Raw genomic sequence first — 57,671 nt, 5'->3', positions numbered from 1 at the left:
GAGACAACCAATAATTTTATCAGAAACCAATTCTTTAAAAGATTCTTCTTTTGAATGGTTAAAAGGAGAGAAACTTCAAAATGCATATTTTATAGGTGGTACAGGGATTATAGGTGATTCTGTAATATCTAAGGTGAATTCCATAACATCTTCAAATGTAAGTGGAAATAGAGTTGCAGGTATTAATAGATATGATACAAATGCAGCTGTGATTAAAAAGTTTTATACTAACTCAGTTCAATCTGGGATTAGTGTTACTAAGGGAGACGTATTAGCAGATGCATTAACATCAGGTCCATTAGCGGCAAAATTAAAGACACCCATAGTGCTTGTAGACACTGAACTAAGTAACAATCAAAAACAGGTTTTAAGTACAAAACAAGCATCCTTAGTATACGAGATAGGAGGAGGCATAAATCCTTCTGCAGTGCAAGATGTTATAAATAGAGTAAGGTAATTTGAAATATTATTGAAATTAAATAAACTCAGTTAATGTAATGATAATTACGTTAACTGAGTTTTTTAATCTATGATATTATTATATGTTTATGTTAGAGTCTATGTCAGAAAATTCTACCATGAGTTTCTCGCTATTATTAGTAATATTTTGTGATATATGATTTTCCACATCTAAAGCGGCCCTATCAACTTCCTTTATAGGAAGAGTAAATATAAATTCACAACCTTTGTTTGGTTCACTTTTAAGGATAATGGAACCATCTAAAAGTTCTACTAGAGATTTTACCAAAGAGAGACCTATACCACTACCCTCTTCACTTTTAGATTTTTCATTTTTAACTTGAGTAAATCTTTCAAAGATGCTTCTTTGCTTATCTTTAGGAATTCCAATTCCAGTATCCTTTACTGAAACAGATATGGAGTGTTTTAAACATTTTAAAGTTACGTATATACATCCTCCTTTAGGTGTAAATTTAATAGCATTTGAAAGAAGATTTAATATAATTCTATCTAGTTTTTCAGAATCTAGTGGCATATAAACCTCTTCTTCGTTAGTATCAAATACTATGGAAATTCCTCTAGCAGATGCATATTCAAGTACAGACATAGTGATATCTTCTACTACTTCTACTATATTCTTAACTTCAAATTCTACATGATAAAACCCAGAATCAATTTTTGTCATATCAATTAGATTATTTATAAGCTTAAGTAGTCGAAATCCATTTTGACGTATATATATTAGTTTAACTTCATCATCTTTATTAGCAAAAGTAAGTTTGCCGTTATCTTTATATATATCTAAAAGTTGTAACCCAGATAGTATAACATTAAGCAAAGTACGTATTTCATGAGAAAAGTTAGCTAAAAATTCAGTTTTAATTTTATCACTTATCAGAAGTTCATCATATCTTTTTTTTGCAGCAATCATATTTTTTGCATTATTTGTTTTTTGGATTGTTTGAATAGCTAACATTATCATGCATACTAGCAAAATTAGAAGTAAAAGAAATACTATACCTAGAGATACGCCTTTATTTATCCAACTATCATTTATAAATACAACATTCTCGGGAAGAGAAGAACGAGATATATTATTTGTTGTTACTTCTGATGCATCAAATAACAAGGTACTACCAGGATCGTATATACTTGGGATATCATTTGGTTTTGTACCATTTAGTACACGAATAGCAGTTTCATAAATGATTTTGCTGTGATTTTTTGCATATAATATATGTCCACCGATAGCTCCATTTCCAACATAAGTTTCCTTAAAAGTATATAATTGACCATTAGAATAGTTTTTTATAATATGTGTTGTGTTCTTAGGTGAAATTATAATGTTGGAAGTATCTTTGAAATTACCAACAATTATTGAAGGTGTATTGCTAGGGTATTGAGATAATTTATAGCATAAATCATCAATATAATCGCTTTTTATAAAATTAAATCTTAACACATTAGTATAATAGGGAATAGTATCTCTTACTTGGTTTTCTATATACTTAGATTCTATAGTATTATCCAATAAAATATTTATTTCAGAAGTATTTGGATTTGTATGTAAAATCAAATCAACTAGGGTACGGACATTAACTGGTTCCATTACTCCAGTAAAATTATTAAATGGATAGGAAGACAGCTTGCTAACATCATTAATACCGCCATATACCACAGGTACATTTTTAAACATGGGAGTATTGTAATAATTTCCTACAAAATTTAAAGATTCATCATCAAGAGTAACAATTAAATCAAATTTAGTATTTTCATATTTTAATGACCAAAGGTCAGCTTGCTTATCTAAATAGGATTTGTCATCATTTGTTATAGATAGGAATTCTGTTCGTGTATGAATATTTAAGTCGCTTGAAGTTAGTGAAGTTTTGAGATTATCGAGGAGATAAGATTCCCAGAGTTCATTTTCACTTTGAGAAGATAAAATTAATACCTCTTTATACTTTAAAAGGGATTGATCAGTATCACTTGATGGCGTAGCAAAAACTGTGATAGAGTTAAAGGACATAACTATGCCTAAAGCTAAATTCACTAACACATATATAAATTTATTTCTTTGGCAGGAGAGTACATATTTATCATTCATACAAATCACCTAACATATCTATACTTGATTTTAAAATATATTTAATTGACTTGGAATAAAGTATTTGAGCAAGTATCCCAAGAAAGTATATATATCGACAGAATAATTATATCATGAAAATTAGATAGATAATAGAATATTTTTAACATTGTATTAATTATTAATACATTTATTATTATCTTAGAGAATATAATAAATACATTTCCATAAAATAATACTATTAAAATTGTGGTGGGAGTATATATGAGTAGTTATTATACTGTGAAATGTAGTAAATACGTTGATTACGATAAAATCTTAAAATTTAATTATGAAAATTTAAAACTTAATGGGAATACGAAATTAGATTATATTAATATTAAGTTAGAGGATGTAAGTTATAGTAATTGTGAATTTAAAAATATGAATTTTGAAAATAATTTCTTTTCAAATGTTATATTTATTAATTGTAAGTTCATAAATTGTAGATTTATTAGAGGAAAGATAAATTTAAGAAATTTTTTGGAGTTTAATAATTGTATTTTAGACAAAATATATATTAATAATTGTAATTTTTCATCTTTATATATAAAGGAATGTTCATTATATAAGGTTGATTTTAAAAATAGCTTTATGAAAGGTTGTAATTTTGTAAGAAATAGTTATGATGAGGTTAGATTTATAGATAATTGTAATTTAATGGACTGCATAATAAAAGATATGGAAGGAACCATGGATATAAAGTTTATTAATGAGAAATCTTATACTAAGCTTAATTATGGTTCTTATATAGGAAAATTCAACTATAATGATATGAAAAAAAATAATACCTGTAGAAATAATAAAGAATCAAGTAATTGCATATGTAATTGTAATTATCTAAACATTAGTTTTAGTTACATGGATTTTGGTGAACAATATTTAAGAAATCATGTAGGCGGAAGATATGGTAGGTGTTTTTATCAAAGTAAGTTAGCTTTTCATAGGACGCTTAAAGGTAGAAAGAAATTTTATTCTTCTGTAGCCAATATAGTATGTGGTTATGGCGAAAAGCCTTATAGAAGCTTTATGTTATCTTTAATTATAATTTTGATATTTGCTTTATTATACATGATTACTGGTATAAACTGCTCCAGCGGAGTAATTGGAATTAGTGGATTAGCAGGTGATTTTTCTGTTAAAATGCTATTTAAAAATATAATTTATTGTATTCACTTTAGTTTAGTTACATTTTCTACAGTAGGATATGGTGATTTATTGCCATATAATATAATGGGGGTTATACTAAGCAGCGTAGAAATACTTATAGGAATTATAATGATAGGAATTTTGACATCTACTTTAGTTAGAAAGATGACAAGATAAGCAGATTTACAATTAGTAAATAAGCATATACATAAAATATAAAGTAAGGTAAATTTTATGGGAGGTCACTTTTTAGCGTCCTCCCATGTTTTATTGTTATATAAAACCTTCTATATGTTTTGCTCTTTCAAAGGAATTTTCTATAATTTCATCTGGATATCCAATATATTTTAAAAGTTTTATTGCATTTTTTGTTTGAGATACTCCTTGTTTCAGTTTGTAGTCAAAGGAAAGTCCTTCGCTATTATTTACATCTTCACTGAAATAAAAGAAATCATAGTAATCTTTAAGAATATCAGCTAGTTCCCTATCATGGGTAGCAACTATAGAAATTGCTTTTTTAGAGTTAATATATTTTAGAATTTCAGCGGAAGAAGCAATTCTTTCTACAGGGTTTGTACCTCTAAAAATTTCATCTATGGCACAGAAAATAGGAAGAGGCTTTTCAGTAGCTTTTATAATTCTAAGGATGGATTCAGCCTCTGCCATGTAATAACTTTTTCCTGCATTTACATCATCGCTTGGACTAATTGAAGATACAACATTGAAAAAGCTAGCTTCGTAATTTTCAGCTAGTACAAAATTGAAACTTTGTGCAAATACTATGTTAATTCCTAGCATCCTTAAGAAAGTTGATTTTCCAGACATATTTGTACCAGTAAGAATGATACCATGTTTATTAATATTAATGGAATTTGCAACAGGATTCTTAACAAGGGGATGAATTCCTTCAGAAATATTTAACTTTAGTTCCTGATAAAATTTTGGTTTAGTATATGGTGTATCAAGTCCACTTTGGTAGCTTGCTACAGATGCTAAAGCTTCAATTTCTCCAATTAAGTAATACAAGTCTAAGAGGTAATTCTTTTTCTCCTTAAGTTCACTACTAAGTTTATAGTAAGCGGCTTCTTCTAATAAAAGTGGTACAGAGATGAACTCAAAGAAACCTTCAAACATGGTGGTAAATCCAACAAGTCTAGTTCCCCTATCTATAGATTTTATATTGTTTAGGATATTGGTTATTTGCAATTTATAGTCCTTAAGTTCGGAAATATTAAGATTTTTCAACTTTTTTGCAGCAACAATTATTTTTCGTAGGTATAATAATCCTTTATCTTTAATATTTTTAGCTTCAGCCATATTTATAAATGCATTAACCCATAAAATTATAGCAAAACCAAACATATACTTAGGATTTTTGGTCATTATAGATATAAGTATTATTAATATAGGAAGAAATTTACCTAAGAAAGTATATAGGTAATATTTACTCTTATTAACTTTAAGATATGTTTCTAGCATTTCTATAAAACAGTCTTTATTATCGAATCCCATATTAAAAAAATGCATTTGAACCTGGCATTTTTTATCTTCATTATCCTTAAAGAAGCTAATTATATTATTTCTTCTGTTAAGTTCTTTTTCATCTATAATAATATTCCTTATCATAGAATATAAAGCAGATTCTCCTGCACTACTATAGGTTCTATCGAAATTTTCATAAACTCTATTCATATCTAAATCATTGAAACTTTGTTCATCTAGAAAATATTCAGTTTTAGGTCTGATATCAAATAACCGTCTAATAGACTTGAAGTTACGTACCCTTTCATTATCTCGTTTAGAGTCTTCTTTAATATAGTTAAGTTTGATTTTAGACAATATATCACTTCCAATACATGTTATTATTTAACATTATAACTCATTATTACATTTTAGTCTAACAAGTAGGGATGACCTACTATTTTTTTAGGAAGAATATGAGAGTTTATGATATAATATGAGGTATATTATAAATGTAGTAAAAGAAGATATATTAATTATATATTTTAGTGGAATAGACAGTGAATGGAGGTGACTTTATGGATATTAAACAGGCTTTAAGTAAATTCAAAGAGGATAAGAAGAATAGATTTTTTATAATCAATGGCAAAGAAGGTATAGGGAAAACTAGAGCAGCTTTATCAAGAGCTATATTTTTACAAGATAATTATTGCATTAGAGAAAATGAAAATATATTGTTTATATCTAATGAGGTTTTAGGGGATACTTTAGAAGAGGCAAAACTAGATGTAAATAGAAATAATACGTTCTTTACATATTTAAATAATAATGTTGAGATCTGCAGTAAAAAACAATTAATAAATAAATGTTTCCAGTATATAACATCAAGCAACCCGTTGAAAGGTAAAAGGTTTTGCAATAAGGATGTGACAAAGGCTTTCATTTTAGAAGGAATTGGAGAATTGCGACAGAAGGAAAGAAGAATAAATAAAGTTATATTAACAAAAAATATAGATTTTTTATTCGATGAAATTTTCTATATAAAACATTTGAATATAAGCTCCGTTGAAGAATATCAAAATTTAAATAGGAAAAAAAGAGGGTTTTCATTACGGAAGAATTCTAATAGTAGAGAAGCTATTTATAAATTATATTTATGGTATTGTAACTACATGGATGAAAATGGACTAATTGATTATATAGATGAGTTTAAAATTGTTTATGATAATATAGATAAGCTTAAAGATTTAAAGTATGCACATATAATAATAGATAATGTAGAACAGTTAACCATTGAAGAAGTAAAATTTATTCGTGGACTTTTAAAAGATTTTACTTATAGTAACTTTATTTTGGTGAAAAATATTAATCCTATTGACACACCAAAACCTTGGCTCCAATACTTTAAACGAAATAAGGATGTTACTATTTTTGATAGTAATAAATATAAGATTATTAATTGCAGTAAAGTATCAAAGAAAAAAGTGACTAAAAAAGTTATAGAACAAACTATCGAAGAACAAATTAATAAAGAGTTGAAGGAAGATAAAATGGTTAAAAACAATGAATATATTGAAACCTATAAATATGTAGATTTAAAACATAATATATCTCATGATTTTGCCATAGATACTAGTAGTTATAATGAAGTTATTTTAAACCATAACACTACTAGTGAGATAATCGGAGATAAGGAAATAAATAAAGTTCCAGTGTACAATGAGATTGCTGCGGGGCAACCTATTTCTATTAATGATGAAATAGAAGGTCAATTTAATGTTCCTATATATTGGCTTAAAGGTGTACAACAACCTTTTATATTAAAGGTTAAAGGGGATAGTATGATTAATGCTAATATTGAAGATGGAGATTATATAGTTATAAATAAGCAAACTATGGCAAATCATAATGAGATAGTTGCTGTAAGTATAGATGGAGAAGCTACCCTTAAGAGGCTATGGTTAAAAGGAAATAAGGCAGTATTAATGCCAGAAAATGATAAATACTATCCTATAGAGATTAAAGAGGATAATGCTTATATTATTGGGAAGGCTGTAGGGTTAATTAAGTCTACTAGCTAACACCTATGTAAGTCTTAAAATAGTAACAAATTTTTTATAAATACAGGTAGAGTAAATAATTTATTTAAGTTTACTCTACCTTTTTATTTTATAGTCTCAATAATACTTATAAAATAAAGATCAACAGAATGTTTATAAAGCCACCTATAGCTATAGAAATCCAATTTAAGAAAAGATGGAAATTTATATTATTAAGGGTATTAAAAATGTTATCTTTTGTAAAAGCTTTATTGTCCATATATTTAGAATATATTTCATTTAAAATATAATAGGACATACCTAAAGATTTACTGTTTATAGCTGATGTAATAGACATTAATAACATGATTAAGCCTTCTACAAATATAATATCTTTAAAAAAAAAGTTAGTTAGTGGTGTAAATATCCCTGATATAGCTAAAGTTAGAATACTCCACAACACACCACAGATAAATAGCTTTAAAGTGATTTTTACTGATGCATTTTTCATGAAATTCACCTCGCTTGAAAATGAATTCTTATTGAATTATAAGAGTTTAATATAATATATGATTAAAAAGCCATTTAGGTAATGCAAATAAGAAAAATGTAAACCGTAGAAACTTACTAAGCCATGGTGTATAATTATCTGTGAAGTTTGGTTTAATCTGATTATGAGAGGGAGAGATTTTATGTTAAGTAGAGTGAGATTAAATTTAGAAGCAGTAGAAGCAATGCTTTATTATTGGCAAGCAGCATCTGAAAAGGATAACATTGCAGAATCATTTTTCTATGATGTAGCAAAAATGCTAGGATTAACTGTTGCTTATGATGATGAATTTAATGGAGAATCTGTAAGACGTGCTTTAAGCGCTATAAAAAATAGAGAGCCTTTTGATGGGACTAAAAAAGAAAAGAAGTTCTGGAATAACAATATGTGGATGATGGAAGACTTAGAATTTACACATGCAATGGCAGCACCACTAAAAGTATTAAATTTAGATTCATTAGCAAGTGAATTTCAGAAGGTAGAAAATAAACATAATTATGATGAAGTAGAAGTTATTTTCTCACCATTACATTCTGATGAATATATAATCTCAGGAAATAAGTTAGTTATAAATTTCTTTAGAATAAAGATTGATTTAATGGATGGTAAAGCAACTATTGGAGATATAGAAATAATAGAGTATATTAAAGAAAAGATTAAGGAAGTAATACAATAGTGAGAATACTGTAAAATTAATTAAAGAAAGGGTATTGTAAGATGACCTAAATTAGTCATAAACAATGCTCTTTTTTAACTATATTTTTACATAATGCATGTCTCATACTTTTAATAATCTTTTAGCTGTAGTATTATAGTTATAGGATATATGAAGAAATATCTAAAAACTAAGTAGTGTGGTGTAATGAAGTATGGACAAAACTAATTTTAGTATAGGATTTTTTGATTCAGGGGTTGGAGGTATTAGTGTCCTAAAGGAAGCAGTGAAGCTACTACCTAAAGAAAACTACATATATATAGGAGATTCTTTAAATGCACCCTATGGAGTGAAAACTCCAGAGGAAGTTAGAAAGTTAACCTTTAATATGGTAGATAAGCTTATTTCTATGAATGTGAAAGCTATAGTAGTGGCATGTAATACTGCTACTAGTATTGCAATCGATGAATTAAGAAGGATTTATAAAGAAATCCCCATAATTGGAATAGAGCCAGCTTTAAAGCCGGCAGTAGAGAATTATGGTAACGGAATAATAGTAATAATGGCTACACCAATGACTTTATCTGAGAATAAATTTAGTAAACTAAGAGAAAGATATAATAAGGCTTCTGACATTATTTCAATGCCATGTGATGGTCTGGTGGAAATTATTGAAGGTGGAAATATTAAGGGTGAAGTTGTAGAGGGGTATTTAAGAAATAGGTTTAAAGATGTACCTAAAGAGAGAGTGTCCTCTGTGGTTCTTGGATGTACTCATTATCCATTTATTAAAGAAGCATTAGTGAATGTTATAAATGATGATGTTGCTATTATAGATGGTAGTTTAGGAACAGTAAAACAATTGAAGCGTAAGTTAGATCAAAAAGGTTTATTAAATACTAATAATGAACAAGGTACTGTTAAAATATATAATTCTAAAGATGATAAAAATTTAATAGAATTGTCATATAAGTTGCTTGATGCAGATAAAAACAGCAAATAACTCTGTTTATCATCAGTATAATAAATTACATAAAAATAATTAAAGAATAAATAATATAAAGAAAGAAAAGAGGAAGATGTATGAATCCAATAGTAACTTTTGAAATGGAAAACGGAAAAATAATGAAGGCGGAATTATATCCTGAAATAGCTCCCAATACAGTAAAAAACTTCATAGACTTAGCTTATAAGGGATTTTATGATGAATTAATTTTCCATAGAGTAATACCAGGTTTTATGATTCAGGGCGGTTGTCCAGAAAAATCAGGAATGGGCGGACCAGGATATTCAATTAAAGGAGAATTTAGTGGAAATGGATTTAAAAATGATTTAAAACATACTAAGGGTGTTTTATCAATGGCTAGAGCTCAACATCCAGATTCAGCGGGTTCTCAATTTTTTATAATGGTTGCAGATGCACCACACCTAGATGGAAGCTATGCTGCCTTTGGTAAATTAATAGACGGTCAAGATGTAGCAGATGAAATAGTAAGCTCTCAAACAGATAGAAGAGATAGACCATATGAAGATCAAGTTATAAAATCTGTAACTGTAGAAACTTTTGATGTAAACTACGGAGAACCAGAAAAATTATAATGGAAGGTATTTAATATGAATATACTTAAAGATAGATTAATCATAGCTTATGGGCTTAATGATGAAGAGATAGATAAACTAAATATAAAATTCAAAGATATATGTATAAAACCATGTGTATCAATAAATGAAAATATGGGAGAATATACTTTAGAGCATATATTAAAAGAAGAGAGCTTATCAGATAGTGATACTAAACTACCTGAAGAAAAAGTTATTATATTTAATGGATTTTTAGGTGTTTATCTTCAACAAGCTGTTAAAAAGGTTAGAGAAGTTTTAGGTGCAAAACCAATATTAGCGTCTACTACACCCAATTCTGTTAAAATGACTCTTCATGAATTGATAGATCATTTAGTAAAAGAGAGACAATATTATCAAAAATAATTTTTAAGTCTAATAATTTAGAAATCCTCTAGGACTAGAGGATTTCTATTTAGATTAAGGAGATACAGGGAGGATAATTAAGAATGAGTACTGTTGGAGAAAGAATTAAACAAGGAAGAAATGCTAAGGGAATGACTCAAAAGCAACTTGCTAAGAAGCTTGGAGTATCAGAAAACTATATAAATGATGTTGAGAATGGAAGAAAAGTTGTAGAAGAAAAGTTTATAGAAAGAGTAGGTAAGGTTTTAGGTGGAGATCTTGCAGAAATGACTACGCTGTTTGATAATATAGCTTATGAAGAAAGAAAATCTTCAGAAAGTAATTTAAAGACACATAATGTAGCGAAGGGTAATAAAGTAAAAGAAACTATAAATGAAGTATGGAATGATGCATTTAGTTCTGTTCTTAAGTCTGTAGGAATTTATAGCTATGATTTAAACAAGCCTATAGGAAAAAAAGAGTTACCTGTTATATCAAATAAAATAGAAGGATATGCTCAGGATAAGGTGCTATATATTAAAATTGAAAACGATGATTTATTAGGATTTAGAATTTGTCAAGGAGATTTAGCATTTGCTAACCTAACTTCTGAAATAGAAAATAATAAGATATATCTCATGGATGTAAATGGAGAAAGAGTGATAAGACAGTTAAAGAAGCTAGATAGTAATAAAGTTTTAATAATAAGTAATAAAAATATGGTTCGTACAGAAACAGCTCATCCTAAAGAGGTAAAGGTTATTGCAAAGTTAAATAGATTAGAAGTTCAACTATAATCTATTTAATAACATTTTTAATATACATTCATACTATAACTATATAAGAATTTGGAGGTATGGGTGTGCAAAAGGCTGATGGATTATTAAATTTACTTATAAATGTACCAGAGAGTATAAGAAATGAGATTATATATGGATATGGAATTGGAGATGTTGAAGAAACTAACATTGAATTAATTATACTTTATAGTGGGACTCCAGAGGTAATGGAAGAGAAAATAAATGCTATTGGAGGTACCTTTGAAGATTTAGATTTCGGTTATGGAATTATAACTATACCAAGAGGCGATGTTGAAAAGCTAGTAGGAATAAGAGAAATCAACTATATAGAGTTACCTAAAAATTTATATTTATCCTTTGAACCTAGTAATAGAGCTTCATGTATAACAGAAGTAAATACTAACTATGGATTAGAGGGAGAAGGGGTACTTATAGGATTCATAGATTCTGGAATAGATTATGTAAATCAATCATTTAGACTTGACAATGGAGATACAAGGATTGATTTTATTTATGATTTATATGAAAATAGAAGGATTTATACAAGAGAAGAGATAAATGCAGCTTTAAGAAGTCCAGACCCATACTCATTAGTACCTCACGTTGATAGAGCAGGTCATGGTACTCATGTGGCTGGTATAGCATGTGCTGGAGGGAATATACCAAGGAGATTTTATGGGGTAGCTCCTAGAAGTTCTATAGCCATGGTTAAAATGACAAGAGAGATAGGAGGACAGGGAGCAAAAAGTACCCAGTTAATGAGAGGGATTAAATTCTTAATTGATAAAGCTTATGAATTAAATAAGCCCCTGGTTATAAACATAAGTTTTAGCACGAATGATGGAGCACATACTGGAAATAGTTTGTTAGAGCAATATATAGGTATAGTTTCTACAGTGCAAAGAGTTAACATAGTTGTAGCAGCAGGAAATGAAGGGGATAGAGCACACCATGTTGGTGGTGAACTGGGTAGAGCACAAGAAATACGATTTAATGTTGGAATAGATGAGAGAATATTAATAATACAATTATTTAAATCATTTTTAAAGGATATTAACTTAAATCTTATATCACCAAGTGGAACTAGTAGTGGTGAATTAAGATTAACTAATGCATTAAATCAAGGAAGAATAGGTAATACTGAGTATTTTGTATTCAATACAGGGCCAACACCTTTTAGTATAGATGGCGAAATAATAATTGTACTTTCAGGGGTAGGAGAAGAAACCATAGCTAGTGGAATATGGACTATGAACATGACTACTAATGAAAATGTTCTAGGAAGCTATGATATGTGGTTACCTATTGCAGAAGGATTAAATATTGCTACAAGGTTCTTAGGACCTAGTACTGCTAATACATTAGGTATACCGGGAACTGTACCAGATGTAATAACCGTTGGTAGTTATAATTTTATAAACTCTACTATATCACCATTCTCTGGAAGAGGAAATGCTGAATTAAACCCTGTAAAACCTGATTTAGTGGCACCTGGAGAAAATATAGAATCATCTACTCCGGGAGGTGGATTTGAGCCACGGTCAGGAACATCAATGGCTACACCTCAGGTGGCAGGGGCATGTGGACTTTTAATGGAATTTGGAATTATAGAAGGAAATGATCCTTATTTGTATGGAGAAAGAGTAAAATACTTTTTATTAAAAGGAGCCAATAGAAGTAGAGTAGATGTACAGTATCCTAATAATAGTTGGGGATATGGTACTTTATGTCTTGCAGGAGCTCTTAGGGTATGGAATAATGAAGTAGCTTCAAGGTAGGAATAAATTACAATTTTACTATAAAGAATATGTAACTTTTCTATGATAGTCATCATAATATATATATTGAAGTATTATTTTAAGGAGAAATTTATGGCAGACATAGGTAGGTTGCAGGTTCAAGTGTATAGAGTAAATACAGCTATACCAATAAGTAATGCCAATATTACGGTATCAAGAACAGATGGAGAAACTAGAGAGCAAGTTACTACCCTAACTACTAATCCAGAGGGACAAACGGAGACTATAGAATTAGAAACTCCAGAAATAGAAAGGTCATTAAATCCAGATAATACCCTTATACCTTATGCCCTTTATGATATAGATGTAACGGCAGAAGGCTTTGATGAAATAAATATAAGAGGATGCCAAGTGTTGCCGCGACAAACAGCGTTACAGATATGTAATCTGATTCCAACAAGTCTTAATAGAGAGATCACAGAGGATGAAGATGTACAGGTAGTCAGGGTTATAGAGATTCCACCTAATGTTCAATTTGGTGATTTTCCACCTAAGATACCTGAGGACCCTAATAAAGCTTTGCCACCTCCACCAAGTGGTTTTGTAGTTTTGCCAGAGCCAGTTGTACCAGAGTTTATAATCGTACATGCAGGGGCACCAACTAATACAGCAGCACCAAATTATACTGTTCCATATACAGACTATATAAAAAATGTAGCAAGCTGTGAAATTTATGCAACTTGGCCAGAGGCAACTATAAGAGCTAATGTATACTGTATCATTTCATTTACTTTAAATAGAATATACACAGAATGGTATAGAAGTAAGGGGTTTAATTTTGACGTAACAAATTCTACAGCCTATGATCAAGCTTTTGTTTACGGAAGAAACATATTTGATAACATAAGTAGGATAGTAGATGATTTATTTGCTACCTATGTAAAGAGGTCTGGAGCTAAACAACCTTTACTTACACAATACTGTGATGGTAGAAATGTTCAGTGCCCAGGATGGCTTACTCAATGGGGCAGTAAGGATTTAGGGGCTCAAGGATGGATTCCATATGATATATTAAGAAATTTCTATGGAAGTGATATAGTTCTTGAAAGAGCTGAAAAGGTTTCTGGAAGTCCAAGGTCATATCCAGGTTTTACTTTACGACAGGGAGCCAGTGGAGAGCCAGTTAGAACCACTCAAACCTTTTTAAATAGAATAGCACAAAATTATCCTCTAATACCTAAAGTGGCTATTGATGGAAAGTATGGTTCTACAACTGCCAATCAAGTAAAAGTATTTCAACAGGTATTTGGTCTTCCGCAGACAGGTGAAGTAGATTATGCTACATGGTATAAGATTTCGGCTATATATACAGGAGTAACTAAAATCGCAGAATTAAGAAGTGTTCATGAGGAAGAAATTGAATATTCATACTTTGTTCCACATTGGCCATATAAAGATGCACCGGATTTACCTAGAATTAAATATCCTAAAAATTGAGTATATAATCTATTAATGAACTTCGAAGTTATCTCGGAGTTCATTTTTGCGTATAAAAACAACATGCAGAAAATATTTTAATAAAATATTCAAGTAAATAATTATAGAGTATAAAATGAGGTATAATTATTGATAAGAAGAAAAATACAAGGAGTTACGGATATGGATAATATAAAGGTATTATTAGTTGATGATGAAGAAAATATTAGAAACCTTTTGGAAGCTTACTTAAAAAAGGAAGGATTTAAAACATTACATAGCTCTAATGGTAAAGAAGCTATTGAGATTATAGAGAATGAATCAGTAAATTTAGTGGTACTAGATATAATGATGCCTGTTTTGGATGGATTTGAGACATTAAAGGTTATAAGAAATAGATGGAATATACCAGTAATAATGCTTAGTGCAAAGGAAGAGGAAGAAGATAAGCTTTTAGCATTGGGATTTGGTGCAGATAATTATGAAACAAAGCCCTTTAGTCCAAAGGTTTTAGTAGCTAAAATTAAAGCATTAATAAAGAGGAGCTATGGAAGTAGTATAGATAAAAGTACGGGAATTGTGATAGGGAATCTTTATATAGATGAAGAAGGTCATAGAGTTATGGTAAGTGATGAAGAAATTAATCTTTCACCAACAGAATTTTCTTTGCTTATATATTTCCTGAAAAACAAAAATATAGTTCTTACTAGAGAGCAAATTCTTACAAAAATATGGGGTTATGATTTTGAAGGAGATATACGTGTGGTTGATACTACGATTAAGAGACTTAGAGAGAAGCTAAAGCACATGAATAAAGTGATAGTAACAGTAAGAGGCTTTGGCTATAAGATAGAGGTTTAGTATGAATAAAATAATTAACTATTATAAAAAGATAAAGGGAAATATAGAAAGAAGCATTACATTGAAAATGTTTGTTGTAACTACTGTGGTGTTTATAGCATTTTTGACTATTACTCTTTTAAGTCAGAGAATATTGTTTGAAAAGATATATAATGATAAAAAGGAAAATGATATTAAAAGCAATGTGATAAAGTTTAGGGATACTCTAAGTAATCCAAAGGATGAAAGGGAAATAATAGAGAGTATTAAGAAGTTTGAGAATAATTATAACACATCTATAGGAGTGGTAAACACAGAAAATAATATTATAGTGACCTTTAAAACTGACTCAGAAACTATAGATAGTAAAAATACAGAAATTTTTAATTATGTTATTAAAACTATAAAGACAGATCCGGAACTATTAAACGAGATGATTAATAAAAAACAGGTAACTATTTCATTTAAGAACAGCGAGAACACTAAATATTTAGCTTCTGCACTTCTACATGAGAATAATATAATAGTAGGATTTACATCTTTACAATATGTAAAAGAAGCCATGGGGGTTATAGGGATATTTTATAAGTATTTTTACTTAGGGGCTATAGTAGTAATAGTTATATTAGCATTAATTTATTCGAAGTTTATTACAAAGCCATTAAGAGAAATAAATAAAGTGGCTGTAAGAATGAGTAATTTAGATTTTAGTCAGAGATGCACTATGGTATATGAAGATGAAATTGGAAACCTTGGGGAAACATTAAATTTTTTAGGACAAAATTTGGATAATTCTTTAAATTCATTAAAAGAAGTTAATAGAAAACTACAAAATGATATCCACAGAGAAAGAGAAATTGAGATTATGAGAAAAGAATTTATAGCAGATGTATCTCATGAATTAAAAACCCCTATTACTTTAATAAAAGGATATGCAGAAGGTATTAAGGATGGCGTATTTTTAGAAGACAATATGAATTCATCATTAAATGTAATTATAGAAGAATCTGATAAGATGAGTAATTTAGTTAGAGATATGCTTCAAATATCATCTTTGGAAAGTGGAAAGGTAATCCTTAATAAAGAATTATTTTTTATTGATAATTTAGTGAAAAATGTTGTAAAGAAATTACATCATAGTATCGATAATAAGAATGTAAAAATAGATTTGAATCTATATGAGAAACAAATTTATGGGGATGCATTTAAGATAGAACAAGTAATAACCAATTTTCTTACGAATGCAATAAGGCATACTCCCTGTGAGGGAAGTATATTTGTTAAAATTTACCCACGGGGGAATATGACTAAGTTATCTTTTGAAAATACAGGTGAGCTTATTAATAAGGAAGAAATTGATAAGATATGGGATAAATTTTATAAGATAGATAAGTCAAGAAATAGGAAAGATAGTGGTACAGGACTTGGACTATCAATTGTTAAAAATATAGTAGATTTGCACCAAGGTAAATGTGGAGTTGAAAATACCAAAAGAGGTGTAAGATTCTATTTTGAATTGCCAAATCAGTGCTAATATACTATAGCCATAGAAAAGAGGGGTATTAATTATGAAGGGCACAGTTGTATCAATATGGCTAAATACTTGTAGAAAACTTTATAATGATTCACAAGTAAATGAAGCTATGAACCATGCTGGATGGGAGACAAATAAGATATTTTCTCCACTAGAAGAAGTAGACGACAAAGTAATAGCTAAGTTTATTTCAAAGCTATCAGAAGCTAGAGGTTTAACTAAAGAGAAATTATGGAATGATATAGGAAAAGACAATATACAATCCTTTGTTAATGTATATCCAGTATACTTTAAAAAGAGAAGTGCATATGAATTTTTAAAATCACTAAATGATATACATATAGCAATAACTAAGAAAATTTCAGGCGCTAAGCCTCCAGCAGTAGATATTGTTCAGACATCTAAAAGAAAAGCGGTGATGACTTATTCATCTAAAAGAAAGATGTTTGATTATTTCTTAGGTATGCTTGAAGGAACTTTTGAATATTTTAATGAACAATTAGAGTATGAAATTTTAGAAAAGTCTGGAGATGTGATGAAAGTGGAAGTGACTTTTGAAAAAGAAATAAATAGCAAAAAAAGTTATGGATTTAATAAAATCTTATCACTTGGATTTGTAAAATCATTATCAGTTAAGGCATCCATATTTACTTTTATATTAACTCTTATTGGATCAACATTAATACTTGGAATTAAAAGTATAGTTCCAGCTTTAGAAATTACAGCTGTAGCTACAGTAGTAACCTTTATAGGTACATATTTATTATTAAGACCTGTTAAAGCTATCGCTGGATTAAAAGAAGATAAGGAAAGGTCATATGATGTTATTAGCACCAAGGATGAGCTTGAAGGATTATATGAAGTTATAAAATCAGGAACTAATATATCTTCAATGGATATGACAGAGTTTGATGCTAATGTTAGTGAGATGGTAGAATATCTTAATAAGGTTAAAGCTATTTCAAATGTAATGGAAGGCTCATCTAAAGAAATATCTACAGTAGTAGAACAAATGTCAGAAACTAGTGTGGACCAAGCCAACAATACAGAAAGAGTAGCATCAGGATTGAATGATAATATTAGAGCTTTAAATAACTTAGTAAACAGTGAAAATGAAAATAAATTAGCTATGGAAGATACTATAACGAAAATTACTGCTGGGTTTGATGAGATAAAGACTGTAAGTAATAATATTCAAAAAACATTAGACAAGTTCCAAGAAGTAAAAGAAACTGGAATAAAGTTAAACAATAAAGCTAGTGATATTACTAATATAGTATCAATAGTAGCTCAAATTTCCGACATGACAAATCTTTTAGCATTAAATGCTTCTATAGAAGCAGCTAGAGCTGGAGAACATGGTAGAGGTTTTGCTGTTGTTGCAGAAGAGGTAAGAAAGCTTGCAGAACAAACTAAAGATGCTGTTGAAGAAATTAATTTAAATCTTAAAGAATTTGCAGAGGATATTAAATATACTGTAGATAGCATAGATGAACAGTATGTAGCCCTTGAAAAACAAACTGATGGATTAGAAAGAATTAGAGATATAAGTGCGGGTACGACTACTGCTGTTGATAAAGTATCAGAATCAATGATTACTACAATCAATGATTTAGGTAGAGAAGTTAAAGCTATAGAAGGAATGTATGACAATGTGGAATCATTAGCAGCTATTGCAGAAGAAAATTCTGCATCATCTCAAGAAGTTAGTGCCAGTGTAAATACCTATACTGATGAAATGATTAAACTTACAGAAGCTATAGGTGAGGTTCAAAGAATTACAGAATATTTTAGAAGTACACTAGATGTATAATTAATGTTAAAAGCATTCTTAAGGTAAAGTTCATGAGATTTTACCTAAGAATGCTTTTTATTTGTTTAGTTTTATTACGGTTAAAGAGCTTTATAATATTAGAGTTTTAAATCCCTTGCAGATTGAAATCTGGGACATAAACTGTTGAGTTAGATCCACATTCTTGGATAAAGGCATTTTTAAAGCCTAAATCTATACAGTAATCTATTAAAGAGTCATAATGACTAGGGTTAAGAGGTTTATTAATTTCATCATATTCTGCTGCTTTAAACATAGGTGTATACTGATTCATTAGGCTTAAGTATACTGAATCTCCAAAGGTTTTATATATGTAATCTACTATTTTTTTTGAATCGAATAAAAGTCCAGGGAGCATTAGATGTCTTATAATAACACCTCTAATTAAAATTTCTTCATCATTAAATATTGGAATACCTACTTGATCTGCCATTTCCTCAATAACCTTTGACGCTATGGTGAAATAGTTAGGAGCAGAAGAATACTTTATTGCATATTTATCATTAAAATACTTTAAATCAGGAATATATACGTCTATGTATCCTTTAAGAGCTTTAATGCTCTCTACGTTTTCATAGCCATTGGAATTATAAACTACAGGGATATTAAGTCCATTTTCTTTAGCTTTATCCAAAGCAATTATTATTTGAGGTATATAGTGAGTAGGGTTAACTAAGTTTATATTATGGTATCCTTTAGCTTGTTGCTCTAAAAATATTTCACTTAATCTTTCTATAGAAACTTCCTTACCTATGTCAGACTGACTAATATCATGATTTTGGCAAAATACACATCTAAGGTTACAATTTGAAAAGAAAACTGTACCAGAACCATTAGTGCCAGACACACAGGGCTCTTCCCACATATGACCATAGGCCTTAGCAACTTTTACTTTAGCTCCACTTTTACAAAAGCCTACCTTTGCAGAGTTTCGATTTATACCGCAATTACGAGGGCATATATTACAATTATTGAGAGCAGTCAAATCTTTCATAATTAATTATCTCCTTACATAGTAAACATAGCAAATACTATATTTATATTTGAAAGTAAATAAACACTACTAACATAGTAGTGTTAATCTTATATAACATCAGTATAATTAAAGAGGAGCAAAAAGTGAAGTAGCCTATATAAGTTTTAATTATTTTTTTACCTTATTCATTTTAAAGTAGAACCCAATGCATTGAGCTATAAATACTAAGCTAACTATTCCGAAACCGGGATATAAGAAAGTTATAAGCTGTTTAAAGCCTATTTGAGATATAGGAAGGGCTATTAAAAGAATGAGTATAACACCTCTCTTATAAGGGATGTTGTATTTATTTTCAAGGGTCTTACCAACACTATATATATCTGAAACTTCTGTAGAAAACATCTCACACCAAATAATACATAAAAGAAGAATTTGCATTAAAGAGATAAACTTACTAGCTACAAAGAGTAGTGGAATTTCATATTTAAAGATTTCAGGTATATTTGCCATTAACATTGAATTAATTAAGAAAGCAAGTAGAGTAAGGACAAGAGCCCCAATGGTTAATCCAGAAATAATAAGGCGTTTATTTTTGATTTCTTTACTAATGGGAACAAGAACTCCACTACAGGATAACATGTTAAATCCTGCATAGAGAAGTGATGATATAATCCACTGTTTATCTATAATAAGGTTTTTGTATACTGGTACTTGTTTCATATAGTCCATAGATATAGTATCCTTTGAAAAGAGAAGATAAAGGACAAATATAGTAATAATTATAGTAGTAAGGCTAGGTACTATTATGGAATTAATAGCTATTAGGCCCTTAGTGTCATTTAATAAGGTAATAAGTGCAATTCCAGCCATTACAAACACTCCAACAAGTCTTGGAATTCCAAAGTGTTGATAAAGTAAAGCACCACTACCTGCAAGAATTATAGCAGCTCCTGAGATTAAAAAGAAGCTAGTAAGATAATCTGTTATTTTTCCAAAGAAACCAGGGCTTACAAGGGTTATAAAATCAGTATAAGAATTTAAGTCATATTTTAAACTTATAGACACTATAATGGAACTTATTATTATGTAAAATACTGCACAGAGTAGAAGTCCATAAAAACTTGAAAACCCATAGGTAGAAAAAAATTGAGTTATTTCTTGACCAGAAGCAAGGCCTGCTCCTACAATGGTGCCAATAAAAACAGTGGCAGCTTGAAAAATTAATTTAAGATTCTTCAAAGTTATCCCCCCAAATTATGATAGCTTGTATATTTATATTGAAGTCCACACAAGAATATGTGGAAAACTATTAATATGTGGAAAACTTTTTAAAGTATTGTTAGTAAATTTTCATTTAGGTATCTGAAAATAAATAATAAGTCAAAGATGAGAAGTATAACACAAAATAGACAAGCATTCTGAGTTGTTTATTTTTTGAAGATGTCTTAGTGGATTTTGAAAGATAAAAGAGTTAAACTATAATTGAATATAGAAGATTACTATATGGATATATTTAAAATAGATAACAGAAGAATAGGATAGGAAGATTAGAAATGAGAAAAGATTTTAATGGAAAGAGATATCATAATTTAAATTATTTTTTAAGAAAAAAGTTTAATGGACAAAAAACTTTTAAAATATCATTAGATGGTGGATTTACATGTCCTAATAGAGATGGAAAATTATCAAAAGGTGGGTGTATATTCTGCTCTGAGAGTGGCTCAGGAGATTTTGCTGGAGATAGGTTATCATCTATAACTGAGCAGTTTGTTGATATAAAGGAAATGATGAATAAAAAGTGGAAAGATGGTAAGTATATAGCTTATTTTCAGGCTTATACAAATACCTATGCGCCTGTAGAAGTATTAAAGAAAAAATATGATGAAGCATTAACACAAGAGGATGTGGTTGGACTTGCCATTGCTACAAGACCAGATTGTTTAGAAGAAGATGTGTTAGAATTATTAGAAGACTATTCAAAAAGGGTATATACTTGGGTAGAACTTGGACTTCAAACTAGCAATGATACTACAGCTACCCTTATAAATAGAGGCTATAAGTTAGAAATATTTAAAAAAGCAGTGGAGGAACTACATAAAAGGAAAATAGATGTGGTGGCGCATATAATCTTTGGACTTCCAGGAGAAAGTAAAGAGGATATGTTAAAAACCGTTAAGTATATTTCTAAGCTTCCCATAAAAGGAGTTAAGATTCACCTTCTTCATGTAATGAAAAATACAAGGCTAGAAAAGCTGTTAGATGAAGGCAAGATTACATTACTAGAAATGGATGAATATATTGAACTTGTAACTAAGGCTATAACAATGTTACCACAGGATATAGTAATTCATAGACTTACAGGAGATGCCCCAAGAAATTTATTAGTAGGTCCTATGTGGAGTTTGAAAAAGTGGGAAGTCTTAAACGCCATAGATAATAAGTTAGTCACTGAAGACCTATATCAAGGAAAATATTATAAAGAAGATTGATTTAATTAAATGTATAATCAGGGGGGAATAGTACATGAATATTGATGTAGTTATATCTGCACAACATATTAAGCCAGAAAAATTTAAAGATAGGATAGTGGTTGTTATTGATGTCTTAAGAGCAACTTCAGTAATGGTTACAGCATTAAATAATGGTTGTGATAAAATAATTCCTGTAAAAGAGATAGAAGAAGCTATAGATATTGCAAGTAAAGATAAAAATAAATATCTTTTAGGAGGAGAAAGAGGGGGAATAAAAATAGATAAATTTGATTTCTCCAATTCACCTTTAGACTACATTGAGGATATAGTAAAAGGTAAGAGTCTTATAATGACTACCACAAATGGGACTAGAGCTATTAAAAATAGTGAGGAAGCAGAGAAGATATTTATAGGTGCTTTAATAAATGGAAGAGTAGTAGCAGAAAAATTAGCTAAGTTAAATAAGGATGTAACCTTTGTAAATGCAGGAACCGATGGAGAGTTCTCTATGGATGACTTTATAGCAAGTGGGTATATAATCAACTGTTTAAGAGATATAATGAAAAACCATTGCACCTTAACAGATATAGCAAAAACTTCAGAATATGTATATATAAATAATCCTAGTATAATAAGTTTTGTAAAAGATGCACTTCATTATAAAAGGATGAAGGATCTCAGGTATAATGAAGATTTAAGATATTGCCTTTCAAAGGATTTAATAAATATAGTTCCAGAATACAAGGATGGAGAAATAAAGATATATTAATGAACAGATTTCTAAGCTTCAGAGGGAGTTTTACTCCTACTGAGGCTTAGAAATCTATTTTAAGAACTGCTGCTTTTAGTAGTTCTTTTTCTTTTAGCTAAAGTTAAAAATATAACTTCATATACTACAGTATATAAGGTAAAGAGAGCTATGAAAATAATTTGCTCAATACCATTCATTTTAGAGGTAGCAAACAATATTATTATAGGGAAAAAAAAAACAATCTGAACAAATCTTAGAATGGATAAGCCTTTCATAACATCACCTTTTACCAAATATTACTATATTATTATTGTTACACTTTTAGAACTAACATTCAATAAAAACTGTACAACAAATTTATATCTCATTATCCTTATAATTTAAGAAAATCAAAGAATAAAATTACAATATGTAAAAATAAGTGAAATCATAAGTGATATGCATAAGTATACCTAGTAGTAAATAACTAAAATTTTATTGAATTTATATAAAATAATGTACTCATGTAAGGATAAAATGAATAAAATATATAAAGGGGGAATATTTATGGAATTCTTTAGTTATATTACAGAGAATGCATTGATACTAATACCAGTGCTATATATAATTGGTATGATTTTAAAAGGAATAGAGAAGATAAATGATAAATATATACCAGTAATTTTGCTTCCTGTAGGCATACTGTTATCTATGGGAGTTATGCACAGTTTTAGTGCTGATGCAATAATTCAGGGTGTTTTAGTTACTGGGGCTAGTGTATATGCTAACCAACTAGTAAAACAAAGTCAAAAGAAAGAGTAAAGAAGATTTAAATATAAGAGCTATATAATTTATAAATCAAATAAGATTATAAATTATATAGCTCTTTATAAATAATTAAACCACTTGGAAGATATAAAATTTTAAGTAGTATGATTCATCACTATTCCAAAGAATTGGATGATCAGGAGCTTGAGTTCTAAATTCTACTTGTCTTAGGGTAACCCTTGCATCTTTAGCTGCACTGGCAATGGTATCTCTAAACAGTTCAGGATTCATAAAGTGAGAACATGAACATGTTATAAAATAACCACCTTTATTAACTAATTTCATTCCTCGAAGGTTTATTTCTTTATATCCTCTTGTAGCACTTTTTATAGTAGAACGAGATTTGGTAAAGGCTGGTGGGTCAAGGATAACCACATCATATTTTCTGCCTTCATCAGACCACTCACGAAGTACATCAAAGGCGTTGTGACATTCAAATTTAACTACATCTTGTAGATTATTAAGCTCTGCATTACGTCTACAGAATTCTACTGCATGCTCTGATATATCTACTCCTAATACTGATTTAGCACCAGCAACACCAGCATTTAATGCGAAGGAACCAGTGTGAGTAAAGCAGTCTAGCACAGTGGCATCTTTGCAAAGCTTATGTATAGCAGCTCTATTTTCCTTTTGATCTAAGAAAAATCCTGTCTTTTGCCCATTTTCAACATCAACATAGTACTTAACGCCATTTTCAACTATCTGAATCATAGTATCAAAGGGTTCGGTTAAAAAGCCTTTAATCTGTTCCATGCCTTCAAGGATTCTAACCTTAGCGTCACTTCTCTCATAAATACCTTTAGCACCATATTCTTCTACTAGAATTTTTACAATGATATCTTTATATTTATCAATGCCTAGAGCTAGAGATTGAATAACGTAGTAATCTTCTAATTTATCAATTATAAGTCCAGGTACAAAATCAGCTTCTCCAAACAAAAACCTACAGCTAGAAGTATCTATTATCTTTTTTCTGTATTCCCATGCAGCTCTAAGTCTTTTTCTAAAAAATTCTTCATCAATTTCTTCATTGATATCTCTAGTCATAATTCTTATAGTAATTTTAGAAACATCATTAATATAACCTTTTCCGATGAATTCCTCTCTGCAATTATATACTTCTACAATGTCTCCATTTTCATATTCACCATCATATTCTTCTATATCAGTAGAGTAAACCCAAAGGTGACCATTCTCCACACTTTTTCCTTTTCCCTTTAGTAGATAGAATTTACAAGCCATTTACATCCTCCTATTATCAAAACAATAAATTATTAATAATAATTTATATTGTCAAATTTAAAATTGTTCTATATAAAAATTAAATTTCCTAAACTTTATTTAGACCTCTTATAGTATAAATTTATAGAGAGGATTTTGCAAATAAATTATTTAATTTTTACCATAGAAAAATCTTTGGCAGTAAAGTATAATATTCTTGGTTTGAATTTTTTTAACGCATACCATTTAATGGTGATAGTCAGAAGGATATAGGAGGAAAATGTATGAGTATACTTACAGTTAAAAATATAAGTCATGGTTTTGGGGATAGAGCAATATTTGAAGATGTATCCTTTAGATTATTAAAAGGGGAACATGTAGGTTTAATTGGAGCTAATGGTGAGGGTAAATCTACTTTTATGAATATAATAACTAGTAAACTTATGCCTGATGAAGGCCAAGTAATTTGGTCTAATAATGTGAGGGTAGGATATATGGATCAACATGCAGCTTTAGAACAAGGATTAACTATAAGAGATGTACTAAGAGATGCATTTAAATACCTATTTGATTTAGAGACTGAAATGAATGAACTTTATGGGAAAATGGGTGAAATGGACGAAGAACAAATGAATAAGGCATTAGAAAGAACTGCTATTATTCAAGATATGCTAGATAATAACGGGTTTTATGTTATAGATGCAAAGGTTGAAGAAGTTGCTAAGGGATTAGGACTTTTAGATGTAGGGCTAGATAAAGATGTAACGGCTTTAAGTGGAGGCCAAAGAACTAAGGTTTTACTTGCAAAGCTTCTACTTGAAACTCCAGACATATTACTTCTAGACGAGCCTACAAACTATTTAGATGAAGCACATATAGAGTGGCTGAAGAGATATCTACAAAGCTATGAAAATGCATTTATTCTAATATCTCATGATATTCCTTTCTTAAATTCTGTAATTAATCTTATATACCATGTGGAAGATAGAAAGTTAAGTAGATATGTAGGAGACTATGAAGAGTTTAAGAGAATATATGAAGCAAAAAAAGAACAGCTTGAAAGAGCATATGAAAGGCAACAAGCTGAAATTGCAAAACTTGAAGATTTTGTTGCAAGAAATAAAGCCAATGTTGCTACATCTAACATGGCTAAATCAAGGCAGAAGAAGTTGGATAAAATAGATAGAATAGAGCTTTCTAAGGAAAAGCCAAAGCCAACATTTAACTTCAAAACAGGAAGAGCATCAGGTAAGGTTATTTTTGAAACTAAGGACTTGGTTATAGGATATGATAGTCCATTAACAAAGCCTCTTAATATTTCTATGGAAAGAGGACAAAAGATTGCCCTTGTAGGAGCCAATGGACTTGGAAAAACAACTCTACTTAAGAGCCTTATGGGAGACATAAAACCTATAAGTGGAGAAGTTACCCTAGGTGATTATCAACAAATAGGATACTTTGAGCAAGAAGGTGCATCAGGAAATAAAAATACTTGTATAGAAGAATACTGGAAGGAATTCCCTAGCTGCACTCAATACGAAGTCCGTGCAGCCTTAGCTAAGTGTGGTTTAACTACTAAGCATATAGAAAGCATGGTTATGGTACTATCAGGAGGAGAAGCTGCCAAGGTAAGACTTGCAAAGCTTATAAATAGGGAAACCAATATACTAATCCTTGACGAGCCTACCAATCACTTAGATGTAGAAGCAAAGGATGAATTAAAGAGAGCATTACAAGAATATAAAGGAACTATATTACTAGTTTGCCATGAACCAGAGTTTTATAAAGATGTAGTAACAGATATATGGAACTGTGAGGATTGGACGACGAAGATTGTATAATGCATATTTAAAGTTATGTTGTTAGGTGAGGTGTTATTTTACACCTCATTTTTTAAATTTTAAAATATTGAATAAGTAAAATTGGTGGACCCAAAAAGGAAAAATGTAGAATATAATATAAGTACATCAAAAGTAATAATGCTATTATAAGTGCATCAAAGGTGATGATGCTATTATGAGTGCATCAAAAGGGATGATGCTATTGTAAATGCATCATCATTGAAAAAGTATCTAATAAATGTTAAAATTAAAGAAATATTTAAGAAATTATGAGGTAATAAGCATGTACTTTGCAATTATAGGTGATATAGTTGAGTCAAAAAAGATATTAAATAGAAATGAAGCTCAGGAAAAATTAAATCATATATTAAAAGATATAAATATTGAATATGAAAGAAACATTGCTGCAAAATTTATTATTACATTAGGAGATGAATTTCAAGGTTTATTAAGTAATCCTATTCATTTATTTGATATTATTGATAAAATTAAGTTTAAAATGTATCCTATAAAAATTAGATTTGGAGTTGGGATTGGTAATATTGATACTAATATAAATAAAGAGATGGCATTAGGGGCTGACGGTCCAGCATATCATTATGCTAGAAAAATGATAGAGGAGATTAAAATATTAAATAAAACAAACAGTAAATCACAATATAATACAGATATAGGGGTTAGTTCGATTTATAAAACTGATATAGTTAGTTTAATTAATAATAATTTATGCTTATGTTACTTTATAGAAGAGAAGTGGACAGATAAGCAAAGAGAGCTTATTGAAAAAATAATGTTTTCAAATAAAACTCAAAGGGAAATTGCTAATGAATTAAATTTAGTTCAATCAAGCGTACAAAGGAGATTAAAGAGCTCAGGATATTATAATTATATTTATGTAAAACATAGTTTGAATAGAGTTTTGATGGAAGTGTGGGGAGAATATAAATATGCAGATTAAATTTATTGTACTGTGCTTGATAGCACATGTGGTTGGGGATTATTATTTGCAAGATGATGAAATGTCAGAGCTAAAGAAGGAAAAAATAGGTGGCGTATTTAAACATTCAGTATTCTATAGCATTCCATTTATTTTAATTTTACTTTTGTTTAAGAAAAGTTATAAGATAACAGGATTAATACTATTATTATGCTTAGCTCATTTATTGATCGATGTAGTAAAATATTATTTATATAAGGGATATTTAAAAATATTTCATACTGCATGTAAAAAGAATAAAGTAAAGAAGTATATTAAATCATGGATGGTATATATATTTGATCAAGTTGTACATATAATTTTACTTATAGCCGTAATAGTTTGTTTTAGGGAGAATTTATATCATCCAATAGATACATTGTATATTGGATATAATATATTGGGTATCGATGGATTAACGGTTTTAAAATGGGCATTGATGGTGTTATGTATGCATAAGCCGGCAAATATAACTTTTAAAATAATATTTTCAGAATGTAAGCCTAAGGGAAACTTAGTTACTAGTAATAATTCGGTAGTTAACAATAGTATCAATAGCAGCGTTGCTAACAATGGTAATAATAATGGCGCAGTTATAGGTTTTTTAGAACGTATAATAATTGCTATGTTTTTATATAGTAATCAATACTCGGCTATAGGATTCATTTTAACAGCAAAGTCAATTGCTAGATATAATAAGATTTCTGAGGATGCAGAATTTGGTGAGTATTATTTAATTGGAACATTATTTAGTACTTTATTTGTTATAGTTATTTATAACTTTATTTTTTAATCGGTTAATAAGATATTTTAATATATTAACTTGAGTTATTCACTAAAATTATTTATATAAGGACAACTACTGCATAGTTTAAATGGTATATATCTACAGCCAGTAACAATCTTAGCCGCTATAGATTATTAAATTTAATTTTCTTGTTTAGTTCACATATTTTTCTATTAAACTATTCATATGAGTCTCTCCATTGTTAAGTGTTTTTCTGCAAGTTAACCATAACAAAGGAGGGACTCCTTTTCTATATTTTCATCATTTTTTAGGTGAAAAGCAAAATGTTAATAAATATAGGTATCAAGCTATGCATGGTTTTTATTTTTCTATGAATAATTCAGGTTAAAGCATATAGTTTTTGATAAAAGTATATTTTTTAAAAAAATAAGAGTGTGAGAAGAAAAGAATGATGTTAGAATAAGTAAAAGCATATTTACAATATAAAATTATGAGAATATGATAAAATAGAATTTAACATAAGGCATCTTCGAAAAATAAATAAGTCAGAATGTTCGTCTATTTTGTGTTATACTGCGTCAACAGAACCCTTAGATAGTGCTACTATCTGCGGAACCTGTTTCCTTGTCTAACTCAAAATATACTTCCCATCTTTGACTTATTATTTATTTTCAGATACCTTAAATATATAATAAAAACTTTGAGGTGAAAAATGAAAATAAGAGTACCAAAATATCTTAATAAATTCAAATGTATAGCAGACAAGTGTGAGGATACATGTTGTGCTGGTTGGGAAATTGTTATTGATAAAGAAACTTATGATTACTATGAAAATCTTAGTGGTAGCTTTGGAGAAAGACTAAGAAGTGAGATAGTCAATGATGGAGAAGACAATATATTTGTATTGAAAAAAGGAAATTGTGCCTTTCTAAATGAAAACAAATTATGTGATATATATAATGAACTTGGAGAAGATGGTCTTTGCTATACTTGCAAGAAGTATCCTAGGTATATGGAGGAGTTCGGGAACTTACGAGAAATAGGTATATCACTTTCCTGTCCAGAGGCAGCAAGGATAATACTAGGTGATTCTAATAAGGTTGAATTTGAGTTAAGTGAAAATGATGAGTTTATAACTTCCTATAACGATATTGATGCCATGCTATTTATCGACCTTATGCAGTGCAGAAGTATAATTTTTAATATACTTCAGAATCGTAGTATTGATTTAAATATAAGAGCTGCTATAATTCTTGACTTTGCAAAGGAAGTTCAGGATAAGATAGATGAGGACGATCTAACTAGTTTAAAGACCATTAAAGAAAGATATATGGATAAAAACTTTATAAACAAGACTAGTGATGATCTTAATAAAACTATTAGAGATAAAGAACAATGGTATACTGATATAGAAGAGTATTTTTATGTATTTAAAGGCTTAAAGCATATAAATAACAATGATCCCTTAGGCTTAGATAAGGTGTTATCTTATATTAAGAGTAGTGCTGAGAATAAAGATATTTATCTAGATAAATATAAGGAATTTAACAATTTTTATAAAGATAATATGTATAAGTTTGAAAATATATTAGTTTATTTTGTGTTTAGATACTTTATGAAGGCTGTCTTTGATTATGATGTGGCTGCTAAAGTGAAGACTGCCGTGGTGAGTTATTTAATGATTAAACAGTTATGTGTAGTAAGGTGGATAGAAAGTGGAGAGCTTAGTGATGAGGATATGGTAGATATAAGTCATACATATTCTAAAGACATTGAACATTTAGAGGAGAATATAGACACCTTGGCAGAGATTTTTAAAAGAAATCCTGTATTTAAAGAAGATAGAATTATAAATATACTAATAAACTAAAAATAAGGTATTAGATAATTAAGTAATATTTAGACTACTTCGATTTTGAAATATTAGATTACAAATGAAAAAATTAAACTTATAGTTGGAGAAGGAGAGATATGGAACATTATAAAATTTTAGGTGTTGATAAAAATACATCTATGGAAGAGATAACAAAGGCTTATGAAGATAGGATAAATAAATTTAAAGAAGAGATAGAAGATGAAAAAAGAGCAAAATCCTTTATAAAAGTATTTGATGAAGCTTATGAAAAAATAAAGGAAGAGAGAGAAAAAAATAAAAGTCAGCAAACTGTGATTATAGATAATCAAGTGAAAGATTTAAATAATAATTTTCATAAAAATGATAGTAATAGCTATGAAAGTTTTAATGAATATGAACAAGAATTTACAGTTAGTAAAGAAAAGGAGAGATCATCTTCAAAGAGTACATCAATAAGAAAACAAAAAAAATCTAAAAAGAAGTCTACAGAAGATAGAGACAATATTAAATCTGAAAAACAAAGTAAAAGGGATAGTAGTAGAAAAGCAGGAAGTAATAAAAAGAGTAGTGAATCTTCCCTTACTCAATTGTCACTTAAGATATTGCTCATGCCTGTGGTAGTTATATTATCCATAATAATATTTCTATGTAAAATATTAAATATAATATCTTGGATTGCATCTAAGATTATAATAATAGCAGCTATAGCTATATCTGCTATCCATGGATATCAAATTTATATTGGACATGCTATTAAATATAAGATATTTGTATTATGTGCTGTGGGCTTTGTAGTTTCTTTATTTTTACCAAGTATCCTAAAAATTCTTGTATCTACGTTAAGTAAAGTAAATAACAAATTAAAAAAGTTTGTTTTTTAATGTTAAGTGGTAGAAATATAATTGTTAGTATTTTATATTTTTATAATTAAAAAATATAATTTTTATTATATTTTTAAGAAGTTAACTTGAAAAACTTTACTTTACTGAAACTGACCGAACCTTCTGTTGCAATAGTATTTTATTATTGATATAATGAATCAAGTAAAGTTTATTATAAACTTTTTTGATTGTTATAATTGTGGGTTAATTTTATTTTAAAGTAAAGAAAACTAATTCATTCATATCTTGAATATTTTTAAAATAGGAGAGATTGTATATGAAAGAATTTAGTATTAACACAAAGGTCTATTTTGGACAAGGCTCTTTAGAAAAACTAAATGAAATCAAGAATAAAAGAGTGCTAATTGTATGTGATAAATTCATGGAAACATCAGGTATGGCTGAGAAAGTAAAGCAAAAGCTTGTTGATTGTCAAGTAGCTGTATTTAGTGATATTGTACCTGATCCATCTGTAGAAGTTATTGCTGAAGGCATTCAGAAATTACAAAATTGTGATGCTCAGGTTATGATAGCTCTTGGTGGAGGTTCATCAATTGATGGAGCTAAAGCTATGAGAGAATATGCAAAAAAAATTACTGGTGGAGCTTCTTCTATAGAAGAATTCTATGCTATACCTACTACAAGTGGTACAGGGTCTGAAGTAACTGAATATGCAGTAATAACTAATAAACAAGAAGGGTTAAAGTATGCTCTTGCAGATAAATCTCTTCTTCCAACAGTTGCAATTCTTGATCCGGAACTAGTAAAATCTGTACCTAAGGCTATAACTGCTGATACAGGAATGGATGTTATTACACATGCTTTAGAGGCTTATGTTTCAAAGAATGCTACTGATTTTTCAGATGCTCTTGCAGAGAAAGCACTTACTTTAGCTTTTAGATTTTTACCACTAGCTTATGCTGATGGAAATGATGTAGTGGCAAGAGAAAAGCTGCACAATGCATCATGTCTTGCTGGAATGGCTTTTAATGCTGCTGGCTTAGGAATTACTCATAGTTTAGCTCATGCTGTAGGTGGGAAATTACATATTTCTCATGGAAGAAGTAATGCAATGATACTTCCTTATGTAATAGAATATAATGCCAATTTAAATAAGGGTGCTTTCAATGTAGAATATGACATAGCATCTAAAAAGTATCAAAGAGTTGCCAAATTATTGAAGTTGCATGCACCAAATGTAAATATTGGTGTTAATAATTTAATTAAAAGTATTGTAGAACTTCAAAAGACTTTGATGATTCCAACAACATTAAAAGAACAAGGTGCTGATATGGAACTAGCTGAAGCATCAAAAGAAGAAATCATTAAAGCAGCTCTTAATGACATATGTACAACAGCAAATCCTAAAGAAGTAACAGGAGAAGATTTATCAAAAATTTTAGAAAAAGTTTTTGGATAAAATTTTGTATTTTATACCACTCATTAATGGGTGGTTTTTTTATTGGTTCTGCTAAACTCCTTAAATTTAGGATGGAATGTTATACATTTAGCTTGATGTAATAAATTTCCTCTTTACAGTTTGACTATAATATGTAATATTGTTTATACGAATAATATATTTTTTCTTTAATTTCACATGGTAAAATATTCATTTTAAGGTTAAATATTATTCTTCAATTATTTTTGAATATTATCAAACTCTGTTTATTCAAAATCACATAATTAAGTATTTATAATTCTCATCATAATCATAATAATATCCATTTATTTATACAAAAAGTTTGATATAACAATTAGCTAAAATTTCATTAGGATTTTTATTATATATAAGTTTATGATAAACATTTTGAAAATTGCAAAGAGTTCGTGGCTCTTAGAATAAATTTAAAATGTTTATAAATATTAAAAAGGTGAAGTTATTTTTTAATGCTTATAAGGACTCCTCCTTATATTCTTTACATTTAGTGGGGGAAATTCTTTTTAATAAAGTTTTAAAATCTTTGGAATAAAATGATTTAGATTTTAAAAACGGCTAAAAATATTATAAAAGAGGTGAACTTAGTATGGGAGAAGAATTATATTCCATAGGAAAAGTGGAAGAGATATGTAAAATAACAAAAAAAGCACTGAGATATTATGATAAAATGGGTATATTATCACCTGATAAAGTAGCTGATGAAAGTGGCTATAGATATTACAGCAAGAAAAACTTACTATCTGTACCAGTAATAAAATATTATAAGCAAAGTGGATTTAAGCTAGAAGAAATGAGAGCTTTTTTACAAGGAACAACTTATGATTTTTTTGATAAAAGTTTTAGAACAAAAATTGATGAATTAAGAGAACTTGAAAAGGAAATAAATTTAAAGATAAGATCTGTAAGAGATTGGCATGCACTTATAGTTGAGGCACAGATGGTAATTGAAAATAATGTTTGTGATGTCTCTATAAAATATATTGATGAGCGCAATTTAATATTCTTAAATCAAAATTTTAATTATGATTATATGGAGTGTATAATTAACATAGAGTTTAACAATTATATTGATAGTATAAATAATGCAATAACAGGTCCTGTAATTATATGTTTTCCATCTTTTGAGGATAAGATTAATGGGAAATGTAGTAAGATGAAAATAATGCAAGAGACTATTTTAAAGTGTAAGGACGAAGAAAGTATTGAATTTGGTGGATGGTTAGCAGCTTCTTGCTATCATATAGGTACTCATGAAACAATTAATGAAACATATAAAAAAATAAAAGAATGGGCTAAGGAACATGATTACATATGTTCTGAAGAATCTTATGAAAGATATGTAACAGATTATTGGACAACTAAAAACACTGACAAGTTTGTAACGGAAATTTTGATTAAAATTAGAAGAAAGAGATAGATTCATTAAACTGAAAATACTGAAAACGTTGACCGTAGGGTAAGGGATAAAATGTCGATAAAACTCGGTTTGTAAAAAAATACAAATATATCTTTTGAAAAAAATACATATATTTCTTTTATAAAATAAAATTTCTACTCCATGATATTGACGGAAACTAGTATTTAGCACTTAAAACAACTGGCACAACTAACTTATAATTATTTATTAAGTTAGTTGTGTTAATTTTTTTTGAATTTTGATGACAAATACATGTTGACTTTACCCCATAGGGAAAGGCATATAATTTAATTGTTAATAAAATAACCACAAGATATCAAATGAAAAGTTATTCAATAGTTTTAAAATGAAATATCCCAAATTATAACAATCACAAAACGTACTCATTGTAAATTTTTATTTAGTAATATAAATTTAAAAGTTATTATCAAACTAAGTGGAGGGGATTTATTTTATGAAGGAAGTTTCGAAAACGGTAAGTTTAGAAGCCATTACTGCAAAAAACAAATTATCATCTGATTTCCTTAAAAAAGGTATTTCAATTGCTCTTTTTTCAGGTCTTATGTATGGATTTTATTCAGCATTTTTAACCTTGGGAATGACTAAAGGAGTATGGGGTGACTGGTATGGTGCTAATACAGCAGGTTTATCAGCAGTAGTTATTACATATGTGCTTGGTGCCCTTGGTAGTGCCGTAAACGATACATGTAGTGCTGTTTGGGCAGTGATTTATGCAACTGTTAAAGGTAAACTTGGAGATTTCTTCAGATGTCTTAAAACCAAACCAGGTGCTGTAATGATATTGGCAGCTCTTATCGGAGGACCAATTTCAAGTACAGCTTTTGTTGTGGCTTTACAAATGGCGGGTTCAATTGTTATTCCAATTACAGCTCTTTGTCCAGCTATCGGTGCTATTTTAGGAAGAATATTATTCAAACAAAAACTAGACAAACGTATGATGCTTGGTATTGCCATCTGTGTTGTATCTAGCTTTATGATTGGAAGTACTAGTATTGGTGGAGATGCTCCAGCTGGAATGTTCCTTGGAATTTGTATTGCATTTATTGCAGCTCTTGGATGGGGATTTGAAGGTTGCGTAGCTGGATATGGTACATCTATGATTGACTCAGAGATTGGTATTACAATTCGTCAAGCTACATCTGGGCTTTCAAACTTAATAATATTAGTACCTTTATTTGGAATGATATTTGGAGATGGGATTAAATTTTCAACTAATTTAGTTAGTCAAGCATTTACAAGTGGTCCTGCAATGATATGGTTTGCACTAAGTGGTCTTTGTGCTTTTGTTTCATACATGAGTTGGTATAACGGTAATAGTATGTGTGGTGCTGCTCTTGGTATGGCTTGTAATGGTACATATTCCTTCTGGGGTCCATTCTGCTGTTGGATAATTCTTGGAGTGATAGGCGGTATGGACGGATGGGCATTACCTCCAATCGTATGGATCTCTGCGGTATTAATGATGTTCGGTATCCTTGTAATAGCTATGAATCCAATGGATTTGTTTAAAAAGAAGGAGGTATAAGATAATGAAGCCGCTTAATTATGCAATATTAAAATATTTTACAAAAATTAATGAAGCTTGCGCTGATGATGTTATAAATGCTCTAAAAGTAGAGTATGGCAACTTTAAAGCTTTGAAAAAGAAAGCTGTAATTACGGCGTTAATGACAGCGGAGGCAAATGGTCTCATTGAAGAAACAAGATTTGAATTAGATAAAAATGGTGAGTTGAGAGTTTATTATAGAGCCCACGAAGATGGTGCTGCTACAATCAACAAATATATAAAAGACTAAAAAAATTTTTTGAATTAATTAATTAAAAGGCTCATTGCTATAATTTATGTTTCATAGGGATGAGCCATAATTATTTATTAATATACAAAAGATATGGTTAATTGAAAGGAGTTTTATTTTATGAAGGAAGTTTCAAAAGCAGTAAGCCCACAAGCTATGGCTGCAAAGAAGAAATTATCAAGTGATTTCTTCAAAAAGGGTATATCTCTAGCTTTATTTTCAGGACTTACCTATGGGTTATATACAGCATTTCTGACTATGGGTATGACAAAAGGAGTATGGGGTGACTGGTATGGCATTAATTCAGCAGGTTTATCAGCATTTGTTATAGCATACTTACTTGCTGCACTTGGTAATGCAATAAATGATACATGTAGTGCAGTTTGGGCGATTTCATTTGCATTAGTAAAAGGTAAATTTAAAGACTTTGTAAGATGCATTAACACTACTCCGGGACGAATTATGATATTAGCAGCTCTTATTGGAGGACCTATAGCTGGTACTGCTTATGTTATAGCTCTTCAAATGGCTGGACCAATAGTTGTTCCAATATCAGCTCTTTGCCCTGCTATTGCTGCTATATTAGGTAAAATTTTATATAAGCAGGAATTAAATAAACGTATGGCATTAGGTATTGCAGTATGTGTATTTGCTAGTTTCTTAATTGGTAGTACAGGCTTTAGTGGTGGAGCTTCAGCAAGTACTTTAATTGGTATTTTAATAGCTATTATTGCAGCTCTTGCATGGGGATTTGAAGGTTGTGTAGCTGGATATGGTACATCAATGATCGATCCTGAAATTGGTATTTGTATTCGTCAAGTTACATCAGGTATAGCAAATTTATTCATCTTAGTTCCTGTTTTTGGAATTATGGCTGGTGGAATGAACATTTCTGTTGACCTTGCTATACAAGCATTTACAAGTGGTCCTGCAATGATTTGGTTTGCATTAAGTGGTCTTTTATCATTTATCACATTTATGACATGGTATGCTGGAAACAGTATGTGTGGAGCAGGGCTTGGAACTGCATGTAACGGTACATATTCATTCTTTGGACCATTATTCTGCTTATTGTTATTAGGAGTATATGGTGGAATGGATGGATGGTCATTACCTTCAGTTGCTTGGATTGGAGCTGTAATAATGATGTTTGGTATCCTTACAATATCTATGAATCCACTTGATTTATTAAGAGGAAAAAAAGAGGGGGATAAAATAGATGAAGCCGCTTAATTATGCAATATTAAAATATTTCACTAAAGTAGAAGAAGCTTGCGCAGATGACGTTATAGAAGCGTTAAAGGGACAATATGGAAATTTTAAAGCTTTAAAAAAGAACGCTGTAATTACTGCGTTAATGACAGCAGAAGCAAATGGTCTTATTGAGGAAACAAGATTTGAATTAGATAAAAACAACCAATTAAAGGTTTATTATCATGCCCATGAAGATGGTGCAGCAACAATTAACAAATACATAAGAGATTAATTTTTAACATTACCCATAGGGTAATGCTTATAAGGAAAAATCTCTTATGAATTTAGTAAAATAGTTATTCTTATTAAACATTAAGAAAAGACTTTACTCTTAACAGCATAATTTCTTGTAAAAATATTTAAGAATTTTAATGCAAGAAATATATTGACTTTCCCCCAAAGGGTAAGGGATATAATCAATATATAAGAACAAACAAAAGATGCATGCAAACATAAATATAATATATAGAAGTTATGTAGTTAAGCTAAAGTATATTGAGCTAAAAATAGGAAGGAGGAATTAGTAATGAGATATTATGGAGATGAGGCTTTAGGCCTTGTAGAAACAATAGGATTGGTTCCTGCACTTGAGGCTGCAGACAAAATGCTTAAGGCAGCTAATGTTGAATTGATTTCATATGAAAATGTTGGTTCAACACTTGTAACTATTATGGTAAAAGGTGATGTTGGTGCAGTAAGATCTGCTGTAGAAGCAGGTGCTGAAGCAGCGGCAGCAATTGGTAAATTAACAGCACACAATGTTATGCCACGTCCTATTAAAGAAGTTGGAGATATCGTTTCAGTACACGATATCGACGCATAAAGCATAGAAAGGAAATGATTTACATATGTCAAGATATGAAGCTTTAGGATTAATCGAAACTTTTGGTCTGGTTTTTGCTTTAGAAGCAGCAGACGCTATGTGCAAAGCAGCAGATGTAGAACTAATAGGATATGAAAACGTTGCGTCAGGTTATATATCTGTTTTAGTTCGTGGTGATGTTGGTGCTTGCAAAACAGCAGTAGATGCTGGTGTTGCAGCAGTTGAAGGAATGGAAGGTGGAAGCCTTTATAGTTCAATAGTTATTCCAAGACCACACCAAGATCTAGAAAAAATAATAAAACGTTATGCAATTACAAATCTTGTAACAGAATAATAAATAGAAAAATTTTTTATAAGAAAAAGGAGAGAGAAAAATGAATATTATTGATAATGATTTACTCTCCATGCAGGAAGCGAGAATTCTTGTTGAAAATGCTCGTGAGGCACAAAGAAAACTAGCAGCTTTCCCACAAGAAAAACTTGATGAGATAGTTGAACGTATGACCGAAGAGATTGAAAAACATTTAAAAGAACTTGCAAAAATGTCTAATGAGGAAACTGAATGTGGAAAGTGGGAAGATAAACATATTAAAAATCACTTTGTGTGTAAGTATCTGAAAAGTAGACTTAAGGGTATGAATTGTGTAGGTGTCATTAGTGAAGATAAAATGAACAAGACAAAGGATATAGGAGTACCAATGGGTGTTATTATAGCCTTTTCTCCATCAATGAGTCCTGTTTCTACAACAATATATAAAGCCTTAATTGCAATTAAGTCAGGAAATGCAATTATATTTTCACCTCATCCAGGAGCTAAAAATACAATTTCTAAAACAATTGATATTTTAATTAGAGCTGGAGAAGGGGTAGGGCTTCCAGAAGGTGCACTTGCATATTTGCATACAGTGACTTCAAGTGGTTCATTAGAACTTATGAATCATAAAGATACTTCACTAATAATGAATACAGGGGTTCCACAAATGCTTGATGCAGCTTATAAGTCCGGCAAACCAGTAATTTATGGTGGCAATGGAAATGGTCCAGCATTTATAGAACGTACTGCTGATATTGAGCAAGCTGCTAAAGATATTATTGATAGTAAGAGCTTCGATTATGGAGTTGTATCTGCTGCTGAGCAATCAATTGTTGTGGATAGCTGTATAGTAGCTGAAGTAAAACAAGAACTTATTAAAAATGGTGGATACTTTATGACAGAAGAAGAAGCTGAAAAATTGGCATCAATCTTATATTACAAAGATGGAAGTTCTGACATGGATATGATCGGGAGATCGCCACAATTTTTAGCTAAAAAGGCTGGCTTCAGTGTTCCTGAAAATATAAGAGTTCTTATTTCTCAGCAAAAATTTGTATCTCAAAAAAATCCTTATTCAAGAGAAAAGCTTTGTCCTGTTTTAGCTTTTTATATAGAAGATGACTGGATGCATGCTTGTGAAAAGTGTATAGAATTATTACTTAGTGAGAGACATGGACATACACTTATTATACATTCAAAGGATGAAGAGGTTATTCGTCAATTTGCATTAAAAAAACCTGTTGGAAGAGTACTTGTTAACACTCCAGGAACTTTTGGAAGTATGGGAGCAACCACAAACTTGTTTCCATCAATGACTCTAGGCAGTGGATCTGCAGGGCATGGAATGACTTCAGATAATGTATCACCTATGAACCTAATATATGTACGTAAAGTTGGATATGGGGTTCGTAAGGCAGATGAAATTGTTGGCATGATGGACAATAAAGAGGATTCCAACTATGAAGTTTTAAAAGATAAATTAAACGCAAATGAAATTGATAGTGTTAAGCTATTAGAGAGTATTTTGAAAAAAGTTTTAAATGACTTAAAATAATAGGTCATACAAAATGTATGAAATATATTAAAGAATGTGAGGGAATAAATTGGATATTCGTGAATTTTCAAATAAGTTTATGGAAGCAACTCAAAACATGTCTGATGAAGAACGTGCTAGTTTAATGAAGATGTTTTCTAGTGTTTCCAAAGAAATAACAAAGGATGAATCAACTACTAGCTGTGTTGTGTGTGACAATAATGGTCAAATTCCAGATGGAATAACAGAGCGTTTAGTTAAGTTAAAGGAAAAATACTTAACTCATGTACCAACAATCACTACTCACAAAGCAAGAGTTATTACTCAAATAGCAAAAGAAAACCCTGGTATACCTAAGGCAATTTTACGTGGTAAGTCTTTCAAGCGTTGCTGTGAAACTGCACCATTAGTAATTCAAGATAATGAACTTATCGTTGGTGCACCAAATGGACAACCACGTGCTGGATCTTTCTCTCCTGATATATCTTGGAGATGGATGAGAGACGAACTTGATACAATAGGAACTCGTGCTCAAGACCCATTCTACTTATCAGAAGAAGATAAGAAGATCATGCGTGAAGAATTATTCCCATTCTGGGAAGGTAAATCAATTGATGAATACTGTGAGAGTCAATACAGAGAAGCTGGAGTATGGGAACTTTCTGGAGAATCTTTCGTATCAGATTGTTCATACCACGCATTAAATGGAGGAGGAGACTCTAACCCAGGATACGACGTTATCTTAATGAAAAAAGGTATGCTTGACATAGTAAAGGAATGTAATGAGAAATTAGCTGACCTTAGCTATGAAAGACCAGAAGATATGGAAAAAATATACTTCTACAAATCTCTAATCGATACTGCAGAGGGTGTTATGATATACGCTAAACGTATGTCAGATTATGCTGCAGAATTAGCTGCAAAAGAAACTAATCCTACTCGTAAAGCTGAGTTATTAAAAATTTCAGAAGTAAATGCTAGAGTTCCAGCTCATAAGCCAAGCACTTACTGGGAAGCAATTCAATCAGTTTGGACTATAGAATCATTACTTGTAGTTGAAGAAAACCAAACAGGTATGTCTATAGGACGTGTTGACCAATATATGTACCCATTCTACAAAGCGGATATTGAAGCTGGTCGTATGACTGATTTTGAAGCATTTGAGTTATCTGGTTGTATGCTTATAAAAATGTCTGAGATGATGTGGCTTACAAGTGAAGGAGCTTCTAAATTCTTCGCAGGTTACCAACCATTCGTTAACATGTGTTTAGGTGGAGTTACTAGAGAGGGAAGAGATGCTACAAACGAATTAACATACCTTCTAATGGATGCAGTTCGTCATGTTAAGATATATCAACCAACTTTAGCTTGTCGTATACACAAAGCATCACCTCAAAAGTATCTTAAAAAGATAGTTGATGTTATCCGTGCAGGTATGGGATTCCCAGCATGTCACTTTGATGACGTTCATATAAAAATGATGTTAGCTAAAGGTGTTTCTATAGAAGATGCAAGAGATTACTGCTTAATGGGATGTGTTGAGCCACAGAAGTCAGGAAGATTATATCAATGGACTTCTACAGGATATACTCAATGGCCTATATGTATAGAACTTACTCTTAACCATGGTGTACCACTATGGTATGGTAAGCAAGTATGCCCAGATATGGGAGATCTAAGCAACTTCAAAACTTACGAGCAATTTGAAGCAGCTGTTAAAGAGCAAATTAAATTCATTACTAAATGGACAAGTGTTGCTACAGTAATTTCTCAACGTGTTCACAGAGACCTTGCACCAAAACCACTTATGTCTATGATGTATGAAGGATGTATGGAAAATGGTAGAGGAGTAGAAGCAGGCGGAGCTATGTATAACTTCGGACCAGGAGTAGTATGGAGTGGTCTTGCTACTTATGCAGACTCTATGGCAGCTATAAAGAAATTAGTATTTGAAGATAAAAAATATACACTACAAGAAATGAACGAAGCTTTAAAAGCTGATTTCGTTGGATATGAACAACTTAAAAAAGATTGTTTAGAAGCACCTAAGTATGGTAACGATGATGATTATGCAGATTTAATTGCTGCGGATTTAATTAACTTTACTGAGCAAGAACATCGTAAGTATAAGACATTATATTCAGTTCTTAGCCATGGTACTTTATCAATCTCAAACAACACTCCATTTGGACAACTTACAGGAGCTACAGCAAATGGACGTAGAGCATGGATGCCTTTATCAGATGGTATAAGTCCAACTCAAGGAGCTGACTTTAAAGGACCTACTGCTATAATTAAATCTGTTTCTAAAATGTCTTGCGAGGATATGAATATAGGTATGGTTCATAACTTCAAGTTAGTAGCGGGTCTTCTTGATACACCTGAAGGTGAAAATGGAATCATTACATTACTACGTAGTGCATGTGCCCTTCAGCTTGGAGAAATGCAGTTCAACTATTTAGATAACAAAACATTACTTGAAGCACAAAAACACCCAGAGCAATACCGTGATTTAATTGTTCGTGTTGCTGGATATAGTGCATTCTTTGTTGAGTTATGCAAAGACGTTCAAGATGAAATTATCAGCAGAACTGTGCTTACACACTTTTAATTAAAAAAATTGTATAAAATCTGTAATCTGCAGCAGTGTTCTGTAGATTACAGATTATAAATAAGATATATATTAAAAATCAAGGTAATGAAACTGGAGAATGAAAAATATGAGTAATGAAAACTTAGGTATAATCGAACGAAAAGCGACGATTTTTAATATACAGAAATATAACATGTATGATGGAGATGGAGTAAGAACTTTAATATTCTTTCAAGGTTGTCCTCTTCGTTGTAAATGGTGTGCAAATCCTGAAGGACTAGTTAAAAAGCATAGAGTTATGTTTAAAAGTAATTCATGTGTTAATTGTGGGGCTTGCGTTTCTGTTTGTCCTGTTGGAATACATACCATATCTAATGAAACTTTAAAGCACGAAGTTAATCGTGATATTGATTGTATCGGATGTGGTAAGTGCAAAGAAGCTTGTCTTAAATCTGCTTTAACAATAGTTGGAGAAGTAAAAACTATTTCGGAACTTTTGGAGATTGTAGAGGAAGATAGAACTTTTTATGAAGTTTCTGGTGGTGGTGTTACATTAGGCGGTGGTGAAGTTTTAATGCAGCCTGAAGCAGCTTGCAGTCTGTTAATGGCATGTAAGCAATCAGGAATAAATACTGCAATTGAAACTTGTGGTTATGCAAAACTTGAATCAGTACTTAAGGTTGCGGAGTTTACAGATTTATTCCTATTTGATGTTAAACATATTAATTCTGATAGACACTTTCAGTTAACAGGTGTGAGGAATGAACAGATTTTAGAAAATCTGCAAGAACTACTTCGCCGCAAATATAATGTTAAGATTCGTATGCCTTTACTTAAAGGTATAAATGATTCTCAAGATGAGATTGAAAAGACTATGGAGTTTTTAACACCATACAAAGATTATAAAAATTTTAAAGGGATTGACTTACTTCCATATCATAAAATGGGGGTAAATAAATACAATCAATTAGGAATTGAATATCCTATAAAGGATGATCCAAGTTTAAAGAATGAAGATTTAGATAGAATAGAAGGATGGATTAAAAAGTACGATTTACATGTAAAAGTAATCCGTCATTAAATAATTTTCAAATAGATAATAAGATGGAAGGTAAGGTTTATGGGAGATTTTCTTGATAGAAACATACAGCGTGTTATACAAGAGTCAGTGCCAGGAAAGCAGATTACAATAGCACATATCATTGCGTCACCTATGTCTGATATATATGAACGTCTTGGAATCGATGAAAAAGGAGCTATAGGGATTTTAACTCTTTCTCCATATGAAACTGCAATAATAGCAGCAGATATTGCTACAAAGTCTTCTAATGTTGAAATTGGGTTTCTTGATCGTTTTACAGGTTCTGTTGTAATAAATGGCGATGTTCAAAGTGTGGAAACAGCACTTGGAGCAGTAAACGATACGTTAAGAGATATGCTTGGATTTACTCCGGCACCCATTACAAGGACATGAGAAAAAAGCGCATAATGGTAATTGGACCTTCAAGATGTGGTAAAACCACATTAGTTAATGCCCTAAATAATTATGATGGTCCGCTAAAACGAACACCAGATTTAATTTATGGTAAAAACACTATTGATGTTCCAAGTGCTTATTTAGAAAATTCATGGATGTACAAGCATATAATAGCAGCAGCTCAAGATGCATCTCATGTGCTTATATTGGTTGATCAGTCTAATTGCAATGAAATATACTCCCATGGATTTGCAAAGTCTTTTAGATGCCCGGTGATTGGAGTTATTACAAAATGTGACTTGATACCTGAAAATGAAGAAAAATGTTTACGACAGTTGAAGAACATAGGAGTATCAAAGCCATATTTTAATATTAGTTTTCCAATGGCAACAGGAATTGATGCTTTGAAAAAGTATTTATTTGAAAAAGGTGAGGAGTAAAGGTCAATGATGAAATTTATTACCGAAGAGTATTTGAGAGATTTATATCGAAAAGAACCTTTTAATACCTACAAGTTACAACAAGGACAGCGCCTTACACCTGGAGCAGCTCAATATTTGTCTGATAAGAGAATAACAATGAATAATAATGATTCTAAAAAAGATAAAAATGTTTCTCAAGAAAATAAGACTGAAGCAGTAAAACCAGAGAGAAACACTAATTTATATTTGAAGAAACTTTGTTGTAAGTTGAAATCTATGGAGGCAGTATTTCTTGTTACTAGTAGTGAAATATTAAGAGAAGATATCATTTTAGCACAAAATGTTATGAATTTAGGTAGAAAAATATCAAACATCAGAAATGTTGTGGAAGGAAAAGGTGTTCTTGAGTCTATTTGCTGCAAAGAATGCACTGGAATTAATCCATTAAATTTCATGACTGACCTTGATGATTGTTTTGAAATAACAGAATTTCATATGCAGCTTGAAAAAAGCAATGCAATTTTAAAAATGAACGCACTACGTTGTGCTATGCGAGAATTACAATTTGATATAATTGATACCTACAAAAATGATGATGACGGTTTAAAAAATAGAATTATGGAGAACACTAATTCAATAATTAATTCGCTGTCTCAATTGATTTGTTCAGCAGTAGGAGGAAAAGAATGTCAAAGAAAAAATTAACTTTTGAATATTGTGATAAGATGGTTCAAGATTTTGAAGAGGTTATAGAAAAGCCAATCCTTAACGGTTCTTCTGTTTATTATACAGGTGTGGACTTAGGTACTGCTTGTGTAGTATTGGCTGTTTTAGATGAAAACTATAAGCCGGTGGCTGGTGCGTATAGGTATGCAGATGTGGTTCGTGATGGTATGGTTGTAGACTATATTGGTGCCATAAGAATTGTTAGAGAACTTAAGCAGGAAATTGAGGAAAAATTGAATACAGAGCTTCTTTATGCAGCTGCTGCAATTCCACCTGGAACAGATGCTTTAGATTCTGGAGCAATTAAAAATGTAGTTCAGTCAGCAGGATTTGAATTAACAAATCTGTTAGATGAACCTACTGCTGCCAATGCTGTACTTAAAATTGAAAATGGTGCAGTTGTTGATATCGGTGGTGGTACAACTGGAATATCAATTTTAAAAGATGGAAAGGTTGTTTATGTTGTTGATGAACCAACAGGAGGTACTCATTTCTCATTAGTTATTTCTGGTGCTTATGGAATGCCTTTTAAAGAGGCAGATAAGTTTAAAAGAGATAATGAAAACCACAAGGAAATTTTACCTGTGTTAAAGCCAGTAGTTGAAAAGGTGTCATCAATTATTAACCAGCATATCAAGAATCATGATGTGAATGAGATTTCTTTAGTTGGTGGTACTTGTTGTTTGACTGGAATTGAAGAAATTATTCAGAAACAGACTGGAGTTTATACTCACAAACCTAAGAATCCTATGTTTGTTACACCACTTGGAATAGCATTAAGTTGTACACAAGATATTATGGAATAATAAGGAGAGTGTTTAAAAGTGGATTTTAGAATTATAAAATCACCTTCCCAGAGCACTAAAGATATTCTTATAAGACGAATTGGTGGAAATTGTAAAACCAAATTAGACGGTGTTGATGCAATAGGACTTGTTCAAGGCAAACTTATCGATATGATATATGCTACAGATATTGCTGAGAAAAGTGCTGGTGTCACTGTTGAAGATATAAAGGGCACATGTCCCCAACATATGGTTTTAATTGGAATTTTTGGCGACACATCATCAGTTGAATCTGCAATAAATGAGATTAAACTGAAAATGAAAGAAGGAAAAACAATATGATAGTAGCAAGACTTATTGATAATGTATGGGCAACTAGAAAAGCTGAATCACTTAACGGACTTAAGTTTATGCTTGCTGAGGAAATTGGTGGAGTAGATGAAGGACGTAGATTTATTGTTGTTGATAATATCAGTGCAGGTATTGGTGATAGAGTTATCGTTAGTACTGGATCATCTGCTCGTAGAATGTTAGGCGATGATAATATACCTGTAGATGCAGTTGTTGTTGGAATAGTTGATAATGATTGTAACTTTGGTTAAACACAATCTTTCTTAAAAATAATCATAGGATTTTAGGTTTTTTATAGATACCAATATTATTTGAAAGGAAGTGAAAATATGAAAAAATTAATCTGTGCAAAAGATATTGAACAATTAATATTAAAGGGTGAAAAAGTATTTTATATAGATGGTAGTGAAATAATTACACCATCAGCTAAGGATCTTGCAAAGAACAATGAAATACTATTTACTACAGAAGCTCCTGCACCTAAGGTAGAGACTTTAGAATCTAAAAAGGTCCCAAGCATAGAAGGTATGGATAGTGAAATGATGCTTAATTTCTTCAGAGCAATGATGGACAAGGGTCTTTTACAAGAAATGCTTGAATGCTTAAAACCAAAGAATCTTCTATTTGAAGCTGAAAGTGATCCTAATGGACTTAAAGTTGTTAGAGGAAAAACAGTAAAAATGGACGTATTCGACACTGGAAATCCAAATGCAAAAGCTTATTTTCAAGAGTTAGTAAGCAAAGAAGAATCAAAAATGAGTGCTGGATTTTTAGTTATTGAAAATTCAAAATTTGATTGGGAATTAACTTATGAAGAGATTGACTATGTTATCGAGGGAACTTTAACAGTTGAAATCAATGGAAAAACATATACAGCTCATGCTGGAGATGTGCTATTTGTTCCATCTGGTTCTAAAGTAGTTTGGGGTTCTCCAGATAAAGCAAGGGTATTCTACACAACATATCCAGCTAACTGGGCAGATCTTTTATAAATTAGGGGGATTGACCTATGCAAGCACTTGGTTTAATAGAAACAAAAGGATTACTTGCATCTATTGAGGCAGCTGACACAATGGTGAAATCCGCAGATGTAAGTATTATTGAAAAGACCTATGTAGGTGGCGGTCTTGTTACAATTGCAGTTACAGGTGATGTAGGTGCAGTAAAAGCAGCTATAGAAGCTGGAGTAGCAGCTGTTAAAAATCTTAATGAAGAAGCTTTAGTATCAGAACATGTAATTCCACGTCCTCATGAGGAGTTGGAAAGCATAATTGGATCTAAATCTTCAGTGGAAACTCAAGAGGCTTTAGTATCTGATGAAAAAGTTGAAGAACCTGAAGAGATTCAAGAGACTCAGCAGATCCAAGATGCAGAAGACTTAGAAGTTGTAGAAGAAATTCAAGAAACTGAAGAAGTTGAAGAAATTCAAAATAGTGATGCTTTAGACAATGATTTAGATAAACTTCATAAAGGAAGTTTAGAGAATCTACATAAAGATGATGTAGATAATTTAGTTATTAAAAATGGTATTGAAAAAACCGTTTTAATATTATCTAAGCTAAAGGTAGTTAAGCTTAGAAATCTAGCTCGTGAATATAAAGATTTTGGAATTACAGGTAGAGTAATTTCAAAAGCAGGTAAAAATCAATTACTTGCTAAATTCAAGTTGTATTACGAGAAAAATTAGATATTGTAAGGTTTACGAAAGGAAGTAATGACCAATGGAGAACTTTGATAAAGATTTACGTTCAATACAAGAAGCGAGAGATCTTGCTAGACTTGGAAAGGTAGCAGCTAATAAAATTGCTGATTATACTGAAGAGCAAATCGATAAAATTTTACGTAACATGGTTAGAGTTGCAGAAGAAAATGCAGTTTGTTTAGCACAAATGGCAGTTGAAGAAACTGGTTTTGGTAAAGTTGAAGATAAAACTTTTAAAAACCATTTAGCAGCTACTATACTATATGAATCAATTAAAGATATGAAAACTATCGATATAATTAGAGAAGATGAGGTAAACAAGATAATAGAGATTGCTGAGCCAGTTGGTTTAGTTATGGGTATAGTACCTTCAACAAACCCAACTTCTACTGCTATTTTCAAAGCTATGATTTCAATTAAATCTCGTAATGCTATAGTATTCTCACCACACCCATCTGCTGCAAAATGTACAATTAAAGCAGCTCAATTAATGCACGATGCAGCTGTTGAAGCTGGTGCACCAGAGAATGTTATAACATGTGTAACTTCACCTTCAATTGGAGCTACAAATGAGTTAATGAAAAGCAAAGAAGTTGCTATAATAATAGCTACAGGTGGTCCAGGAATGGTTAAAGCTGCTTACAGTGCAGGAAAACCAGCTCTAGGTGTTGGTGCAGGAAACTCTCCAGCATACATAGAAAAAACTGCCAACATAGAACAAGCTGTTAGAAATATTATGGCAAGTAAAACTTTTGATAATGGTACAATCTGTGCATCAGAACAATCAATAATCTGTGAAGAATGTAATGAAGCTGCAGTTATTCAAGAGTTCAAAAAGCATGGTGGATACTTCATGACTAAAGAAGAAACTGATAAAGTTTGTAAATTATTATTCAAAAATGGACATGCGATGAATGCTAAATTTGTAGGAAGAAGTCCACAAGTTATTGCAAGTGCTGCAGGAATTGAAATTCCTCAAGGAACTAAAGTACTTATAGGAAGACAAAACGGAGTAGGCGAAGGTAATCCATTATCATTTGAAAAACTTACAACAGTTCTTGGATTCTATACAGTAAAAGATTGTTACCAAGCATGTGATTTAAGTATTGAATTACTTCAAAATGGAATTGGTCACACAATGAGTATCCATACTGAAAATAAAGATATAGTTATGAAGTTTGCTAAAAAGCCAGCTTCTCGTATCCTTGTTAACACTGGTGGAACACAAGGTGGAACAGGTGCAAGCACAGGTCTTAATCCTTCATTCACTTTAGGTTGTGGTACATGGGGAGGAAGCTCAGTATCTGAAAATGTTACTCCTGAGCACCTTATAAACATTAAGAGAGTTGCTTATGGTCTAAAAGACTGCGCAACATTAGCATCTAATGACCCAACTTTCAACTGCATAAAAACTGCTGAGAATTGTCACAGCGTACAAAATCAACTTATGAATATGAGTCCAGCTCAAATTGCAGCAGCTGCAGCGGCTTTAAATAAAGATAACGCTTGCGTTAACAATACTAATACTTGCACTGAATGCAATACTGATAGCACAAAAAATGAAGAGCTTTTAGATTTAGTTAATCAAATAGTTGCCGCTATGAAAGGGGCAAACTAATGGATAATTGTGAAGCAGTATTAAAGCTTTTACTAGAAGCTGTGAAAAACGATGGACAAAAAACTGCATCTCAGGGAAATTCATCTGAGATTCCAGTAGGAGTTTCCAATAGACATGTACATCTTTCACAAAAGGATTTAGAGAGTCTTTTTGGTACAGATTATAGTCTTACAAAACTTAAAGACTTATCTCAACCAGGTCAATATGCATGCAAGGAACTTGTAACAATTTGCGGACCAAAAGGTGCAATCGAGAAAGTTAGAATCCTTGGACCTGTAAGAAGTAAGACTCAGGTTGAAGTATTAAATGGAGATTGCATTAAACTTGGAGCAGCATCAAATGTAAGACTATCTGGAGATTTAAGCAGAACTCCTGGGATTACATTAGTAGGACCAAAAGGCTCTGTTCAAATTGAAGAAGGCTTAGTAGTTGCACAAAGACATATTCACATGACACCTGAAGATGCTAAAAACTTAGGAGTTTGTGATGGAGATACAGTATGTATAAAATTTGACGATTTAAGAGGCGGAATATATAGTAATGTAGCTATTAGAGCTAATGATGCTTCAAAACTTGAATGTCATCTTGATATAGAAGAGGCTAATGCAATGGGCATTAACTCAAAGTCAAAAGTAACAATTGTAAAGTAAAAAAAGTAACAAAATAAGTGGTTATAATTAAAAATTATAATATAAATAAAAGATATTTAGGAGGATTATAAAATGAAATACGATGCATTAGGAATGATAGAAACAAAAGGTTTGGTAGGATCAATTGAGGCAGCTGACGCTATGGTTAAAGCAGCTAACGTATATTTAATAGGTAAAGAATATGTTGGAGGCGGACTTGTAACTGTTATGGTTAGAGGAGATGTTGGAGCTGTTAAAGCTGCTACAGATGCTGGAGCTGCTGCTGCACAACGTGTTGGAGAATTAGTATCAGTTCACGTAATCCCACGTCCACATTCTGAGGTTGAAGTAATTCTTCCATCTTCTAAAGAAGCTGTAAAATAGGATTTTAATAACATTTTAAAAATAGAAACGTCGCTAAAGATAATTTAGCGGCGTTTTTTTAACGAAATAATACTTTATTACCAAATAAATGCATTTTTATGCCATCTTATTTTTTGTTTTTCTGATAAGTTAAGTTTGTATTGGTTCTCTGTCATTATTTTATGAATTTTCTCTTCTGATAACTTTACATAATTTTGCACATTTACAGCAGAAGCAGTAGTAGATATTTGCCCAGTACCTTTTTTCATGACGGGTAACATACTTCATATTTATAATCTTCTAAATGTTCTTCCATAAAGTAAAAAATATTATGAGTTGGGTTAGTTTTATTGCAGCATTAGTCATATTGTAAAAATAACTATTGAAAAAATTTTCGTCTTAAGTTTATAAAATATACTAAAGATAATTTTAGAATAACTAGATAATTATGTATAAAATGTATTATAATTATTTAAATGAGCAGTAGAATTATATATAATTCATATTATCAAGAAGATAATTTAGATATTTTACAATTGTAGATAAGGTTAAGTAAATAGATTTTTGATAATTGAATAGTATTATATTTTAATAAGTGATGTAGCTTGGTGAATGGAGGAAAAATGGAAAGGAATATAATTGAGAAGATAAAGGAAGATGTAAAAAGAAGATGTGAAAGTCCAAATAATTTTTTTGGTGTTGGAAGTTATGAACATATTGAAAGCGTAGCGAATAATGCAGTTGAATTAGCTACACTATATAAAGCAGATGTTGAGGTATGCGAAATTGCAGGATGGTTGCATGATATAGCTTCAATCACAGATTATAAGTTATACGAAAATCATCATATTCATGGTGCAAATATGGCAGAGAAAATCTTAAAATCATATAATTATCCAACAGATAAAATTGAGTTAGTTAAATTATGTATATTAAATCACCGTGGAAGTGTATTAAAAGAAAAAACAACTAAGGAAGAAATATGCGTTGCTGATGCTGATGCTATTTCTCATTACGATACATTGCCATCACTATTTTATTTGGCATTTGTTCAAAGAAAACTGAATATTGATGATGGGTTAGAGTTTGTTAAAAGCAAACTTGAAAGAAGCTATAATAAAATGTCTAAAGAGAGCAAAGAATATTATCAAGATAAAAGAAATATGATTCAAGCTATATTAAGATAATTAGTGTTGAGATGTATTATACATATTTAAATAAGGTAGTAAAAAAATATGGAGGGTTCTTAATATGGAAATAGTAGAAATGAAAATTTCAAACTACCAGGATATTTTTAAACTATGGACTTCTACCCCTGGAATGGGTCTAAGAAATTTAGATGATTCTAAAGAAGGTATAGATAAATTTCTAAGGAGAAACCCTACTACTAATTTTATAGCTGAAGAAGATGGTAAAATAGTAGGAAGTATATTATGTGGACATGATGGTAGACGAGGATATGTTTATCATACTGCTGTAGATATGAGATACAGAGGAAAAGGTATTGGGAAAAAGCTAGTCAATTCAGTTATTAATGCCTTAAAACGCGAAGGAATAAATAAAGCTGCACTAGTTGTATTTAATAATAATGAAGTTGGGAATGGGTTTTGGAGATCCATGGGATGGGAGAAAAGAGAGGATTTAAATTACTATAATTTAAGCATTAATAAAGAAAATTAATTTAGTTGGGGGATTAATATGGAGAAGAAGATAAAATTGATTATAACTGATTTAGATAGAACCCTTTTAAGGACGGATAAAAGCATTTCTAACTATAGTTTAGATGTTATAAGAAGATGTAAGGATCAGGGAATATATATTGCTATAGCTACAGCCCGTTCAGAGCAAGCTGCTGCAAATTATATTAAATTAATTAATCCTGATATTGTAATTTCTAATGGGGGAGCATTAGCAAAGTGCAAAGATGAAGTTATTTATAAATGTATGTTATCAGCACAGGTATCTGATTCCCTAATTAAAGATTGTGTGATGAGTTCAAATATTGGTGAAATAACTGTTGAAACTGAAAGTGGATATTATTCCAATAGTGAAGAGATAAATAAATTCGGTGAAGATTATACTCATGCTAAATATAATGATTATTCCAAGTCACTAAAATGTATGACCTATAAAATAACTGTGGAGGTTTTCGAGAGTAAAGCTGCAGAGGAGCTAGCCTCTAAATATCCACAATGTAGTTTTCTAACTTACGTTGGAGAAGATTGGTGTAGATTTGCCCATAGAGAGGCAACAAAAATTAATGCCATTAACGAAATAGTTAAATATTTAAATATAAGCCTAGAAGAGGTAGCTGCATTTGGTGATGATATTAATGACCTAGGAATGATAAAACATTGTGGACAAGGCATAGCAGTATCAAATGCAATTGAAGAAATTTTAGAATGTGCATCACATATTACAGGAAGTAATGATGAGGATGGTGTAGCAACTTTTATTAGTGAAAAGTTCCTAGAGAAGGATGAAAATTAGATTAATATGAACAATAAAGATTTTATAAATATAAACTACCTTAAACATGGTAATAGAAAACAACAAAATTCATATAAGGTACTTAAGGAGCTAGATATATTTAATGTTTTAAGAAAGTTTAATCCAATATTAGTAGGGACTATACCTATTAATATTGATATAGAAAACAGTGATTTAGATATAGTATGTGAAGTTTATGATTTTAAGGAATTTCAGAAGATAGTAGAAGATAGGTATTCTATGTTCAGTAAATTTCATATAAGTAATAATAGTACAGATAATGAGACAATATTAACTGTAAACTTTTATGTGGAGGATATTGAAATAGAAATATATGCTCAGTCATTGGATAGTTGTAAACAGAATGGTTATAGGCATATGGTAGTGGAAGATAGAATACTTAGATTAGGTGGAGAAAGAACTAGAGAAGAGGTTGTTATCCTTAAGAAAAATGGATTGAAAACAGAACCGGCTTTTGCAAAACACTTAGGTTTAGATGGAAATCCATATGATGAGCTATTGAAATTAGAAGAATATAGTGATAAAAAGATTAAAGATATGTTAGATAATATTAGAAATAATTAGTTAAATTTAGATATTTAACAATAAACATTAAAAGAACTACTAAAACTTCTAATTTGGAGGAAAAACAATGGTTAGGGCTATAATTAATGGTTTGACATGAAAATTAGAAGGGTATAATATAATAGTAACAATTGAATATTATGGAAGATGGGTTCGATTATATTTTCCTATAACTGATTAAAAGAGAAGCTGGGTGAAAATCCCACACGGTCCCGCCGCTGTAAGAGAGGAGTTTTCTTCTAATATGCCACTGTTTTTATGGGAAGGCAGAAGAAAATAATGATACTTGAGTCAGAACACCTGCCTATTTTTTACGCTATAATTCTACGAGAGATGGAAGGGTGTGATTTAATCTATGATAGATAAGATTTAAGACCTTTTAGTTTTAGTAGCTAAGAGGTTTTTTAATTTGCCATTAATAAAGCAATAAATTTAAATTATTAGTAAGGAGTGAGTGTATATGAAAAGAGCACAATTTGATAAGGGAAGTTTATTATTAGTTATATCAGAAATACCAAAGGTTTTAAAAAACTTAGATAATATTATAGATAGGAATAATGAAAAACCAGATACTTCAGAAGGAAATTTTAAGGCGGAATTTACTAACTTTATAGAGCTTTTAGGAAAATATATGAGTAAATGCTTAGTGACTATAAGCGAGCCTTATAATGAAAATTTATATAGTGTAAGTATAGACAACTCAGTAGATGCTGGATTTTTACCACAAATATCATCTGAGTTTTATAACTATTTAAAAGGCTTTAGAAACTGTGAAGAAACTATAAAAAATGTATCCTATAATGAACTATATAAATTCTACGTGGATAACCATGATAACATAGATAAATTATATAATCATATGATAGAGTTTACTAACAAATTATAAAAAAATAAACCGTACCCTAAAAGGTACGGTTTATTTTTTTAATTAAATCTTTATTTTAGTTAAAAAGTGAACTGAAGAAATCGCTAATCCAGCTAAATAGTTTATCAAAGAAGCCTGAATCCTTAAGTTCTTTTCCTAGAGCTTCCATTTCATCTTTAAATTTAGATGCACTTTTGTCTAAGGTATCCTTAAGTTTAGAATAATCTAAGTCTAGGTCATTTATATTAGACATTAATGCAACCATATTGTTTTGAATGGTAGCACTTATATCTACATCATATTTTTTTTCAACTTTTTCAATAATTTCTTTAATTTCATCTTCGCTAGAAGGCTTGTCTTTTATAACAGCTGTTTTAACTTCGTTGATAATTGCAGAAGCTTCTGTATCCCCTATCTCTTCAGCTAAGTCTAGGGATACGTCTATTTCCTCTTGAGCTGCTTTTTTATTAGAGGTAGATAACTCACCACCCATTATATTCTCAGCACCAGCAAGGATTCCAGCAAGAGCTGATTCTCCAGTTACTTCAAAAGGAGCTGAGGCTGTAACCTCTGCATTCAATATTCCAGAAGTAATTAATGCATTTGCAAGCATATCATTAGTTACTAGTGTTAAGTTAGAAGAGTTTACTGTTACGCCATTTTCCTTTTGTAATAGCTTAACATAGGCACTAGAATACCATCCACCTGTAAAATTGGCTAATTCTTTTTCATCAAGACCAAATTGTTTTAGTGCCATTTTACTGTCTACATATATAGCTTCAATATTGTCTGGAGCTTTAAAGTACTTTCTTAATTGAGCTTCTTGACTATCACTTAAATCAGAACCAAAGCTTAGAATTTCACCACTTGGATATTCACCATGAATATCTGCAAAAGCAGTTGTAGGTATAGATATACATGTTAAAATACCTATAGTCATAGCTAATTTTTTAAAAAATTTCTTTGACATCTTAAATTCTCCTTATACTTAAAATGTAAGTAATACTATCTATATAATAAAATCTAGATAGTTACTTTATATATCTTATTATATATATTATATTTTATATTTATAGGATATAGAATAAATATTAATAAATTTGTAAGAAACGAAAAGCGTAAATTAACTGTAACATCTATGGAAATAAAACAATTTTAGTATTAGAATGGAATTATAGTTAAATTTTAAAATAAAGGTGGGATTTGGATGTATAAAAATCAAATAGAAGAATATTTTCACAATCATAAGGATGAAATGTTAAATGACATATGTGATTTAATAAGAATAAGAAGTGATAGATCAGAGGCTAAAGAAGATATGCCTTTTGGAGAGGGCCCAGCAAAGGCTCTTAAGGCTGCTTTAGAGCTAGCAGAAGGTATGGGATTTAATACTACAAATTATGATAACTATGTAGGAGCTATTGATTTTAATGATAAAGAAAAGCAATTAGATATTTTAGCCCATCTAGATGTAGTACCGGTTAGTGATGATTGGACAGTTACAAAACCTTTTGAGCCAATAATGAAAGATGGTAAATTATATGGAAGAGGTTCAGCTGATGACAAGGGACCAGCATTAGCAGCTTTATATGCTTTAAAGGCTGTTAAAGATTTAAATATACCTTTAAGTAAAAATGTTCGTCTTATATTAGGAACAGATGAGGAATGTGGAAGTTCTGATATAGCATATTACTATAAAAAAGAGAAAGAAGCACCTATGACCTTTTCACCTGATGCAGACTTTCCTGTTATAAATATTGAAAAGGGAGGACTACATAGTCCCTTTGAAAGTAAGTTTGAAGAAGATAACAATTTACCAAGAGTAGTTTCTATGACAAGTGGAGTTAAGGTTAATGTAGTTCCAGACACTGCAATTGCAGTTGTGGAAGGCTTCTCAGAGGAAGAAATAAATAAATATTGTATAGATGCAGCAAAAAGCACAAATTTAAAATTTACCTTTGATAAAGACGGTGAAAGCTGGGTTATTAAGGCCAAGGGAGCAGGAGCACATGCGTCTACTCCTGAAAATGGAAATAATGCTCTTACAGGAATGTTACAGTTACTTACATCTATGCCATGTGCTAATAGTGAAGGATTTAAGAAGCTATGTGCTGTTAGTAAGTTATTCCCACATGGAGATTTCAAGGGGGAAGCTTGTGGTGTTAAGATGAGTGATGATTTATCTGGTGAATTAACTATAACTTTAAATATATTTAAATATACTACTTCAGAGTTAAGCGGAACCTTTGATTGTAGAGCGCCACTTTGTGCAACTAATGAAAATGTGCGTGATGTTTTAAGAGACAATATGGCAAAGGATAATATAATCTTATCTAGGGATGATATGTTCCCAGCTCATCATGTTGATGAAAACTCCGAGTTTATACAAACTCTTTTGAAATGTTATGAAGAATATAGTGGACAAAAGGGAGAATGTATAGCCATAGGAGGAGGTACCTATGTTCACCATATTAATAATGGAGTAGCTTTTGGATGTACAATGCCAGGTACTGATAATAATTTACATGGGGATGATGAGTTTGCAGTAGTAGATGAACTTCTACTTAGTGCTAAAATATTTACTCAAGTAATTATTGATCTATGTAAATAATATTTTAATTTAATAAGCCTAGTTAGGATAAGTAGAATAATAATTTCATTTATCTTAGCTAGGCTATTTTATAGTAGTTAAATAGGTAACAAGAGTATTAAATATTATCCCTATTATAACATGGATTTAACCATGTTATAAAACAGCAAAATCCCAGAAACCCGCATGAATAAAACAACTATTTAACTAGTTATATAGTTAAATAGGCTTATATGTAAATAGTTTCCTATATGAATATTTGTATAGTTTCCTAAGTGAGATTTTATTATAATTAGTATATGATATTATGTTATAACATATCGAAGTTATAGTGAATATTTTATTTCATATATAAAGGAGAATAATATAATGGAGAAGTTTGAAGGACAACTTAAAGAAGCAATGGGAAAAGGTGGAGCATATATAGAGATACCTTTTAATGTAGAAGAAATTTTTGGAGCTAAGAGGGTTAAAGTTAAAGCTACTTTTGATGGGGTGCCATATAGGGGATCTATTGTTAAAATGGGAACAGAGTGCCACATAATAGGTGTAACTAAAGATATAAGAAAAAAGATAAATAAAGATATTGGAGATTATGTTAAAGTTACAGTTGAAAAGGATGAGGAAGAAAGAAAAATTAATCTTCCTGAAGATTTTAAAATAAGAATTGAAGAATCTAATGAAGTATATGATTTTTGGAATAGTTTATCTTACTCTAATCAGAAG

58 protein-coding genes and 1 riboswitch (2 of these 59 cut by a window edge) are annotated in these 57,671 nt (G+C 30.5%); of the genes, 50 read left to right on the top strand and 8 right to left on the bottom strand.

The window, feature by feature from the left end; translation table 11 throughout:
• Nucleotides 1-457 carry the final stretch of a family 10 glycosylhydrolase gene (locus tag B2S02_RS11140; protein ID WP_346876329.1) on the top strand. Its footprint begins 1,592 nt before the window's first position, so the window shows 457 of its 2,049 coding nt (coding positions 1,593-2,049); the start codon falls outside the window, past its left edge; it ends in the stop codon at nt 455-457.
• An 81-nt stretch (nt 458-538) separates the two neighbouring features.
• Here the strand turns inward: B2S02_RS11140 and B2S02_RS11135 are convergent, their stop codons facing one another.
• Nucleotides 539-2,566, bottom strand: a complete 2,028-nt coding sequence (locus B2S02_RS11135; RefSeq protein WP_346848781.1) for a HAMP domain-containing sensor histidine kinase — start codon at nt 2,564-2,566, stop codon at nt 539-541.
• Between the two features lie 243 nt (nt 2,567-2,809).
• Here B2S02_RS11135 and B2S02_RS11130 point away from each other — a divergent pair, with 243 nt between their 5' ends.
• Nucleotides 2,810-3,910, top strand: coding sequence for an ion channel (locus B2S02_RS11130; RefSeq protein ID WP_346876330.1), 1,101 nt, complete (start codon nt 2,810-2,812; stop codon nt 3,908-3,910).
• A gap of 96 nt (nt 3,911-4,006) precedes the next feature.
• On the opposite strand, the gene B2S02_RS11125 is transcribed toward B2S02_RS11130, so the two are convergent.
• Nucleotides 4,007-5,575, bottom strand: coding sequence for a MutS-related protein (locus B2S02_RS11125; RefSeq protein ID WP_346920739.1), 1,569 nt, complete (start codon nt 5,573-5,575; stop codon nt 4,007-4,009).
• Nucleotides 5,576-5,772: 197 nt separating this feature from the next.
• Between B2S02_RS11125 and lexA the strand changes: the two genes are divergently transcribed.
• The gene (gene lexA, locus B2S02_RS11120; protein ID WP_346879108.1) at nt 5,773-7,275 is read left to right on the top strand and encodes a transcriptional repressor LexA; all 1,503 of its coding nucleotides are present in this window, start codon (nt 5,773-5,775) and stop codon (nt 7,273-7,275) included.
• Between the two features lie 106 nt (nt 7,276-7,381).
• On the opposite strand, the gene B2S02_RS11115 is transcribed toward lexA, so the two are convergent.
• Nucleotides 7,382-7,744, bottom strand: coding sequence for a hypothetical protein (locus B2S02_RS11115; RefSeq protein WP_346876332.1), 363 nt, complete (start codon nt 7,742-7,744; stop codon nt 7,382-7,384).
• A gap of 181 nt (nt 7,745-7,925) precedes the next feature.
• Here B2S02_RS11115 and B2S02_RS11110 point away from each other — a divergent pair, with 181 nt between their 5' ends.
• From B2S02_RS11110 to B2S02_RS11065, 10 genes are all read left to right on the top strand, one after another.
• The gene (locus B2S02_RS11110) at nt 7,926-8,459 is read left to right on the top strand and encodes a hypothetical protein (protein WP_346876333.1); all 534 of its coding nucleotides are present in this window, start codon (nt 7,926-7,928) and stop codon (nt 8,457-8,459) included.
• 193 nt (nt 8,460-8,652) lie between these two features.
• Complete coding sequence (gene murI, locus B2S02_RS11105) at nt 8,653-9,441, top strand: glutamate racemase (RefSeq protein WP_346848786.1); 789 nt, start codon at nt 8,653-8,655, stop codon at nt 9,439-9,441.
• Between the two features lie 80 nt (nt 9,442-9,521).
• Entirely contained in the window at nt 9,522-10,037 is a 516-nt protein-coding gene (locus B2S02_RS11100) for a peptidylprolyl isomerase (RefSeq protein ID WP_346848787.1), read from the top strand.
• Nucleotides 10,038-10,052: 15 nt separating this feature from the next.
• A complete protein-coding gene (locus B2S02_RS11095; RefSeq protein WP_035134810.1) occupies nt 10,053-10,424 on the top strand; it encodes a DUF3783 domain-containing protein in 372 nt (123 codons plus the stop codon).
• 83 nt (nt 10,425-10,507) lie between these two features.
• Entirely contained in the window at nt 10,508-11,200 is a 693-nt protein-coding gene (locus B2S02_RS11090; RefSeq protein ID WP_346848788.1) for a helix-turn-helix domain-containing protein, read from the top strand.
• Between the two features lie 59 nt (nt 11,201-11,259).
• Nucleotides 11,260-12,981 (top strand): S8 family peptidase, encoded by a 1,722-nt coding sequence (locus B2S02_RS11085; RefSeq protein WP_346891276.1) that lies wholly within the window; start codon nt 11,260-11,262, stop codon nt 12,979-12,981.
• A gap of 93 nt (nt 12,982-13,074) precedes the next feature.
• A complete protein-coding gene (locus B2S02_RS11080; protein WP_346876335.1) occupies nt 13,075-14,439 on the top strand; it encodes a peptidoglycan-binding protein in 1,365 nt (454 codons plus the stop codon).
• Between the two features lie 162 nt (nt 14,440-14,601).
• Complete coding sequence (locus B2S02_RS11075) at nt 14,602-15,279, top strand: response regulator transcription factor (RefSeq protein ID WP_346879111.1); 678 nt, start codon at nt 14,602-14,604, stop codon at nt 15,277-15,279.
• Between the two features lies 1 nt (nt 15,280).
• A complete protein-coding gene (locus B2S02_RS11070; RefSeq protein ID WP_346920707.1) occupies nt 15,281-16,792 on the top strand; it encodes a HAMP domain-containing sensor histidine kinase in 1,512 nt (503 codons plus the stop codon).
• A 34-nt stretch (nt 16,793-16,826) separates the two neighbouring features.
• Nucleotides 16,827-18,605, top strand: a complete 1,779-nt coding sequence (locus B2S02_RS11065; protein WP_346848793.1) for a heme NO-binding domain-containing protein — start codon at nt 16,827-16,829, stop codon at nt 18,603-18,605.
• Between the two features lie 106 nt (nt 18,606-18,711).
• Here the strand turns inward: B2S02_RS11065 and B2S02_RS11060 are convergent, their stop codons facing one another.
• Both B2S02_RS11060 and B2S02_RS11055 read right to left on the bottom strand, forming a co-directional pair.
• Nucleotides 18,712-19,608 carry a radical SAM protein gene (locus B2S02_RS11060; RefSeq protein WP_346848871.1) on the bottom strand — a complete coding sequence of 299 codons (897 nt, stop codon included), beginning with the start codon at nt 19,606-19,608 and terminating at the stop codon, nt 18,712-18,714.
• A 159-nt stretch (nt 19,609-19,767) separates the two neighbouring features.
• Nucleotides 19,768-20,844: a transporter gene (locus B2S02_RS11055; RefSeq protein WP_414632262.1), complete on the bottom strand. Its 1,077-nt coding sequence runs from the start codon at nt 20,842-20,844 to the stop codon at nt 19,768-19,770.
• A 308-nt stretch (nt 20,845-21,152) separates the two neighbouring features.
• On the opposite strand from B2S02_RS11055, the gene B2S02_RS11050 reads away from it, so the two are divergent.
• The 3 genes from B2S02_RS11050 to B2S02_RS11040 all read left to right on the top strand — a co-directional run bounded on the left by B2S02_RS11050 (nt 21,153) and on the right by B2S02_RS11040 (nt 23,622).
• Nucleotides 21,153-22,088, top strand: a complete 936-nt coding sequence (locus B2S02_RS11050) for a TIGR01212 family radical SAM protein (RefSeq protein ID WP_346876337.1) — start codon at nt 21,153-21,155, stop codon at nt 22,086-22,088.
• A 34-nt stretch (nt 22,089-22,122) separates the two neighbouring features.
• On the top strand, nt 22,123-22,839 hold the full coding sequence (locus B2S02_RS11045; RefSeq protein WP_346876338.1) for a 2-phosphosulfolactate phosphatase: 717 nt from the start codon (nt 22,123-22,125) through the stop codon (nt 22,837-22,839).
• A 528-nt stretch (nt 22,840-23,367) separates the two neighbouring features.
• On the top strand, nt 23,368-23,622 hold the full coding sequence (locus tag B2S02_RS11040) for a phage holin family protein (RefSeq protein ID WP_035134826.1): 255 nt from the start codon (nt 23,368-23,370) through the stop codon (nt 23,620-23,622).
• A 75-nt stretch (nt 23,623-23,697) separates the two neighbouring features.
• Here the strand turns inward: B2S02_RS11040 and B2S02_RS11035 are convergent, their stop codons facing one another.
• Entirely contained in the window at nt 23,698-24,873 is a 1,176-nt protein-coding gene (locus tag B2S02_RS11035; RefSeq protein WP_346876339.1) for a class I SAM-dependent rRNA methyltransferase, read from the bottom strand.
• Between the two features lie 263 nt (nt 24,874-25,136).
• Here B2S02_RS11035 and B2S02_RS11030 point away from each other — a divergent pair, with 263 nt between their 5' ends.
• The 27 genes from B2S02_RS11030 to eutM all read left to right on the top strand — a co-directional run bounded on the left by B2S02_RS11030 (nt 25,137) and on the right by eutM (nt 50,436).
• Complete coding sequence (locus B2S02_RS11030; RefSeq protein WP_346876340.1) at nt 25,137-26,693, top strand: ABC-F family ATP-binding cassette domain-containing protein; 1,557 nt, start codon at nt 25,137-25,139, stop codon at nt 26,691-26,693.
• A 283-nt stretch (nt 26,694-26,976) separates the two neighbouring features.
• Nucleotides 26,977-27,651 (top strand): SatD family protein, encoded by a 675-nt coding sequence (locus B2S02_RS11025; protein WP_346876341.1) that lies wholly within the window; start codon nt 26,977-26,979, stop codon nt 27,649-27,651.
• Nucleotides 27,641-28,462 carry a DUF3307 domain-containing protein gene (locus tag B2S02_RS11020; protein WP_346876342.1) on the top strand — a complete coding sequence of 274 codons (822 nt, stop codon included), beginning with the start codon at nt 27,641-27,643 and terminating at the stop codon, nt 28,460-28,462. Before B2S02_RS11025 ends, B2S02_RS11020 begins: the two co-directional genes overlap by 11 nt.
• Nucleotides 28,463-29,129: 667 nt before the next feature.
• On the top strand, nt 29,130-30,287 hold the full coding sequence (gene fliB, locus B2S02_RS11015; RefSeq protein WP_346876343.1) for a flagellin lysine-N-methylase: 1,158 nt from the start codon (nt 29,130-29,132) through the stop codon (nt 30,285-30,287).
• Between the two features lie 101 nt (nt 30,288-30,388).
• Entirely contained in the window at nt 30,389-31,153 is a 765-nt protein-coding gene (locus B2S02_RS11010; RefSeq protein WP_346876344.1) for a molecular chaperone DnaJ, read from the top strand.
• 277 nt (nt 31,154-31,430) lie between these two features.
• Nucleotides 31,431-32,573 carry a 1-propanol dehydrogenase PduQ gene (locus tag B2S02_RS11005; protein WP_346848802.1) on the top strand — a complete coding sequence of 381 codons (1,143 nt, stop codon included), beginning with the start codon at nt 31,431-31,433 and terminating at the stop codon, nt 32,571-32,573.
• A 604-nt stretch (nt 32,574-33,177) separates the two neighbouring features.
• Entirely contained in the window at nt 33,178-34,008 is an 831-nt protein-coding gene (locus tag B2S02_RS11000; RefSeq protein ID WP_035134842.1) for a MerR family transcriptional regulator, read from the top strand.
• 454 nt (nt 34,009-34,462) lie between these two features.
• Nucleotides 34,463-35,554: a hypothetical protein gene (locus tag B2S02_RS10995; protein ID WP_150843634.1), complete on the top strand. Its 1,092-nt coding sequence runs from the start codon at nt 34,463-34,465 to the stop codon at nt 35,552-35,554.
• Between the two features lie 4 nt (nt 35,555-35,558).
• On the top strand, nt 35,559-35,825 hold the full coding sequence (locus B2S02_RS10990) for a hypothetical protein (RefSeq protein ID WP_346848803.1): 267 nt from the start codon (nt 35,559-35,561) through the stop codon (nt 35,823-35,825).
• Nucleotides 35,826-35,945: 120 nt separating this feature from the next.
• Nucleotides 35,946-37,058 carry a membrane protein gene (locus B2S02_RS10985; RefSeq protein WP_035134848.1) on the top strand — a complete coding sequence of 371 codons (1,113 nt, stop codon included), beginning with the start codon at nt 35,946-35,948 and terminating at the stop codon, nt 37,056-37,058.
• Nucleotides 37,045-37,311 carry a hypothetical protein gene (locus B2S02_RS10980; protein WP_346848804.1) on the top strand — a complete coding sequence of 89 codons (267 nt, stop codon included), beginning with the start codon at nt 37,045-37,047 and terminating at the stop codon, nt 37,309-37,311. Before B2S02_RS10985 ends, B2S02_RS10980 begins: the two co-directional genes overlap by 14 nt.
• A gap of 294 nt (nt 37,312-37,605) precedes the next feature.
• Nucleotides 37,606-37,902, top strand: a complete 297-nt coding sequence (locus tag B2S02_RS10975) for a BMC domain-containing protein (RefSeq protein WP_035134852.1) — start codon at nt 37,606-37,608, stop codon at nt 37,900-37,902.
• A gap of 25 nt (nt 37,903-37,927) precedes the next feature.
• Complete coding sequence (locus tag B2S02_RS10970) at nt 37,928-38,236, top strand: BMC domain-containing protein (protein ID WP_035134854.1); 309 nt, start codon at nt 37,928-37,930, stop codon at nt 38,234-38,236.
• Between the two features lie 40 nt (nt 38,237-38,276).
• A complete protein-coding gene (locus B2S02_RS10965; RefSeq protein WP_346920706.1) occupies nt 38,277-39,770 on the top strand; it encodes an aldehyde dehydrogenase family protein in 1,494 nt (497 codons plus the stop codon).
• Between the two features lie 49 nt (nt 39,771-39,819).
• Nucleotides 39,820-42,360 carry a choline trimethylamine-lyase gene (gene cutC / locus B2S02_RS10960; RefSeq protein WP_346920705.1) on the top strand — a complete coding sequence of 847 codons (2,541 nt, stop codon included), beginning with the start codon at nt 39,820-39,822 and terminating at the stop codon, nt 42,358-42,360.
• Between the two features lie 109 nt (nt 42,361-42,469).
• Nucleotides 42,470-43,423: a choline TMA-lyase-activating enzyme gene (gene cutD / locus B2S02_RS10955; protein WP_346920704.1), complete on the top strand. Its 954-nt coding sequence runs from the start codon at nt 42,470-42,472 to the stop codon at nt 43,421-43,423.
• Between the two features lie 39 nt (nt 43,424-43,462).
• Nucleotides 43,463-43,816, top strand: a complete 354-nt coding sequence (locus B2S02_RS10950) for a BMC domain-containing protein (RefSeq protein ID WP_035134859.1) — start codon at nt 43,463-43,465, stop codon at nt 43,814-43,816.
• Complete coding sequence (locus B2S02_RS10945; protein ID WP_346848808.1) at nt 43,813-44,259, top strand: EutP/PduV family microcompartment system protein; 447 nt, start codon at nt 43,813-43,815, stop codon at nt 44,257-44,259. The genes B2S02_RS10950 and B2S02_RS10945 overlap by 4 nt, the downstream gene beginning before the upstream one ends.
• A 6-nt stretch (nt 44,260-44,265) precedes the next feature.
• On the top strand, nt 44,266-44,946 hold the full coding sequence (locus tag B2S02_RS10940; RefSeq protein ID WP_346848809.1) for a cobalamin adenosyltransferase: 681 nt from the start codon (nt 44,266-44,268) through the stop codon (nt 44,944-44,946).
• Nucleotides 44,928-45,773 carry an ethanolamine utilization protein EutJ gene (gene eutJ, locus B2S02_RS10935; RefSeq protein ID WP_346848810.1) on the top strand — a complete coding sequence of 282 codons (846 nt, stop codon included), beginning with the start codon at nt 44,928-44,930 and terminating at the stop codon, nt 45,771-45,773. The genes B2S02_RS10940 and eutJ overlap by 19 nt, the downstream gene beginning before the upstream one ends.
• An 18-nt stretch (nt 45,774-45,791) precedes the next feature.
• On the top strand, nt 45,792-46,094 hold the full coding sequence (locus B2S02_RS10930; RefSeq protein ID WP_035134867.1) for a BMC domain-containing protein: 303 nt from the start codon (nt 45,792-45,794) through the stop codon (nt 46,092-46,094).
• Nucleotides 46,091-46,354: a EutN/CcmL family microcompartment protein gene (locus B2S02_RS10925; protein WP_035134869.1), complete on the top strand. Its 264-nt coding sequence runs from the start codon at nt 46,091-46,093 to the stop codon at nt 46,352-46,354. Before B2S02_RS10930 ends, B2S02_RS10925 begins: the two co-directional genes overlap by 4 nt.
• Before the next feature lie 78 nt (nt 46,355-46,432).
• A complete protein-coding gene (locus B2S02_RS10920) occupies nt 46,433-47,095 on the top strand; it encodes a cupin domain-containing protein (protein ID WP_346920703.1) in 663 nt (220 codons plus the stop codon).
• Nucleotides 47,096-47,112: 17 nt separating this feature from the next.
• Nucleotides 47,113-47,790, top strand: a complete 678-nt coding sequence (locus tag B2S02_RS10915) for a BMC domain-containing protein (RefSeq protein ID WP_346848811.1) — start codon at nt 47,113-47,115, stop codon at nt 47,788-47,790.
• 34 nt (nt 47,791-47,824) lie between these two features.
• Complete coding sequence (locus B2S02_RS10910; protein ID WP_346920702.1) at nt 47,825-49,423, top strand: acetaldehyde dehydrogenase (acetylating); 1,599 nt, start codon at nt 47,825-47,827, stop codon at nt 49,421-49,423.
• Nucleotides 49,423-50,073: a phosphate propanoyltransferase gene (locus B2S02_RS10905; RefSeq protein ID WP_346848813.1), complete on the top strand. Its 651-nt coding sequence runs from the start codon at nt 49,423-49,425 to the stop codon at nt 50,071-50,073. Before B2S02_RS10910 ends, B2S02_RS10905 begins: the two co-directional genes overlap by 1 nt.
• Before the next feature lie 72 nt (nt 50,074-50,145).
• Entirely contained in the window at nt 50,146-50,436 is a 291-nt protein-coding gene (gene eutM / locus B2S02_RS10900; protein ID WP_346848814.1) for an ethanolamine utilization microcompartment protein EutM, read from the top strand.
• Between the two features lie 77 nt (nt 50,437-50,513).
• Here eutM and B2S02_RS10895 read toward each other — a convergent pair whose 3' ends face one another.
• A complete protein-coding gene (locus B2S02_RS10895) occupies nt 50,514-50,696 on the bottom strand; it encodes a hypothetical protein (protein ID WP_346920701.1) in 183 nt (60 codons plus the stop codon).
• Nucleotides 50,697-51,038: 342 nt separating this feature from the next.
• On the opposite strand from B2S02_RS10895, the gene B2S02_RS10890 reads away from it, so the two are divergent.
• The 5 genes from B2S02_RS10890 to B2S02_RS10870 all read left to right on the top strand — a co-directional run bounded on the left by B2S02_RS10890 (nt 51,039) and on the right by B2S02_RS10870 (nt 54,376).
• Entirely contained in the window at nt 51,039-51,602 is a 564-nt protein-coding gene (locus tag B2S02_RS10890) for an HD domain-containing protein (RefSeq protein ID WP_346848816.1), read from the top strand.
• A gap of 64 nt (nt 51,603-51,666) precedes the next feature.
• Nucleotides 51,667-52,095, top strand: a complete 429-nt coding sequence (locus B2S02_RS10885; protein WP_346920700.1) for a GNAT family N-acetyltransferase — start codon at nt 51,667-51,669, stop codon at nt 52,093-52,095.
• Between the two features lie 18 nt (nt 52,096-52,113).
• Nucleotides 52,114-52,905: an HAD family hydrolase gene (locus tag B2S02_RS10880; RefSeq protein WP_346892678.1), complete on the top strand. Its 792-nt coding sequence runs from the start codon at nt 52,114-52,116 to the stop codon at nt 52,903-52,905.
• Between the two features lie 6 nt (nt 52,906-52,911).
• On the top strand, nt 52,912-53,490 hold the full coding sequence (locus B2S02_RS10875) for a DUF4269 domain-containing protein (protein ID WP_346848819.1): 579 nt from the start codon (nt 52,912-52,914) through the stop codon (nt 53,488-53,490).
• 132 nt (nt 53,491-53,622) lie between these two features.
• Nucleotides 53,623-53,812, top strand: a riboswitch (cobalamin riboswitch).
• 138 nt (nt 53,813-53,950) lie between these two features.
• Nucleotides 53,951-54,376 carry a hypothetical protein gene (locus B2S02_RS10870; protein ID WP_346848820.1) on the top strand — a complete coding sequence of 142 codons (426 nt, stop codon included), beginning with the start codon at nt 53,951-53,953 and terminating at the stop codon, nt 54,374-54,376.
• Between the two features lie 55 nt (nt 54,377-54,431).
• Here the strand turns inward: B2S02_RS10870 and B2S02_RS10865 are convergent, their stop codons facing one another.
• Entirely contained in the window at nt 54,432-55,325 is an 894-nt protein-coding gene (locus tag B2S02_RS10865) for a DUF1002 domain-containing protein (protein ID WP_346920699.1), read from the bottom strand.
• Nucleotides 55,326-55,562: 237 nt separating this feature from the next.
• Here B2S02_RS10865 and pepV point away from each other — a divergent pair, with 237 nt between their 5' ends.
• Together pepV and B2S02_RS10855 are read left to right on the top strand one after the other, a co-directional pair.
• The gene (pepV, locus tag B2S02_RS10860; protein ID WP_346848822.1) at nt 55,563-56,966 is read left to right on the top strand and encodes a dipeptidase PepV; all 1,404 of its coding nucleotides are present in this window, start codon (nt 55,563-55,565) and stop codon (nt 56,964-56,966) included.
• Between the two features lie 348 nt (nt 56,967-57,314).
• Nucleotides 57,315-57,671, top strand: the 5' portion of a protein-coding gene (locus B2S02_RS10855) for a YdeI/OmpD-associated family protein (protein ID WP_346848823.1). It continues 99 nt past the right edge of the window; the window shows 357 of its 456 coding nt (coding positions 1-357); the start codon lies at nt 57,315-57,317; the stop codon falls past the right edge of the window.

The organism is Clostridium sp. UBA7339 (assembly GCF_002470865.1).
Taxonomy (GTDB): domain Bacteria; phylum Bacillota; class Clostridia; order Clostridiales; family Clostridiaceae; genus Clostridium_J; species Clostridium_J sulfidigenes.
The sequence above is the reverse complement of the archived record's forward strand: the minus strand, read 5'-3'. Positions and strand labels throughout refer to the sequence as shown.

Bases quoted from the DNA above. Each gene is read 5' to 3' on its own strand.
- B2S02_RS11020 (WP_346876342.1), top strand. From the start codon at position 27,641: ATGCAGATTAAATTTATTGTACTGTGCTTGATAGCACATGTGGTTGGG.
- B2S02_RS11010 (WP_346876344.1), top strand. From the start codon at position 30,389: ATGGAACATTATAAAATTTTAGGTGTTGATAAAAATACATCTATGGAA.
- B2S02_RS11065 (WP_346848793.1), top strand. From the start codon at position 16,827: ATGAAGGGCACAGTTGTATCAATATGGCTAAATACTTGTAGAAAACTT.
- pepV (WP_346848822.1), top strand. From the start codon at position 55,563: ATGTATAAAAATCAAATAGAAGAATATTTTCACAATCATAAGGATGAA.
- B2S02_RS11095 (WP_035134810.1), top strand. From the start codon at position 10,053: ATGAATATACTTAAAGATAGATTAATCATAGCTTATGGGCTTAATGAT.
- B2S02_RS11090 (WP_346848788.1), top strand. From the start codon at position 10,508: ATGAGTACTGTTGGAGAAAGAATTAAACAAGGAAGAAATGCTAAGGGA.
- B2S02_RS10985 (WP_035134848.1), top strand. From the start codon at position 35,946: ATGAAGGAAGTTTCAAAAGCAGTAAGCCCACAAGCTATGGCTGCAAAG.
- B2S02_RS10880 (WP_346892678.1), top strand. From the start codon at position 52,114: ATGGAGAAGAAGATAAAATTGATTATAACTGATTTAGATAGAACCCTT.
- B2S02_RS11130 (WP_346876330.1), top strand. From the start codon at position 2,810: ATGAGTAGTTATTATACTGTGAAATGTAGTAAATACGTTGATTACGAT.
- B2S02_RS11080 (WP_346876335.1), top strand. From the start codon at position 13,075: ATGGCAGACATAGGTAGGTTGCAGGTTCAAGTGTATAGAGTAAATACA.
- B2S02_RS10885 (WP_346920700.1), top strand. From the start codon at position 51,667: ATGGAAATAGTAGAAATGAAAATTTCAAACTACCAGGATATTTTTAAA.
- B2S02_RS10910 (WP_346920702.1), top strand. From the start codon at position 47,825: ATGGAGAACTTTGATAAAGATTTACGTTCAATACAAGAAGCGAGAGAT.
- B2S02_RS11075 (WP_346879111.1), top strand. From the start codon at position 14,602: ATGGATAATATAAAGGTATTATTAGTTGATGATGAAGAAAATATTAGA.
- B2S02_RS10870 (WP_346848820.1), top strand. From the start codon at position 53,951: ATGAAAAGAGCACAATTTGATAAGGGAAGTTTATTATTAGTTATATCA.
- B2S02_RS11115 (WP_346876332.1), bottom strand. From the start codon at position 7,744: ATGAAAAATGCATCAGTAAAAATCACTTTAAAGCTATTTATCTGTGGT.
- B2S02_RS10940 (WP_346848809.1), top strand. From the start codon at position 44,266: ATGATGAAATTTATTACCGAAGAGTATTTGAGAGATTTATATCGAAAA.
- B2S02_RS11040 (WP_035134826.1), top strand. From the start codon at position 23,368: ATGGAATTCTTTAGTTATATTACAGAGAATGCATTGATACTAATACCA.
- B2S02_RS11050 (WP_346876337.1), top strand. From the start codon at position 21,153: ATGAGAAAAGATTTTAATGGAAAGAGATATCATAATTTAAATTATTTT.
- B2S02_RS11045 (WP_346876338.1), top strand. From the start codon at position 22,123: ATGAATATTGATGTAGTTATATCTGCACAACATATTAAGCCAGAAAAA.
- murI (WP_346848786.1), top strand. From the start codon at position 8,653: ATGGACAAAACTAATTTTAGTATAGGATTTTTTGATTCAGGGGTTGGA.
- B2S02_RS10905 (WP_346848813.1), top strand. From the start codon at position 49,423: ATGGATAATTGTGAAGCAGTATTAAAGCTTTTACTAGAAGCTGTGAAA.
- B2S02_RS11000 (WP_035134842.1), top strand. From the start codon at position 33,178: ATGGGAGAAGAATTATATTCCATAGGAAAAGTGGAAGAGATATGTAAA.
- B2S02_RS10950 (WP_035134859.1), top strand. From the start codon at position 43,463: ATGGGAGATTTTCTTGATAGAAACATACAGCGTGTTATACAAGAGTCA.
- B2S02_RS11030 (WP_346876340.1), top strand. From the start codon at position 25,137: ATGAGTATACTTACAGTTAAAAATATAAGTCATGGTTTTGGGGATAGA.
- cutD (WP_346920704.1), top strand. From the start codon at position 42,470: ATGAGTAATGAAAACTTAGGTATAATCGAACGAAAAGCGACGATTTTT.
- B2S02_RS10975 (WP_035134852.1), top strand. From the start codon at position 37,606: ATGAGATATTATGGAGATGAGGCTTTAGGCCTTGTAGAAACAATAGGA.
- B2S02_RS11135 (WP_346848781.1), bottom strand. From the start codon at position 2,566: ATGAATGATAAATATGTACTCTCCTGCCAAAGAAATAAATTTATATAT.
- B2S02_RS10915 (WP_346848811.1), top strand. From the start codon at position 47,113: ATGCAAGCACTTGGTTTAATAGAAACAAAAGGATTACTTGCATCTATT.
- B2S02_RS11025 (WP_346876341.1), top strand. From the start codon at position 26,977: ATGTACTTTGCAATTATAGGTGATATAGTTGAGTCAAAAAAGATATTA.
- fliB (WP_346876343.1), top strand. From the start codon at position 29,130: ATGAAAATAAGAGTACCAAAATATCTTAATAAATTCAAATGTATAGCA.
- B2S02_RS10995 (WP_150843634.1), top strand. From the start codon at position 34,463: ATGAAGGAAGTTTCGAAAACGGTAAGTTTAGAAGCCATTACTGCAAAA.
- B2S02_RS10890 (WP_346848816.1), top strand. From the start codon at position 51,039: ATGGAAAGGAATATAATTGAGAAGATAAAGGAAGATGTAAAAAGAAGA.
- eutM (WP_346848814.1), top strand. From the start codon at position 50,146: ATGAAATACGATGCATTAGGAATGATAGAAACAAAAGGTTTGGTAGGA.
- B2S02_RS11070 (WP_346920707.1), top strand. From the start codon at position 15,281: ATGAATAAAATAATTAACTATTATAAAAAGATAAAGGGAAATATAGAA.
- B2S02_RS11085 (WP_346891276.1), top strand. From the start codon at position 11,260: ATGGGTGTGCAAAAGGCTGATGGATTATTAAATTTACTTATAAATGTA.
- eutJ (WP_346848810.1), top strand. From the start codon at position 44,928: ATGTCAAAGAAAAAATTAACTTTTGAATATTGTGATAAGATGGTTCAA.
- B2S02_RS10920 (WP_346920703.1), top strand. From the start codon at position 46,433: ATGAAAAAATTAATCTGTGCAAAAGATATTGAACAATTAATATTAAAG.
- B2S02_RS10875 (WP_346848819.1), top strand. From the start codon at position 52,912: ATGAACAATAAAGATTTTATAAATATAAACTACCTTAAACATGGTAAT.
- B2S02_RS10895 (WP_346920701.1), bottom strand. From the start codon at position 50,696: ATGTTACCCGTCATGAAAAAAGGTACTGGGCAAATATCTACTACTGCT.
- B2S02_RS10970 (WP_035134854.1), top strand. From the start codon at position 37,928: ATGTCAAGATATGAAGCTTTAGGATTAATCGAAACTTTTGGTCTGGTT.
- B2S02_RS11100 (WP_346848787.1), top strand. From the start codon at position 9,522: ATGAATCCAATAGTAACTTTTGAAATGGAAAACGGAAAAATAATGAAG.
- B2S02_RS10865 (WP_346920699.1), bottom strand. From the start codon at position 55,325: ATGTCAAAGAAATTTTTTAAAAAATTAGCTATGACTATAGGTATTTTA.
- B2S02_RS10945 (WP_346848808.1), top strand. From the start codon at position 43,813: ATGAGAAAAAAGCGCATAATGGTAATTGGACCTTCAAGATGTGGTAAA.
- B2S02_RS11110 (WP_346876333.1), top strand. From the start codon at position 7,926: ATGTTAAGTAGAGTGAGATTAAATTTAGAAGCAGTAGAAGCAATGCTT.
- B2S02_RS10990 (WP_346848803.1), top strand. From the start codon at position 35,559: ATGAAGCCGCTTAATTATGCAATATTAAAATATTTTACAAAAATTAAT.
- B2S02_RS10965 (WP_346920706.1), top strand. From the start codon at position 38,277: ATGAATATTATTGATAATGATTTACTCTCCATGCAGGAAGCGAGAATT.
- B2S02_RS11005 (WP_346848802.1), top strand. From the start codon at position 31,431: ATGAAAGAATTTAGTATTAACACAAAGGTCTATTTTGGACAAGGCTCT.
- lexA (WP_346879108.1), top strand. From the start codon at position 5,773: ATGGATATTAAACAGGCTTTAAGTAAATTCAAAGAGGATAAGAAGAAT.
- B2S02_RS10925 (WP_035134869.1), top strand. From the start codon at position 46,091: ATGATAGTAGCAAGACTTATTGATAATGTATGGGCAACTAGAAAAGCT.
- B2S02_RS10980 (WP_346848804.1), top strand. From the start codon at position 37,045: ATGAAGCCGCTTAATTATGCAATATTAAAATATTTCACTAAAGTAGAA.
- B2S02_RS11035 (WP_346876339.1), bottom strand. From the start codon at position 24,873: ATGGCTTGTAAATTCTATCTACTAAAGGGAAAAGGAAAAAGTGTGGAG.